Below are 57,671 nucleotides of genomic sequence, written 5' to 3'. Positions count from 1 at the left end.
ATTTTTTCCGAATACCAAAATCATATTAGTGAAAATATTATCAAATAATAAAATAAGGGCTTAATCGTATACTGATAAACCCTATATTCTTTGATTTTCCAAACAGAAATTCCTGGTTGACTTGATCAAACTTTAACTTCTACAGACTTGAGGTATTCAGTATTAACTCCTGATTCTCTTGTAAGAGCAATTTTGCCGGTACGAGCAATTTCCCTCAAACCAAACTTCTGTAATACCTGTACGATCGCAACACTTTTTCCAGGATCGCCAACAATCTCTAAAGTCAAGGAATCTTCTGCAACATCTACCACTCTGGCACGAAATATCTGGGTAATTTCTAGAATTTCCGAACGAGTGGTGCTATTGGCATTAACTTTAAGTAACATTAATTCCCGTTCTACACAAGGAGTTTCTGTAATATCTTGTACTTTTAAAACATTAATTAGCTTATACAATTGCTTGGTAAGCTGTTCGATGATACTGTCATCACCATGTACAACCATTGTAATTCGGGAAATTCCCATTTGTTCGGCAGGTCCAACAGCAAGACTTTCAATGTTAAAACCTCGGCGAGCAAATAAACCTGCAATGCGGGATAAAACGCCCGCTTCATCTTGTACTAGTACTGAAATTGTGTGTTTCATGATTTGTCAACTCATAAGGCAAAATCTTGCCAAGAACCCAGATATATTTACACTGTTGCAGTGCGAGCCCTAAAACAGTAAATCTATGTCGATGTAGCGCACCTACGCTGACCGCGAGCATTACAGTTAAGGCTTCTCGGTGAGTTACTTCTGTTACCCGTCGGATATATTCCAAGTTTTAGTTTTAAGTTCTATTAGAATCCAACGGGGACTAGCAAATTGCTCTACTTTTACCCGTAACTTTTATTGCCCAGGATGAATATGCAGGCTTATTTGCAATAGTCACAATGCTACTGAACAGAGGCTTATCAGTCACCATGTAGGTGAGGTAACTCAGTTATAAATATACATTTCGATTAACAATTTGTCACCGATCCAATTAGCTACTTGTTATTTTTTTACTGCCAGAAGAATATGTGCTTGACAGTAAAAACTTATGCCAGTAAACCTTAATCATTATCTTTTTGAACCTATCCCACTATTCTAAAAATGCTTATTTGTTTGAGTAAAATTTGCCTGAAAAGCTTGATTTTTCGTTTTTAGTTCTTAAAATACTTCAGTTTTTTAGCAAAAATCATATTAGTGGGATAGGTTCATTATCTTTTTATTTCTCTTAACTGACTTTGTTGCACTTGCTTTAATAGCTTTTCCCAACTATCAACAGCGGGAAGACACTTAAAGCCTTGACAAACTAAACCAATACTATTTTCTGGTAATTCGGGCTGATTAGCAAAAACAACAGTAGGAAAATAACTTACTAATAAGGAATTTATATGTCTTTCAGTGGTGCGAACTAAAGTTGAGTGGTGGTACCAATCCAAAGCATTTAATAAACTCGGACAGGCTTGGGGAGCACGACTCATAACGCTTCGAAATGCTTTTAATCCTTGTTCGGCAAAATTAAGGTATTGCAGATTATCAGTCAGTAAAGCAAGACGAACCAAGTTTGCGATCGCAATTCCATTTGCTGATGGTGTTGCATTATCTGCATAACTCCGCTCTCGAACTATTAATTCTCCCCCAGTATTGCTAGTACTGTTGTAGTACCCACCAAGTTCCATATTCCATAAAAACTCATCAAATTCTTCTTGAAGAGGAATCGCAGCTTCCAACCAATACTGGCGATCTGAACAACAACTTTGCAAATCTAAGAGAGCTTTAATTAAGAAAGCATAATCTTCTGACTGAGCAAAAATATCTGGTTTACCTGCATAATTTATCCTGTGTAAACGCCCATCCACAAATTGATTTTCTAAGATAAAATTTGCAGCCTTTGTTGCCAGTTGCAAATAAGATGGAACTTTAAAGACAGCATATGCCCGAGCTAAACCAGAAATCATTAAGCTATTCCAGGCAACAATCATTTTAGTATCGGTTACTGCTGGAATTCGTCCCTTCCAATTGGAAGATTTTGCTTCTTGATTATCCCTTGCAGGAGGAAAATTATTTAGTAGAGTGGGAGTTTCGCCGTACCTAGCAATAAATAATTTTGTCAATGCTGCTTCTGCTAAAGCAGAAATTTTTCCCGGATTTCGCCTTTGTAGAACATTTTGACTGATAGTTTCCGTAGAACCTGGCTCAGCAAAATTTCCCTCTTGGGTGACTGTGAACTCCTGTTGTAATTCTGTTAGTTCTTCTGGAGTCAAAATTTTTTGAAGTTCTTGATAGCTCCAAACATAAAAAGCTCCTTCTTCAGGTTCTAATGCTTTGGAGTTAGTAAAACTATCTGCATCTTGCGCCGCATAAAAATATCCTTCTGGTGCAGTCATTTCTCGCTGCAACCATTTTACAGTTAGATCGATTGCTCTTTTAAAAGCAGGTTCTTTGATACCAGCACTCCATAAATTTGCTAAATACTCGACAATTTGACCATTGTCATAAAGCATCTTCTCAAAATGGGGCACCGTCCAAGTTGGGTCAACTGTGTAACGATGAAATCCACCACCAACATGATCGAAAATTCCACCATTAGCTAAATCTAATCCTCGGCGGCGACAAACTTGCTTCCCATCATATTCAGATTCAAAGTTAAATCTGTTTGCTCCTAGTGCAAATTGGGTGTAGGGAATCATGGGAAAACTGTTACCGTGATCGTGGGGAGTGACAATGCCGATGCAGGTTCTCCAACCTCGCTCCAACAATTCTTTATCTTCAGATTCGGTTTGATTCTCAAATTGTAGAGCAGTAGATGTTCGCAGCGAATCCAAAATCGCAGAAGAGCGTTCTCTCAAATCTTCCTTTTCTGAATCATAATAACCGCGAAGCGCTTGTAAAACTTGCAAAAAACCCGGGCGACCATAACGAGGTTCTACAGGAAAATAGGTACCGGCATAAAAGGGCACTAAATTTTCTGGTGACAGAAAAACATTTAAAGGCCATCCCCCCTGACCGCTAATCATTTGCAAAACCTGCATATAAATGCTGTCAATATCGGGTCTTTCTTCTCGGTCTACTTTAATGGGAAGAAAATTAGCATTCATATATTTGGCTATTGCTAAGTCAGAAAATGCTTCACCTTCCATGACAGTACACCAGTGACAGCTAGAGTAACCAATGGAAAGAAAAACTGGTTTGTCCTCAGCTTTTGCTGTAGCGAGTGCTTCGTCACACCAGTACCACCAATCTATTGGATTTTCAGCGTGTTTACGAAGGTAAAGACTTTGAGAAAGAGCAAGGCGATTGGTCATGACTGCGACAAGAATAATTGCCTACTTTGCCCAGTCTAACCTGATATTTACACTTCACAATCAAACCACTTCAGATTTATCTCAGGCTTACTACTTTGCAGCAAAAACAGTTCGGTTATCACAACTTAGAAACCATAACTTAGTAAAAAAACTTATCAAAAATAACTTAGTAATTGAAAATTAGCGACGAGAACGTACAAATCTAGCGATCGATTCGGGAAATGGCTGCCAAGGTTGCCTTGTCCTGACGTTAGTTGAATTTCTACCACTTAATCCTAGGGTTAAATTAAGCAAGAAAGTAATGATAATGGCTTGTACAAATTTTTCTAACATATTTTTACCTTTATATATCTTGAGATAGATGACATATCCTCCTTTTATTTATTTCCTGGCTTGGAAAGATTATATCCGGATTCTCGTCAGTGAAAATGCTTAAAAGCTACATTCCATAGTTATTTCATTAATTGTTCGTTACTAATTACCATATGGCTAACGCCAAGCTAGACCGGCGTAAGCGCTGCAGATGCAACCAATTACCATTTGCTGTTAGGCGCGGGCGTATACCAATTACCATATGCCGCTAAGAACGCGCGCAAAGCGCGAAGCGGCGGCACGCAAGTGCTATTACCAATTACCAATTCCAAAATAAACGGCTTTCCCTACCTACGATCTGCCAGCGAATCGATAGAATGTTTTTAAAATAACTACAAGAAAGCTGCATGATTCCTATCGTTATTGAACAATCGGGTCGTGGCGAACGTGCCTTCGATATCTATTCCTGCTTATTACAGCAGCGCATTATCTTTTTGGGACAACCGATTGATAACAACGTGGCTAACTTGATTGTTGCTCAACTGCTGTTTTTAGACGCTGAAGAACCAGACAAAGACATTTATATGTATATAAATTCTCCAGGTGGTTCAGTGACAGCTGGTTTGGGTATCTTCGACACCATGAAGTACATTCGTTCTGACATTTGTACTGTTTGTACCGGACTCGCAGCAAGTATGGGAGCTTTTCTCCTCAGTGCTGGAACCAAAGGTAAGCGTATGAGTTTACCTCACTCTCGAATTATGATTCACCAACCCTTAGGTGGTGCTCAAGGACAAGCAACTGATATTGAAATTCAAGCTCGTGAAATTCTTTATCTCAAGCAACGGTTAAATGGATATTTAGCCGAGCATACAGGTAAATCTCTGGAGCAAATTACCGAAGATACTGAAAGGGACTTTTTTATGTCCCCAGAAGAATCTAAGGAGTATGGCATTATCGACCAAGTAATTGACAAAACTTCTGCTGGTAGCCGTCCCATCGCAGTCGTATAAAGCGTCTGGGGAAACGATTGCTAATAGCTAATAGTTAAAGTTACTGTCATTTTAACTTGTATATTGGGGGCGAACTGGTAGAGGTTCGCCCCAAATTTTTATTTAGAACATACTTAGAGCAACATTTTTGCATAAGATTTGCGATTGTGTGGACAAAGCGGGCGCTCATCGCAAAATCTCACAAGTAAAAGGGAAAGAATCATCTCATATAGAATCCGATTTTTAAAACCCCTTTATATTTTCTGGGATTTTCCCCCACACTTCCCACACCTCCCACTCTTCCCACACTTCCCACACTCCCCACACCTCTCCTCTCATTTCTAAAAGGAATTAAGCCAAATTTAGTATTAATTTTCATTCCCCATCCAGGTAACGCCAATACCCAATCAAAATCCCGGATCCAATGGGTCCGCAGGTGTGGGTTGAGATTTGAGATATTCGAGGAATTCTAATAACTGTTCGTCAGTGAGTAAACTACGAGCGCGTTTGTTATAAGTCTGAATTAAATGTTCTCTTCCTTGTTCCCTTGTCCAACCCAAACGGCGCATTTCCACATCAATTTCTGCAATTGGATCTAGTAAACTTTTAGGTTTTGTTGCATCCTTGGACTCAGTTTTTTTCTTTTTCCTAGTGGTTGCTGAAGATTTTTTTTCTACCGATGCTGTCACTTTTGGTTCTTCCTCTATGGAATGTTCGGGTGACATAAATGACTGCACATTAGTGGAAGACATTAATGGTAACTGATTTTGAATAGCCCCTTCCTCTGGGGTATTAACCAGATTTTCTGAAAGTGGAGAATCAAATTTAAACTGGGAATCGACGTTAATACCCCCAGAATCAAGATTGGGTTGATTTATTTCTTGGGGTGGAGCATCAATATTTGCCGTGAATCCCGAACCTTGATAACTATATGTTGACTTTGCAGCAGTAAATTTATCTTTATCTCTAGCTGGTAGTACTTCATCAGCTTGGGCTGTTTTAAATTTCGGTTCCCTTGAACTCGATTCAAATTGTTTTGCAGCGATCATCTCTTTGACAACTGGTTTTTCTGGAACTGAGGCTTGGTTATGCTTAATCGCGCTAGCTGCTGTTTGAATTTCTGTCGTTTGACTTATTTTCTGCCGATCCAAATCTAATTCTGCTTTGACAGCAACTTCCTGAGTATTAATTTCCTTGGTATTAAAATGAGGGGAATGTCCTTGAGCTTCTTGAGCCTGACTAGCAAGATTTGTTGAATGATTCTGCGGGTCTGTTTGTTGTAAAACCATCAAAGCCCTTTCTCGTGCGCGATCTTCCGCGACTTCAATACTTTCTGCAGCTGCCATACCTGTGACGCGAGTCACACCCCGAAGCTGCACATTCACCCGAACAATATACTTGTTATGGTGAATTTGGATTAATTCAGAAATGATACTACCTTCAGGATACAAGCTCTGAAACTGAGCCAAAATCATACCTTCACCGTTATAAAATTACATGAATCACAGATAAGATTTGGTTAAAAAATATAAACTAATTTCACTAAAATTTGCTTACTCCCTACATAATGATTTGCAATTGAGCCTGGGAGATTATTCCTTTATAGATTATTTTAAATTCATATTAATGTTGCTTACCAAGTTCGAGTCATCAGCAAGAGTATGAAATAATTTTGTAGAGAATAATGAGGCAACAATTTAACTCCTCAATCTCTTAAACACCACTTAACGAATCAGGTAAATTGCAGTTGTTTGAAAGGATAACTTTACCAATCGACAACCTGCAAGCTTTTTGGTTATATGAGTTGAGATAAGCATGCAAAATTGTTATGGCTAATAATTTTGTATTTGGTCTTAATCTGCTATTTTAGTGCCAGACTGTCGAATATCATGCCTTTTATTGCTTGGCTTTCAATGTTCCTATTGTAGCATTAGGTTTTTGAAGAGATGTTTGGCTGCCACCTACGATTGTTAAGTATTCCGGCAAGTAATGCTATACTAATCACCCAACTGGACATCCAGAACTATTTTCTGGAAGTACGCTCTAAATCTACAATAGTAAAGGTAAGGTTCGCCTTTTGAGTTATTTGACCTACTTGCCTGATTGTTATCGATTCTACATATGGAACAATTTGGTTTGTCGGCAATATCTCCTAGTTTAAAATCAGAGTTGGATGGTGTAAAAGCACCTTTGTAGCTAAGATAATCAATAGCTTACGGCTTCTCTTCCCGTTTTCAGAAGATACCGTATTTAATGATTTATCCCAGCTCGACCAGAGAAAATCCCTTGCATAACTACCACTAAGGCGCACCTTACAGGACTGCGTGCTTTACCGGATTGTCTGGATGAAGGAACTGGAACCAAAAAAAACTCTGATGAGACTAACAGTACCCTTCGATTGGGGCAATTTGCCAAAAGTTTCTGTCGGTTTTAGGGGTATCAAGCCTGCGAACCACAATTGCACAAAAAAATGATGTTTTGACCAAAGGTCGTTTCACTGCATGGAATTTTCAATCGCCACACTGCTTGCCAATTTCACCGATAATAAATTGGTAGCCCGCAAGTTATTAGAAAAGAAACTTGGTTGTGAAGATGAGGAAAGTTTACAAAAACTTCACATCACTTTGGATGTTCTGGAAAAAATTGGGCTTTTGCTCAAAGAACGCGGTAAGTATCGGCTTGTTGCGGAAGAAGAACTAATTGAAGCAAAACTTCGTTGTTCCAGTAAAGGTTTTTGCTTTGCGATTCAGGATATGGAAGGTGCTGAAGATATTTACATTCGTGAAAGTCACCTGTCTAATGCCTGGAATGGCGATCGCGTTTTAGTTAAAGTTCTTAAAGAAGGTAGTCGCCGTCGCTCTCCAGAAGGCGAAGTTAAATTGATTCTAGAACGTTCCAATCACACCTTGCTGGCGCGGATCAAACAAGTTGAAGGTGGCTATCGCGCCGTACCTTTAGATGATCGTTTGTTGTTCGAGCTCAAACTCGCGATGAACGGGATGACTTTGGAGGAATCAATCGATCACCTTGCCCATGTGGAGGTAGTACGCTATCCCTTAGCGCAGTATCCACCAATCGGTCGGGTGGTGCAAATCCTCGGTAGCGATGCTGAAGCAGCAGCTGATATTGATTTGGTCACCTGCAAGCACGACCTTTCCCGTAATTTTTCCGAGACAATAGAAGCACTAGCATCTAAGTTACCCAAAAAACTTCTTAAAGCAGATCTGAAAAATCGTCTGGATTTACGCAAGCAGTTGACCGTGAGTATCGCTAATGCTTGGGGTGATCCCAAAACAATTGAGAATGCTTTTAACTTAGAGAGAAATGACGATGAGAACTGGCGATTAAATTTTCATATTTCTGATGTTTCCCATTACATCCAACCAGATGAGCCCCTCGACCGGGAAGCGATGAAGCGGGGTAGAGCGGTATATTTGGGAGATTTATTTTTACCAATGTTCCCAGATGCTGCTATTCAACGGTGTTCTTTACTCTCAGACAAAGACCGTTTAACCCTATGTTTTTCAATTATGATCGATCCTGATACAGGAAAAGTTCTGGAGTGGGAGATTCAACCTAGCGTTGTCAAAGTAGATCTGAATTTAAGCCAAAAGGAAGCCAAAGCCATCATTGCTGGTGAAGCTACTAAGCGTTCGGATGAAATTGTGGAAATGTTGCAAGAGTTGAATGCTCTGCGATCTGTTTTAGAAAAAAATCGTTTGAGTCGGGGTAGCTTGCAATTAAACTTACCTGCCAATCAAAATCCTTATTATGATGAGGGGATTTTGGGGTGTGTAGTATCTACCGATTCTCCCCTACAGTCGCTATTGACTGAATTGGTAGTACTTGTCAATCAATTAATGGCATCTCATTTAAATGCTTTGAATATTCCTGCGATTTGGCGAGTTCAAGGTACTCCCGATCCTGAAGATGTTCAAGAAATGCTCAAATTAGCAATCAATTTGGGTGTTGAGTTAGCATTACCGGAAGATGTAGATATTCAACCTTTAGATTATCAACATTTGATTCGGGTGTTTGGAGAATCAGCTTCCGAGCAAGTTTTAACTTACTTATTGCAGGATACTTTAAAGCAGGCTTCCTATAGTACTACCCAAGGTGCACATTTTGGCTTAGCATTGCCAGAAGGTTACACCCATTGTACTGCTCCATTGCGTCGTTATCCAGATTTACTCATGCAAAGGGTATACTACACCTTGTATGAATACGGACGCGATCGCCGCAATACCCGCGTGAAAGAACGAGTTAATTTGCGTTCTTCTTCCTGTCATGGCGATATTAACTGGAATGTTTTACCACCAGAGTTACAGCAAGAACTACAAAGCGATTTAACCCGAGTTATTACCCAACTTAACGATCGGGAAAAACAAGTCCTAGAAGCAGAAGCAGACTTGGAAGGCTTACAACGTGCTTCTTTGATGAAACAACGCATTGGAGAGGTTTTTAGTGGTGTAATTACTGGGGTTCAATCCTACGGATTTTTTGTGGAAATTGAAGTTCCACCATCCAGTTCCAAGAAAGGTAATGATTTACCCCTCAGAGTTGAAGGGTTAGTACATGTCAGTTCTCTCAAAGATGACTGGTATGAGTATCGCGCTCGACAACAAGCATTATTTGGACGTAAGAATCGTGCTTCCTATCGCTTAGGAGATAGAGTATCCGTACAAGTTAAAAGCGTCGATTATTATCGTCAGCAAATTGATTTAGTCACCGTTGGTAGTGATGGTTTGCCCATTGGTCGCGATATCAATGTTAATGATGACGAGCGAGGTGACATGTATTACAGCGAGCGCTTAGATCCTGAAGATATGGATGAATATGATGATGAGTAACTTCTGAATAAAAGATTGAATTCACAAAATTGAATTCATCAAATTGAATTCACAAAATTGAATTCAAAAGTACGATCTTGTATTCATATAAGCGTCCAGAAAATCGGACACGACCCAGAAAAGTAATTGGAAGTGTTAAGAACATCATATGCTTTACAGAAGTAAAGCAAAAACAGACAATGAAGAAAGGTAAAGGAGTTTAAATATTCCTATCCCTTTCTTCTTTCACAAGAATGTGTTTATTAACCAATGGGTTTTGGTCTATCTGGGCGCAATAAATCCTATTACCTCAAGTTCAACACCCTTTCAGGACAATATTCAAGAAAACTACTACTTCAACGTATAGTTCCCATTTCTTCCTTGGGGAGATGCTTGTGCTAAAAATGGGGGCTTTTATTTTTTGTTTTAATTTCCTTCCCCGTTGCCATTAATTAACCCTCAAAAACTTTAGATAATTTTGAATCTGAATCAATAAAACGTGTCAAACAATAATAAACTCTCAAATAACAAACCCCTGATTGTTGGTGTATCCGGTGCATCTGGATTGATTTATGCAGTACGCGCCCTCAAATTTTTATTAGAAGCTGATTACGAGATTGAATTAGTTGCATCCAAATCTAGTTATATGGTTTGGCAATCGGAACAAAGTACCCGAATGCCGGTTGAACCTGTTGCACAAGAGCAATTTTGGCGAGAGCAAGCAGGAGTAGAAACCTCAGGTAAGTTACGCTGTCATCCTTGGGGTGATGTGGGAGCCAATATCGCCAGTGGTTCTTTCCGGACTTTAGGAATGGTTATTATGCCATGCAGTATGAGTACCGTAGCAAAACTTGCCAATGGTCTTAGTTCCGATCTGCTGGAGCGGTCTGCAGATGTACAAATTAAAGAAGGACGTAAACTAATTGTTGTTCCGCGAGAAACTCCGTTTAGCTTAATTCATTTGCGTAATTTGACCATGTTGGCAGAAGCTGGAGTAAGAATCGTTCCTGCAATTCCTGCTTGGTATCATAAACCGCAGACCATTGAAGACTTAGTTGATTTTGTTGTAGCTCGAAGCTTAGATCAACTTGATATTGATTGTATTCCAATTCAAAGATGGCAAGGTCGTAATATTTAAAGTGAGCGAATAGGGAACAGGGAACGGGGAACAGCGCGACCAACCCGCAAAACGCAAGTTTGCTATCCAATTACCAATTACCATATGACGCTTACGCGTCACGCCTTGCTAACACTGCGTTAGCAGTGCGGGCGTATACCAATTACCGATTCCCTGTCCCTAACTCATATCGAAATCAAAGATCTAAGATAAAAATATAGGAATAATTAGTTTAATATTCCGGATCTCCTGCAGACGCGTTAGCATCAAAGTCAAATAAAGTACTTATAGCTTTAAATTATGTAATTTTTGAGCGCGTACGATGTGTCGAACGGGACATATAATCGCGTGTATGCTGACTTCTGTTATAAATCCCTCTTTAAATTGCTATGTCTGTAAATCGCTGGATTTTTTTGGTAGTGGTACTGGGAGGACTAACGTTATTTATAGCGCAAAACTTGTCAGTCGTCCCACCACTCCCACTAGTGTTTTTGGGTGTACAAACTCAAGCACTTCCCTTATCGATATGGATATTAATCAGCATTATTGCTGGTGCTATCGCCTATGAGCTTATTGCTAGTTTGCTAAAATTACCAAATATTCGCCAACCCCAAGACACCTTTAAATCTTTTAGTAATCGCCGCGATCGCCAAACAAAAACTTCAACTCGCGGTTATTCCCAACGTTACTCTACGGCAGCAGAATCAAGGTCTGAGGATAATAGTACTTCACCACCTAGAGATACAAATAGAAATCAAACTCGACAATATGACAGTTATGACAGTTGGGAAAATGCAGGGGAAGTAGATGATTGGGATTTTGAAGATGAAAGGGAAGAAACGTCAGCTTACTACCAAGACACAAAAGTAAGGGATACGAATACTTCGCGGAATAATCAAACAACAAGAAGTAGAAGTAATGATGATGATTTTGATTCTGATTCTGATTTTGATTCTGGCTATTCGTATAACTCACGCGAAGAAAAAAACTCGGGTGTAGGGAGAGCAGAGTCAATTTATGATGCTGATTATCGTGTGATTACTTCTCCTTACAAATCATCCAGCGCAGAGCAATTTGATGAAGCAAAAAACCAAGAAGAAGATTACGACGATGAGTGGGATTTTTTAGAAGATGATGATTTTGAGGTTAAGGATAAACGACCTCAGAAATAGAAAAATATTAGCTGATAGGAAAACTTTAGCTGTGCTACCTACGAACGCGTGATTCTTGCTTGACTCTGCCTGCCATTGCCGCTTCTTGGAGAGACATAAAGGCATTCAGGTCTTCTAGATCGTACTTTTGAGTTAGTAACTCGCGCAATTTATTTTCTGCTTCGAGCGTTAAACAACCTTTTGCTATGGCTTGTTGTACAACGTCACGAATTCGTGTCATGGTAAAAACCTCTCAACACCACATTTTTTTATTCGGACTGTCTTAAATACGATATGCATACTCGGTTATGTAATAACCGTGAAATTCGCAACGCTTTTGATTGAATATTTCATAATTAGTCATTTTTACAGTTGTTTATTAAACAAATTATTGTTTTTTTTATATTAGATCGAGTAACTTGGTAACTAGTAATACTGTAGCGATCAAAAACTATATTATTTATAGTTAAAATTACGCTACTAGAGTTTAGTGTTAGTTTATTTATATTGACTTGTCGGAACTTGATAAAGTTTCAAATAATTTATTTTAATTACAGTCAAGTATTAACATCTGGAATAAACGACTTACATATTACATAACAGACGTTATTAAATACGTTATCCATCATTTATTGTTCCATTTATTGACTTGTAGCTACTTAATGAAAACATCGTTAAGATAGTACTCTTTAGTTAATTTAAAAAAGAATCCGCATGAAAGCACCAGACAAAAATAACTTTGAAGAAGAATTTATAGAAGCTAAAAATAATTGGGAGTTAGAAAAGTTATATGTGGATTTAGCATCGGCAAAAGGAAAAGCTCTAACTCCTGTAGAAAAAAAGTTTTTGAGAGGTTTACTTTGCGCTTTTAGTCCCGCAGAGATAGCCAAAACTGTTTACAACAGTAATAGTAGCAGCACTGTAAGAGTATATCTATCTAATGGTTTATATAAATATATAGAAGAGATGCTGTGTAAGCAAATGGGATACTCAGTAAAAGTAAAAAATTGGAGTCGTGTAACTCCTTTATTAGAAAAAGCTGGTTATAAAAAAAATCGCATATCTATCAATGGAGTGAATAGAATTAATGGAGTTACAGCCTATCAAGGTAAAGAAAAAGCTGATTTTGTTAGTATAGAATCTGCTGCAAAACTAGATTGGGGAGAGGCGATTGATGTTAGTAGTTTTTGCGGTAGAGATGAAGATTTAGCCCAAGTTAAAGAATGGATTATCCAAGATAATTGTCGTTTAGTTTTACTCTTGGGAATTGGAGGAATTGGCAAAACAGCCCTTTCTGTCAAGCTTGCAGAGCAAATATCACAAGAAAATTTTGATTATGTAATTTGGCGATCGCTCCATTTATCACCATCGGTAGATGTACTTTTAAAGCAGATATTAAAAATAATATCTCCAGATTATGAAGGGATGATTTCTGATAACATCGATAATAATATTTCGTTATTAATTGACTGTCTGCGTTCGTCTCGCTGTTTAATTGTTTTAGATGCTTTAGACTCAATTTTATGTAATGGTTGTTTGGGAGAAGTAGATTATTCTAATTTAACAACCGATATTTTGGATGAGATAAATAGCATTGGTTATAATACTGCTCAAATTTGTTATCGTCCTGGTTATGAAGGTTATGGAGAATTGATCAGACGTTTGGGAGATTCTCAACATCAAAGTAGCTTGTTATTAACAAGTCGTGAAAAACCACAAGAAATTGTGGTTTTAGCCGGACAAACATTACCAGTCCGTTGCTTAAAATTAGATGGGTTAAATTATAAAGAAAGTGGTGAGATACTCAAATCTAAGGGATTCAAAAAAATAAAAAATGATGAAATTAAGCTGTTAATTGATTGTTATGCAGGCAATCCTTTATTTTTAAAACTGGTGTCAACAGCTATTCAAGAATTATTTAACGGGAACATATATGAATTTCTCGAACAAGGAACCGTAGTTTTTGGTGATATTCGGGCAGTATTAGATCAACAATTTAATCGTTTATCAACCTTAGAAAAGCAAATTATGTATTGGTTAGCACTGAATCAAGATTTTGTTTCCGTGCGTAAATTACAAAAAGAAATTTTACTTAGGGTTTCCCAAAGAGTAATTTTAGAAGCAATTGATTCCCTGCAAAGACGTTCTTTAATTATCAGAAAAGAGTCTAATTTTTATATAGCACCGGTGATCATAGAGTATATCGGTGAAAGATTAATTGAGGAAAACTTCAGATTAATGCGTCATAATAGCGGTCTATCTTTAATTAACCAAACAATTTTTGAAACTCAATTAAAAAACTATATTCGTGAGGAAGCCCTTAAAAGCAGATATCTGAAATGAAATAAGCGCAAAATAAATCTTATACTGAATTCTAGTTATCTTCCCGCTTTCTGGTACATTTAGAGATTAAGGTGGTAAAGCTTTTAACATGCAATCTTAATTCTGAAGCGGAGCGCAGTTACTTGTGAATAATTTATTACAAGGAATTAACTTGTACCTGATTGGCATGATGGGTGCTGGTAAGACTACTATAGGTCGCTTGTTGGCTCTTGAACTGGGATATAGCTTTGTAGATACTGACGAAGTGATAGTTCAAGCTGCGGGATGTACGATTAATGAAATATTTGCGGAATCAGGAGAAGCAACTTTTCGACAATTAGAAACTGAAGTACTGTCTCACATTTGTGCTCACACCAGATTAAGTATTGCAACAGGTGGAGGTATTGTACTGAATCAAAAAAACTGGAGTTATCTACACCACGGTTTGATTGTATGGTTAGATGCACCAGTAGAATTACTTTACAACCGTCTTGCGGAAGATAAGACTCGACCTTTGTTACAAGATCCAGATCCCAAAGGTAAACTGCAGAGTATTCTCGAACAACGACAAAAATTGTATGCTGAAGCAGATTTACGAATTAAGTTGACTGAAGGGGAAACACCAGAACAAATTACGACTAGGATATTAGAGCAAATTCCCAGCGTTCTCAAAAATCCTGTTTCTGCGGATGGGTAGTAGGGATTGGCGACTGGGGATTGGCGACTAGGGATTGGCGACTAGGGAGGGATTGGTGACTGGGGTGAGCCCGCGCCTAACGGCGTTAGCATAGCGTGGCGTTAGCCATATGGTGACTAGGGATTGCTGATAGCACGCCGCAAGCGGCATATGGGGATTGGTGATTGGAGACAGAACTGCTACTGTGAATTTGACTTTTGACTCATATTACTGGCCCCAAGGTGTGAGACATTATTGAGAGAATCATCAATTACAAAAACTTACACTCAAAATTTCTACCTTCTCCTCATGATTGTTAACGATTCCGAATTTATTCAAGAAGACGCTGCAACTCGCGTAAGGGTTCTGAGCGAAGCATTACCTTATATTCAACAATTCGCCGGTCGTACCGTTGTAGTCAAATACGGTGGTGCAGCGATGAAAGATAGCAATCTCAAAGATAAAGTTATCCGTGATATTGTTTTTCTTTCCTGTGTTGGCTTACGACCAATTGTAGTCCACGGGGGCGGTCCTGAAATTAACAATTGGCTGGGTAAAATTGGCATTGAGCCTTTGTTTAAAGATGGTTTGCGCGTAACCGATGCTCCCACAATGGATGTGGTGGAAATGGTCTTAGTTGGTCGCGTTAATAAAGAAATAGTCTCACTAATTAATCAAGCTGGTGGGTCTGCGGTCGGACTCTGTGGTAAAGACGGTAATTTAATTACTGCTCGTCCCCAAGGTCAAGAAGGTATTGGTTTTGTGGGAGAAGTCAGCAGCGTAAATATCAAAGTTCTTGACACATTAGTTGGAAATGGTTATATCCCGGTTGTTTCTAGCGTCGCAGCAGATGCAAATGGTCAGGCTTATAATATTAACGCTGATACTGTTGCAGGAGAAATCGCTGCAGCCCTCAATGCAGAAAAATTAATTTTGTTAACTGATACAGCAGGAATTTTAAAAGATTATAAAGACCCTTCAACTCTTATTCCTAAAATAGATATTCAAGAAGCTCGTAATTTAATTAAAACGGGTGTAGTCGCCGGTGGAATGATTCCTAAGGTGAATTGTTGCGTGCGATCGCTCGCTCAAGGTGTCCGTGCATCCCATATTATTGATGGTCGAATACCCCATGCTTTGTTATTGGAAATCTTTACCGATGGTGGTATTGGGACAATGATTCTTAGTTCTCAACTTGATTTTTAGAGGTTGGGGATTAGGGATTGGGGATTGGGGTGAGCCCGCGCCTAACGGCGTTAGCATAGCGTGGCGTTAGGCATATGGGGATTGGGATTAGGACTTGAATGGGAGTGATAATTAAAACTTAATAAGTTATTTCCTGTTCCCTGTTCCCTGTTCCCCATTCAATAAGAAATGAGAAAATAAAAACAGCAGTGTGCGGTTTGCGTAATAAAAGTGACTTCAGAAAGTTTAGAACTTGCCAAAGCTAGGTATAAAACTGGCAAAGCAGCCTTCGAAAATGGTAAATATCGAGAAGCCGTGGAAAATCTGGAAAAATCTTCCGCGTTATTAGCTCGCAATAGCCGGTTTGCAGGTGAAGTAGAAATTTGGTTGGCGACCGCCTACGAAGCTGCAGGACTTACTGAAGATGCGATCACGTTGTGCGAACGACTAAAACGTCATCCTTATCCAGAAACTAGTAAGGAAGCCAAGCGTTTACAATATATTCTTCAAGCACCCAAACTCAAACGCCCCGAAGAATGGATGACGAAAATTCCAGATTTTACAGATATACCTGATAATGAATCAAAAATTCGTCTTTCAGTTGCTCCCAAAAAATCTTCTGGACAACGTAAAAAACCTGAGCCAGAATTAGTTGACTTAACTCAAGTAAATACTAAGGATAATCGTTTTATTACGATTGCATTACTTGCTATTGCTTTAACTGTGGTTAGCCTAGTATGGTTTAGTATTTGAAGCTGCAAAAGTTAAGTAAAAATATTTTCTGTTTTTCACAATTAAGCTTATGTCAAGACTAAGCAAAAAAAATTCATTCACCACATTGTCATTTATAGGAAAGCTTTTGTGGCGAATGCGTCGTGTAATTTGCATTGTAGCAATAGCCCTACTACTATCGGGTTGTGTAGAATATGATGTTGGCACAACCTTTCATAACGCTAATAGTGGTGAGTTAGTGCAAAAAATCCAATTAGGGGACAGATTAACCAGCTTTAGCGGCGAGTCAGTTTATGATTGGTTAGATGATATTCAAAGTAGTGCTCGTCAGGTAGGTGGAAAAACCAAACGAGTTTCACAAAAAGAACTAATTGTCACCATACCTTTTAGTAGCGGACACGAGTTGCAGGAGAAATTCAATAAATTTTTCCACCCAACTCCTAAGAAGAATTCTAAATCTAAGGTCAAGTCAAAAGAGAATCAAGCTAATTCAGAATTCAATCAAATCGAATCAAACTTAGTAGTATCAGATAATAACTTTATTTTCTTTAATCGCGAACGCTTAATTTATAATTTGGATTTGCGTTCTTTGGGCTTAATTTCAACCAAGGGTAATTCCTTAGTTAATACTGATTCAATTCTCGATTTGGAATTTGCTCTCAATACACCCTGGGGTGCTAAGAACATAGAGAAATCTGAAAATGCACTTCCAGCAGAAAAACAAGGAGATAAACTTGTTTGGCAACTAAAATCTGGCAAACTTAACCATGTCGAGGTTGTATTCTGGCTTCCTAATCCTTTTGCTATTGGTACATTGTTGATAGTTTTATTTATCTGGGGTGGAATTTTCCTGAGATATACTGTTATTCCACTTCCTGCAATGGATCTATCTCAGACAACAGCGACTGAATGAAAATTAATAAAGTTACATTTTGGGAAGATAAAATTAAATATTTTCGATTGTCTTTTACTGTTAATGAGCGTACAACGCTCTATTTTTTTTTGATTTTTTCAAGGTTCGTATAACTCATTCAGCGAGTTTATAAAACTATTTTTGATCAGAACGAAAAATTGATGAATAAAAAATTGATGAATCATGAGTGCGTATACATTTCAGACTTAGATACAGCCTTCTTAATATCTGCTTGATGAATTAGCTCTTACAATTTGAGATAACAAATTGATTTGTAAATTCTGACAAGTACCAAAATAACAAAGAGCAAACCAATGAATAAGCGGATTTTACTACTTGTTATCTTATTTGTATTCATATTTGGGCTATTTTCTTCCCAAGAAACTAGTTATAGAGCGTTCAAAACAGATATCAATACTCCATTTACAGATTTAGTAAGAAATCTAGAAAGTTTAGAAAAAAGTATTACTACTATTCTTTTCTTTTTGGGTAAAGTTGCCCTAATTCTACTAATTTCTATTATTATTCAACGAATTTTATTTTTAATTTGGAATCGTTATTCACAATTAATAGTTGATAACTTTAAAAATGCTTCTGGAAATGAAGAACTTAATAGTGTACTACCTGGATTGAGTCAATTAGCTCGAGAAAGATTGCTGCGGGAAATGAGAGGCGTTCACAATAAACTCAGAGAACATGTTGATAAAGTTGCTCCGAAAAACTACCGCCCCAATGATAGGTTAGTATTGCCAAGAGCTACCCCAGACAAAAGATTAGCAAATTTAGTTGACTCCCTCAATGAATTCACACCGGATCAAATCGATCCAGTAGTACAACTATTAAATGTAATTTTCCCAACCTATGGGACAAAAGTTACTAGTATCCTCCAGAATCGAGGAAATAATAATGAAAAAATTGGTATTACTTTTGAAATTACAGATATTGAAGGTCACCTAGCCTCTAAACTTTATACTGTCTGGGAATCACCCCTAAACCTAGAAAACAACCAGGAGCAAAAATTAGAAGCAGAAGAAGGCGAAGAAGAAGAAGGAGAAGAGGAAAGCAGTGATGCATTACCATCCCTGAAAGAACGTTACCGATTACTTTTAAAACCTGCTACTCGGTGGTTAGCAATAGAACTATCGCGACGAGAAATGGTTGCAGCAGTACCCCACCAATTTTACTTTGGTAAAAAACGCACGCGCTACCAAGCTCAAATTCATCATTTTTTTGGCGTTCTTTATTATGCTAGTGCTCCGACTCACGGTTTCTTTTTTTATAAGCTAGCAACCGAAGATTTCCAAGCAGCAATTAAATTATGCCCTAACTGGTATCAACCTCATGAAAATCTTGCCGATATTTATAGTACTAAAGGACGCCAAATTAGCAACATTAAAGATGGGAAGATTAAAGGGTATGTTAGTGATGGGAGAAATTTACAAAGAAAAGCTATTTTGGAATATGAAAGTGCATTAAAAAAATGTACAGATAAAGAGTCAATTCGCAGAATCAGAATTCGTAAAGCAATATCTCAATTACTTGTAGGGGATCTAGTTCAAATTCAAGAGGCTAAAGATGAAATTGAGTATCTTGAGAAAAATTGGGATGCGACTCTAGAAATGAATGGGCCATTTATTTACAGTATGGCAACTTGGTATGCAATTACTTTTACTCAAGGTTATGGAGGCGATTCCATCAAGAAAATAGCTCAAACTTATCTTGTTTATGCTTTGGTAAGAAATACTGAAAATAATTTTTGGAAGTGGGCTGGGAAAGACCCAGACTTTCAAAAAATTCGAGGCAATTTTGCGGAGTTGCAGTTTGTACTCTTGAAGGAACTTAATAGATTTTCGCAATTATCTAATCTGAAAGGTGAGGAGTTTGCTAAAGCTATAGAAAAAATACTTAATGAAAGTAAATGGTTAGAGTGAGGTGATTATTTCTCATGAATAAAAACAAAAATTCCACGTTAAATACAAAAAAACTTACCACCAGAAAATTTAAGGGAAAAAGCTTAAATTTGAATAAATGGCGCTGGCTATTCTTGACTTTAATGAAATATCCTTGTGCTCAGCGCCGAATTCAAAAGATGAAAAAAAATAATGCTATTCATTCATCAATTGCTCAAGATATTATGCCTTGGGATGATGATGAGAGTAAACTTTTTCCCAACTAAAAAAATATCTAAAACTTTGATATTCAAGGTGATAAACGTTCTATTTCCCAAGTACCACCATCACACTTACTGTATAGTAAGCGGTCGTGTAAACGACTGGAGCGTCCCTGCCAAAATTCAATTTCCGCAGGGATGACTCGAAAACCTCCCCAATGGTTAGGACGCGGGACTTCTAAATCTTGATATTTTGCTTGAAGTTCTCGCAAGCGCTGCTCTAAAATTTCGCGACTGGAAACAATTTCGCTTTGATTAGACGTCCACGCTCCTATACGACTGTTAAAAGGACGACTGTGAAAATATTTATCTGATTCTTGAGACGAAATTTTCTCTACACTACCAGTAATGCGAACTTGACGTTCGAGTTGTGCCCACCAAAAAACTAGCGCTGCATGGGGATTAGCTATTAGTTCTTGACCTTTTCGACTATTGTAATTCGTATAGAAAACAAAACCCCTACCATCATAGTCTTTAAGCAACACCATCCTTGCTGAGGGCTTACCTTCAGAACTAACTGTCGCAACAGTCATGGCATTGGGTTCTGGTATGTCAACGGAACACGCTTGGTCAAACCATTTCTGAAATTGTATAACAGGGTTAGGGTCTACCTCAGTTTCATTTAACTCTTGCAGGGTGTAATCTTTGCGAAGATCGGCTACTGTTCTATCCATCGGTGTTTTTATTCTTGGCGACTAGCTAAAGTTAATCAACCTACTTGTAAAGAGTTTAGTTTGTAAAGAGTCTAATCTGTAGAAATTTAATCTATAAAAGTTCAATCTACAAAAATTTAATCTGTAAAAGTTTAATTTGTAAAAGATTACATCCTGCCTAACCCATATCACACAGATTGCTCCTATGCGCCTTTCTGCCTCTGTGCAAAATTTATTATTCTATGGTCTAAGTGGTCCAATTATTGCTCTTAACATTTGGCTGCTATCTTTACTATTTAGGTACTTTCAACACCCAATTACTCTTGTCGGTACAGCGGCTATTTTTGCTTTTTTACTTAATTATTTAGTCAAATTTTTAGAGCGCGCTCGCTTTAGTCGAACTCAAGCTGTAATTACTGTTTTGGGAATCTCCTTAGCATTATTAGTTATTTCAGTTATTACCCTTGTACCAATAGTTATAGATCAAACAATTCAACTACTACACCAAATTCCTGATTGGTTAACTGCTTCCCAAACTAACATAGAACATTTGGCAGATTTAGCTAGAAGGCGACGATTACCTTTAGATTTTAAACAAATTAGCGTACAAGTTAATACTTACATTCAAAATTTAGTTCAGCAAATTCCTGAAGGTGCTGTGGGATTTGCGGGAAGTTTGTTTTCATCACTAATTAATTTCATATTAATTGTCGTCTTAAGTTTTTATATGCTGCTTTCTGGTAAAGGAGTGTGGCACGGTTTAATAAACATACTACCAAAAAAAATTCGCGTCCCTTTTGCCAAGTCATTACAACTTAATTTTCACTATTACTTCTTGAGTCAAATTTTGCTTGCACTATTCATGGTGGTAAGCCTTACACCTATTTTCTTTTTGCTAGGAGTACCATTTGCCCTATTATTTGCCATAATTATTGGCATTTCCCAACTCATCCCTTTTGTGGGAGCAACCTTAGGTATTGGCTTAGTGACTGTATTAATTTTGATGCAAAATTTCTGGCTTGCAATTGAAGTTGCAGCAGTCGCAATCTTGATTCAACAACTTAAAGATAATTTGCTCACTCCAAAATTACTTGGTGATTTTATTGGCTTAAATCCTGTTTGGATTTTGGTGTCTATACTGATTGGATTTGAAATTGCCGGATTGTTTGGGACACTAATTGCAATTCCTATTGCTGGAACAATTAAAGATACATTTGATACTTTAAAGCACAATAATTCCTAGGGGTAAATGGGAAGAAATAGAGGTTAAATCCTATTACTTGTTTAGCTAAATATATTATCTACAGTTTTTTAACCACAAATTCCACAAAACCAAGCATAAAAAATAAATAAATCTGAAATTTTCTTATATTCAGCTTAATATCAAAAAACTAACAAACTATCTTTATTTAAATTTATCTGGGTAGAACTCAGATCCCCAAAAAATCTCTATACTTTTAAAATTTCTATTAATTTTTATATTAAATTTAGATAAAAATATCATGCTATACTTGATTCGTTGATTTTATGCTCATATTATTTTGCCGTGAACTACAGCTAAGAGGTTTATCTAAACAAGAAAAATCAAAAGTTGTATGACCATAAAGTTCTATTGGCTAAAAAACTGATTATCAGTTTCAAATAAAAACTTAAACCTAACTAATTACTTCCTAAATTTAGTGCAATGTTTCCAGTCAGACAATTAAACTTTGTTATTATTTTTATTCTTGGTTTGGGTTTGGTCTTATTTGCCATCCAGAACAGCGAGCCAGCAACGATTCAAATTCTCCCCAACCTTGAGGTAAAAGCACCAGTTGTTGTGGAGTTCCTGCTAGCAGTTGGCTTGGGAGCAATTTTGGCATGGTTATTTAGTGTCTGGACCCAATTACAACAAAATTTAATCTCCAGCCAAAAAGTTCGGCAAAAAAATATGGAGATTCGAGAATTAAAGAGCAAGATAGAAAATTATCAAGAGGAAGTTCAATCCTTAAAACTTGCACTTCCTCCAGCAGCTGAAATGCAAACCAAAGATTTGCAAGAAGCAAATGCTGATTAGGAAATATGAAAAATAAGGTTATCACCTTTTATATTGTGAATTTTTGACTCTGGGTGTGTAAATGGATGCTTCGGAGCTTTTAGAGACAATTCAGCAATTAATTTACCAAGCAGAACAAGGAAAAATCGATCCTTGGGATGTACAGGTAATAGAGGTGATAGATCGATACTTGGAATTAATGGCACCCCAAAAAAGATCGCGAAATTACGAAACCGATCTATCTCAGTCAGGGCAAGCTTTTTTGTCAGCTTCAATGCTGGTTTTATTCAAGGCAAACACCTTGATGCAAATGCAACTTACTCCAGAAGTTGATGAAGAAGTTTTGCCAGAAGACGAATTAGGAGGGGATGAAGATAATTTATTACTTTATAAAACTGGCAGACTCCCATTAGAGCGACAACTACGCCGTCGTCCTGCAGCAATGCCGCCCGCCAAACGCCCTGTAACTTTGCCAGAACTGATCGAGCAGTTACAGATTATGGCAAGCCAACTCAAATTAGTGCAAAAGGGGAATAAGCCTCCCCGTCGCAATCGAGTTCCGACTGTCAGAACTATGCGGGCGGCACTCGATCTAGCTCACCAAGAAAATCTTACGGAAGTTGCAGGGGAGTTAGAGCAAGTTTTATACCATTCTGCTTCAGAGTTACAATTAGAACATAACTGGGTCAACTTAGAGGAATTAGTAACATTATGGACTCAGAAAACACAGTTACAGTTGAAAAATCCCAGTCATGAGTCCCCTAACTCCCATACTGTGAGCGTATTTTGGGCTTTGTTGTTACTATCAGCACAATCAAAAGTTGAATTATTTCAAGAGGGCTTTTACCAAGAAGTGAAAGTTCGTTTGCTTGCTCGAGCTAGTAATCCCGAGCAACCTTTAGATATATCAACAAACTAATGCGGGCTAACTTGCGACCCAAGTTTTTATTTCATGGAGTTTTTTTTAGTAAAACCCAAAATCTGAGTAAATAGGTTAAAGATAGATAATGGATTTTCCTACAACTCCTTATGAATTGAATAAGTAAGGAGTTGAATATTAATCCATCCGGCACAGTGATGACTAAGAACACAAATAAACTGATGACTAAGTATCACTTGACGATCGTAAACTGGCTTTTGGTTGAGGAATAAATATCTATGAAGGCGATGATTCTAGCAGCGGGTAAAGGAACTCGCGTTCGTCCTATTACCTACGTTACACCCAAACCAATGATCCCCATCCTACAAAAGCCAGTGATGGAATTTTTGTTGGAGTTGCTGCGTCAACATGGATTCGATCAAATTATGGTCAACGTTAGCCATTTGGCTGAGGAAATAGAAAGTTATTTCCGCGATGGTCAACGTTTTGGCGTGCAGATCGCCTATTCTTTTGAGGGAAGGATTGATGATAACGGCAAATTAGTAGGTGAAGCGATTGGTTCTGCAGGAGGGATGAAACGAATTCAGGATTTTTCTCCCTTCTTTGATGATACCTTTGTGGTTTTGTGTGGTGATGCTTTAATTGATTTAGACTTGACAGAAGCGGTAAAGTGGCATAAATCTAAAGGTTCAATTGCAACTATTGTGATGAAATCTGTTCCTAAGGATCAGGTTTCGAGTTATGGGATTGTCGTTACTGATGAAGAGGGTCGTGTCAAAGAATTTCAAGAGAAACCCAAGGTAGAAGAAGCCAAAAGTACTAACATTAGTACTGGTATTTATATATTTGAACCAGAAATATTCAACTACATCCCCTCAGGGGTAGAGTACGATATTGGTGGGGAGTTATTTCCTAAACTGGTAGATATCGGTGCTCCTTTTTATGCGATACCAATGGATTTTCAGTGGGTAGATATTGGTAAAGTACCGGATTACTGGCAGGCAATTCAAGGAGTATTAACAGGCAAAATTAAGAACGTTGGCATACCCGGTCATGAAGTTGCACCGGGAGTTTATACTGGTCTGAACGTAAATGTAAATTGGGATAAAGTTGATATTCAAGGTCCTGTTTATATTGGTGCAATGACCAAAATTGAAGATGGGGCAAAAATTATTGGTCCAACGATGATTGGTCCCAATTGCTGGGTGTGCAGTGATGCAACGGTAGAAAATAGCGTAATCTTCGAATATTCTCGTTTAGGAGCAGGAGTTAGATTAGTTGACAAATTAGTCTTTGGACGCTATTGCGTGGATAAAACTGGTGCATCAATTGACGTTCAAGCAGCATCTTTAGATTGGTTGATTACAGATACTCGTCAAAAGCCACCATCTACAACCCCTATGGAAAGACAAGCGATCGCTGAATTGTTACAAACTAATGGCAGCTAACACAAGTAGTTGTTCGCAAATTAACATCCCCATATTAATAAATACTGTTTAATTGGGGTTTTTTATGCTCCTAACATCAGCAATCTGTTATATCCGATATTTCTTTAATGCTGGTGAATTATTTCTCCCTCCCCACAAAGTTTGGGGGGAGGAGTCGCTCAGAATGAATTTAAAAGTCAAAATTTAAGGTTCATAACCAATTGCAGCAGTAGGATGTTATGACAGTATTATGAGATTTTCACATCACAAACAGTCAAAATTTTAAACTTTTGATTGATTTTTCACTTGTGACTAAATTTTAACTTTTGAGCAAATAATTTAACTTTTGAGCAAATAAGTATACCGACTCAAACTTTGCTCGTAGGTTTGTAATAATTTTTGGGATTCTGATAAAGTAATTTGCTTCTCTTCCAAAGCAAGTTCGCAGCGTTGGCGAATTTTTTCAACCAAATCTTCCGAGTCATACTGCACGTAACTTACCACTTCACTCATTGTATCACCCTTAACAACATGTTCGATTTGATATCCTTTGGGTGTTAGGTGAATATGAACTGCATTTGTATCCCCAAATAAATTATGTAGGTTCCCCATTATTTCTTGGTAAGCTCCATTTAGAAACATACCTAAGTAGTACGGTTCTCCAGTTTTAAAAGCATGCAATTCTAATACCGACTTCACATCTCGAAGGTCGATAAAGCGGTCAATCTTTCCATCACTATCGCAGGTCAAATCTGCTAAAATCCCTCTATGGGTTGGTTCTTCATCCAAACGGTGAATGGGCATTATTGGAAATAACTGATCAATAGCCCAACAATCTGGAGCTGATTGAAATACTGAAAGATTGACATAATAAATGGAAGCCATTATTTCTTCTAAGTCTTCCAAATCATCAGGGACATATTCCTGTTGTCTGGTAATACCAAGAATTTTATGACAACAAGCCCAGTAAAGTCGCTCTGCTTTGGCGCGTTCTCTGAGTGGTAAAATTCCTAAATTAAATCGACTGATTGCTTCCTCTTTAAATTGGGCTGCATCGTGATATGCTTCCTGATAATTTTCTTCACTGATTAATTGATAAGTTTCCCACAGATAACTAATAACTTGGGACTCACATTCCTGTGGTGGTTCTGGCGCTTCAAAGGGTACTTCAGATGTACTGAGTACATCAAAAATTAACACTGATTGATGGGATGCAACTGCTCGTCCACTTTCACTAATAAGTGTTGGTACAGGTATATTTCTTTCTGCACATGTATCTTTTAACTCTGCCACAATATCATTGGCATAGTTTTGCATATTGTAATTTTTGGAAGCATAAAAATTAGTTTGGGAACCGTCATAATCTACACCCAAACCACCACCAACATCAAGATACTTCATGTTTGCGCCCAGCAATGCCAGTTCCACATAAATTTGGCTGGCTTCCTGAATGGCGTCCTTAATTACGTTAATTGCGCTAATTTGTGAGCCGACATGAAAATGTAACAGTTGGAAAGAATCTAACAGATCGGCATCCCTGAGCTTATCTGCTGCATTAATAATTTCGGGAATTGTCAAACCAAATTTAGCACGATCTCCAGAAGATGTTCCCCAGCGTCCCATTCCTCTAGTGCTAAGTTTAGCTCTAACACCAAGGACGGGTTTAATTCCCAATTGTTCGCTGACCTCAATGACCAGATCGACTTCTTCAATTTGTTCTAAAACTATAATTGGCATTTGCCCAATTTTTTGGGCTAACATAGCCGTTTCTATATATTCGCGGTCTTTGTAACCGTTACAAATTAATGGTGCACCCGGGGTGTCAAGTAATGCTAGGGCAATCATTAATTCCGGCTTAGAACCAGCTTCTAAACCAAATTGATGGGGTTTACCAAAGCGAACTAAATCTTCAATTAAATGACGTTGTTGGTTACACTTTACGGGGAAAACTCCACAATAATCGCCAGGATAATTGTAACGGGCGATCGCTTTAGCAAAGCAAGCATTTAAAATTTCAATTCGATTTTCCAAGATATCAGAAAAGCGAATTAACAGGGGTAAACCCAAATTTCGTAGCTTGAGAGCATTTACTAACTCATATAAATCCAGAGAACCACCACGATCTCCTTTCGGAGAAACAGTCACATGACCAGCAGCATTAATTGAAAAGTAAGGTTGTCCCCAACCTTCTATTCGGTAAAGTGCTTCACTCTTTTCTATTGTCCATTGGTCACGTGGTACTTCCTGAACTGTAGATGGCGGTAACATCTGTATATCTTGTTTCTTCCTACCGCCATTGAGTGAGACTGGCGTCTTATCTGAATGTGAATTTACCACCTCAGAGGAAGCAGCAGTTGACTTAACACCCATTTCTTCCTGACCTTTATGTAACACCGGCGAGCTTGCAATTTAACCTATTTATTTTTGAGGAGAATATCAAAATTGGCTATCTTTCTTATACGTTCTAACATAGACCATTAGCATCAGTAGACACTTGACAAAATATACTCAATAAATAGGTAATAAAATTCATTTATAAAAACTCATCTATAAAAAATTAATTTACAAAAAGTCAGAAGAAAGAACGAAAAAATTTAGATTCCAAAGATTTAGATTCCAAAGATTTAGATTCCAAAGATTTAGACTCCAAAGATTTAGGTTTCGGTAATTTAGGCTTCTCAGTTTCAGATTTTTCAATTTTAGATTTTTCAATTTCAGATTTTTCAATTTTAGATTTTTCAATTTCAGATTTTTCAATTTTAGAACCCTAAACTTCAAAACCCTAGACTTTAGATTGCAAAATCTTGAAACTCTCAAATTGAAGCACTCAAATTGAAACTCTCAAATATTTTATACAGGCAGTTGATACTAAATCAATAAATTCATGCCCTCTTGGATAACAAACAAGCTGGAAAAATAAAAACTTCAGTTACAACCTTGACTTTAGTGTTCGTATTGCAATTTCTGAGATAAACTACACTCTGATCGGTCATCTGTCATCTGTAGTGAGCAATTAGTCGAGACTCATAGTAATTTCGTCAATGACTCATGAGTAAGGACAAGGGGCTAATGGCACATGATAAATGACAACCACATACATCAAAATATTAGGAGATAGCTTTGGAACGCACTTTTTTAGCAATTAAGCCTGATGGAGTTCAGCGTGGATTGGTAGGTGAAATTGTCCGACGCTTTGAAACCAAGGGTTTTACACTTGTCGGAATGAAATTCATGAAGGTGAGCAAAGAATTAGCCGAATCTCACTATGATGTTCACAAAGAAAGACCATTTTTCTCTAGCTTAGTCAATTTTATTACTTCTGGACCGATCGTCGCCATGGTTTGGGAAGGAGAAGGTGTTGTTGCTGCTGCAAGAAAGATGATTGGAGCAACCAATCCATTAACAGCAGAACCAGGAACTATCCGAGGTGATTTTGGTGTGAATATTGGTCGCAATTTAATCCATGGTTCGGATGCGATTGAAACAGCCCAAAGAGAGATTTCTCTGTGGTTTAGTGATGAAGAATTAGTTTCTTGGGAATCACAAATGAAACCTTGGTTACAAGAATAATTCACAATTACATTCACACTTAGAAAATGGGAAATGGGGAATAAAGACAAGAGTTAGATTATCCTTTTGTAAGAGTAAATCATAGCTTGTGGTCGCAAGCATGTATGTCCTCCAGACTTATTGCACTCAAAATTTCCTCATCTCCCATTTCTAGATCAAGGGTTAGGCTAACACCCACCTGTTTTGAGGAATAAGCTATTGTCCTTTGATTTCTTTGTATGCTTCATTGTGCTCGCTTGTTTTTGCCAGTTCGGCGACATTTCGTTTAGAAAATCCCCAAGCAAGAATCACAGCAATGATACTAACCATTAACCATTGTGGGGGTACAAAAGCTTCATTAAATACCTTGGCTAATAAGCGCAAGCCTACCAAAGCAACTGTCATGTAACCTGCGTCTTCTAAATTGACAAATTCATCCAACCAACGGATAAACAAACCAGCCATAAACCGCAAAGTAACTACTCCAATTGTGGTACCCGCTATTACCAACCAGGTCTCATCAGAAACAGCAATTGCGGTGGTAACACTATCCAAAGAAAATGCTAAATCTGTTAAAGCAATTATTGGTATAACCTGCGACAAAGAACTGAACCGAGGACCATGATGGTGATGTTCTTCATCTTCCTCAGATGAAAAATGTTGAAATACTAGCCATAGTAAGTATGCTGCACCCAAAAGCTCGAATTGCCAAAAATTTTCTACCCAGGTAGCTGTCAAAAGTAAACCAATTCGCAATATGTAGGCGAATATCAAACCAATATTAAGTGCTTTTTCTTCTAGCTTTTTGTCGTCTAAGCCTTGAGCGATCGCAGCTAATGCAATTGCGTTATCAGCAGATAGAACTGCTTCTAAAAAGATCAGTAACAGCAGAACTATAGGAGCTTCTACACTGAAATTAAAGTGGAGGTATTCAAAAATTTGGTCTAGCATCCGAATTTTTTAGCAGCGCGAATGAAAAACGATCGGGTATAAAGCTTTTAATGTAAATAGCGCAACACATCGGGAAATGACGTCATTTCTCGTAATATAAAGAAGTTTTGGGAGAAGTAAAAATCTCAAAACCTTTATTCTTCGGTTAGAGAAAGCGTAAATCCCGCAAGTCGCTACTTTAATCCAGCTTAACTTGCAGCAGTAAGTTTATGTATTAATAGTTTTTTCTTTTAACCTATATAGGTTTTGAGAAATACAAATCTAAAATTCAACTTGATAAGCTTAGTCAAGGTGTTTGCTGAGGTTGGTGAATTTTTGAGAATAAATTTATTTTTGAAGTTCAAGTAGTATTTTTAACTACTTTTTCTAAGTAGCATGCATGTTTTAGGTGACAAAATTCATTTGTTCTTTTATTTGCTAAGTATATAAATAATTATGACAAAATATATTAACTATCTCGTCAACGATAAAGTATTTGGCATTGAAATTGTTTGGCATTGATTTATCACTTGTTAGCAAAGCGTGCGCTTTGTAGTACAAAGGTACTGCAAGTATTGCGCGTTAAATGTAGCCCGTAAGGGCGTGGCGTTAGCCATAAATTGGTAACTGACAACTGGTAACTGATAAGGTATAAGTTCAAATCAGAATGATACTGCTAAACTTAGAGAGACCTGAAACAATAGCGTCATTATGCTCAAGCGTTCCAAATTCGAGACAACTCAGTCTCAGATTATGCACCGTGCTGAGGACTTGATTAGTGCTGCCTCAAATCGTTACCGAATTACAGTTCAGGTAGCAAATCGTGCCAAACGTAGGCGCTACGAAGATTTTGAAAGTGCTGAAGATGCAATGATGAAGCCTGTATTGCGGGCAATTATCGAAATGTCAGATGAACTGACACAACCAGAAATCATTGGTGATATGTAGATTAGATCGGAAATAATAAACTTTTTAATCTCAAAGGATGAGCAAAAAATTGCAACCGCTCGCAAAATTGCTCAAACCAGAAAACGGTCAAACCTACCCCCCTTTTAAGCGGGGGTTAATTCTGGTTTTAACAGCAGCAATTTTTAATTTTGGTGTAGTTAGTTTTGAACTAGTAAATCATCAAGCAGCATTAGCTCAATTCACTAGTTCTGGAAATATTTGGCGACAAGTTTATCAAAAATTGCCTGACTTTCCCAAAGAAAATAAATATGTCGCAAAAGGAAAGCGTAAAGTAGCAGAAAACAATACTTTAGCTCGACGGATGATTCAATATCATCTCAGGCAAAAAGGACGCGCTCCAAATTATCGTCTGGATTGGAAGTTAACATTAGCTGATTACTTGGGTGCAAACGAAATTATGTATGATAATCAATACCCAGGTCACGATACTTTGAGGAAAAATCCCTTAGAGGGCGATCGCGCTGCTATTGCTAGTTTAAGTCGTTCTGAGCGCAACGCCTTGGTACAAGTGCTTGTAGATATTTTTACTTCTAGATCTCAATAGTCAGAAATCAGAAGTCAGGAGTCAGAAGTCAGAAGTCAGGAGTAAGACTGTTACTAGATACCAATTACCAATTACCAATTACCAATTACCAATTACCAATTACCAATCTCCCCATGGAACGTGTAGTAAAAAGTGGATCTGGTTGGCGCATAGGTTGGAACCCGAATGCTCCCATATATCAAGGTTTAGTTGGTACGGATTATTGGGCGATCGAACTCACAACTCAAGAACTAGAAGACTTTTGTCGGCTACTACAACAATTAGCCCAAAGTGTAGAAACAATTGCTTATGAGTTAATGGATGAGGAAAAAATTGCTTGTGAAGCTGAAAGTGATTTGTTGTGGATGGAAGTAGAAGGCTATCCCCACGCTTATGGTTTACGTTTTATTCTTAATACTGGACGTTGTGTAGAAGGTCAATGGGAAGCTTCTGCTGTTCCTGGCTTATTGCAAGCTGCTGGGATGTTGAAAGTTTTTTAGTTCATCAACTCTGTTCTTGATTCCCAATTGTCAATGCCCAGTCCCCAGTCCCCAGTCCCCAGTCTCTAATACCCTGTCGCTTTTTCAAAAAATCTATTGTTTTCTTTGAAGTTTGTGTTAATATATTTTAGTTGGCTTGATAAGCTTGGATGTTCGCTAATATTTTTTCAAAGTTTAGGCGAATTTTCCGGGGCGTAGCGCAGCTTGGTAGCGCGCCACTTTGGGGTAGTGGAGGTCGTGGGTTCAAATCCCGCCGCTCCGATTTATATATTAATACAGATAAATAATACAGATATATATTTAGCATTATTTGTAATAAGATATATCCTCTACAAATATAAAATTAGAGGATTGCTTTTGATAGATATTTAGCTCTGGTAGTGATTGCGATCGCTATCAAATAATTAGTGTTTGCAAAATAATTTTAAGATATCTATTTTTGCACAGCCATTTTTACACAACGATTCATATATGTAGATATGTTATGTAGATATGTGATATTCCAGTTATTGCAAATAATATCTGACCTCTAAAAGATTTCTATTTGAAAAAGAAATAAAGTAAAGTGGTTATTAGTGTTTAGTTTCTTCTGGTTCTTACCTTACTTTCTATAAATTTAATAAATGATACCTTAACCTGGTAAGCGTGCGTTTACCTAGGTGATTATGTATATGCTATCAGCCCCCAAACTGCTTACAGATCCATTTTTACAATTACCGACTGAAACTTCCGTAAGAGTTGTTTGGTTCTCTGAGTTTGATGGTGATGGACACCTAGTTGCATACGGTGAAAATCTTGCTCAAACGGTATTTGCCAAAACAACTCAACTTAGTCGGGTACGAGAAGACCAAAAATCAAGAGTTGGAGAGCAAATAGAAGATGGACAAATTTACAAACATCCTGTAAAGCGAAATATTTGGCGACATGAAGCCGAACTAACTAATTTAACTCCTGGGAAACGGGTTAGTTATCGCGTTACCAGCGTAATGGGAGATGGAAAAACAGTAAGTAGTAGTATATTTACACTTACTCCCTCACCACCACCCAATGTCCCCTTGAAAATACTTTTGACTTCCGACCATCAAATCAAACCGATGGTAGCAGCAAATCTTCAAAAAGTAGTAGAAACTGTTGGAAGAGTTGATGTGGTTTGGTTCGCTGGAGATCTAGTAAATATTCCCGATCGCGCTAGTGAATGGTTTGATGATAATCGGGGTAATGGTTTTTTCCCTTGTTTGCAAGGTCGTGCTAAATATGCGATCACACATGAAGGTAGGGAAAATATTTATACTGGCGGACAAATTATTCAATACGCACCCATGTTTACCTGTATTGGGAATCATGAAATTATGGGACGTTTTGAACGGGAGAAAAGTCTAGTGGATGAATTTAAGGATACTATCCCCCGGAAATTTGCCCGAAAGTTTTATGGTGAGGAATCTTTAGATGATAAATCTTTGAATAACAAATCTCTAAAAAATAATTCTTTTAATAGCGATACTTACGAGGAAATTTTTACTCTTCCCCAAAGTCAGGAAGGGGGGAAAACTTATTATGCTGTTACTTTTGGTGATGTACGTTTAGTTGTTTTGTATGCAACTAGAATGTGGCGTTTTCATACCACTGAAAATGGACGCAAAGGAAAATACGCAGAACCAGAAGCAAATTTAGATAATCCGGAAAACTGGGGTTACGGACAACATATATACGAACCAATTAGTAAAGGTAGCGCTCAATATAATTGGTTAAAATCAGAGCTTGATAGTTTGGAATTTAAACAAGCAAAATATAAAGTTGTGATGCTACACCATCCTCCCCATACTTTAGGAGGTAATATTGTCCCAGCATATACCAATCCCGTACAAGTAGTTACATCGGATGAAGATGGTCGAACAAAAGAAGTGCATTATGAATATCCCAAAGAACAAGATTATATTACCCAAGACTTAATTCCTTTACTTGAAGAAGCAGGGGTACAACTAATTTTTTACGGACATTCTCACCTATGGAATCGGTTTGTTAGTCCCAAAGGAATGCACTTTTTAGAAACCTCGAATGTTGGTAATTCCTATGGTGCGAGTTATGGGGAAAAAAAGCGAAAACATATACCAAAAAATAGCGATGGAAGTGCTGATGTAAATTATGTTGAAACTGGCGATCCCTATGGTTTAGAACCTGTAGTTCCCACAATTGCACCAATGGTCAGCGAGGATGGCGAACCTTTACCTTATATTTCTAGTAATGAAATTACAGTTTTTAGTATTTTTGATACCGGTAGTGGTAAGGTAAGTAGTTATTTATTTGATACTCGTAAACCTGAATCTGAAGCAATTAAGTTTGACGAATTTGAATTAAAGTAAAGCTGCTTCTCCTCACATCTGTTTAAATTACTACAATAAAAGTTGAATGGGCTGAGATTTTTGCATCACTTTCACCATCATGGTTAATATTAATTAAATTGCATCAGTTGGTTTTGTCCTATAAATTAGCGATCGCTACCAATTACCCTTCTATACCCGACATTTTCTTGTGATGCAACAAGAACGTTAACTAAACTAATGCGATATTGAATTAAAGCTCTACTGATTATATTTTTATACATAGCTATTTTTGCGGATTTGCAGCTATAAGTAAACAGATACTATATATGTTTTAACTAGTTTTTAAGTTTATGTAGCCAATGTTATTTCTCCTTTAGGAAAAGAACATACAAAACAACGATAAACCTCTAAGAGGCGTTCCGCGTGTTCGCTGTAAGTGCGTGCAAAGCAATATACCTGAAAGATATCTCTCTCTGCCTAGCAATCGCATTTTAATAAAGTGTAACGACGAACAATTAACTCCCTACATAGTTGATAAATTGAACAGAAATCAAAAAACAGAAATAGTAAAAAATGGAATGGAATTAAATCGCAGAAAACAAAAATAGGGTATGTATTCAAGCTAAGTTCTACCTTTTAAATCCAAATTACTAAAGGTGTAAATCTTTTCATATTCTCCTTTTCCAGTGGATTTATAGAGATTCAAAAGTCAGCAAGTACTAAGAATAATAGTTTGAAAATACATGTCGTCATTAAAAGTATAAAACATTACAAATCATTAATTTATTTATCAGCTTCTACTATCCTTTAAGGTCAATCCTTGGTACTTTGCCAAAACATTGATTGACCGGTAGGAAGTGTTGCTATGCAGTAATTTCACAAAAGTGTTATTTACGAGAAGTCAAGGTAACCAGTTTATGACAAGAAAAATCTCCGATTTTAGACAAACAGACGATAGTAAAAACTATGAATATTTTTTAGAGTATGGAAAAGTTAAGATTTCTGCTCAAAAACCTGCCATTCTTTTAATTGGTGGTGCAGAAGGAGGAACTGTAGGAGAAGATGCTGCGACTCAATGGTTTCTGAAACAATCCGATCTAGGGGATTATTTAGTTTTACGTTGCAGGGGAATTGGTAGACAAGCCCAGTGGGTAGCGGATAATTATAGTCAGTTAATCAATTCTGCAGCAGAACTTTCTATTGATAGTCGAGAAGCAGCAAATAATCCTGATGTAGTGGAATATATTAAAAATGCTGATGCTTTATTCTTTGCTGGTGGAGATCAGAATGAATATGAAGATTACTGGGAAGGAACAGCAACAGAAGATGCTATTAACTATTTAATTAATCATAAAAAAATTCCTGTTGCTGGAACCAGTGCCGGGATGGCGATTTTAGGAGATTATTATTATGCACCTTCTCGACAAGGGTTGATAAGTTCAGAAATTTTGAACGATCCTTTCCATACCAATACTAAAGACATTTATCACAGTGATTTTCTTCAAGTTCCTTATCTCAAACATGTTATTACTGATACTCATTTAGATAGACGTAACGATCGCCATCCTGAAACAAGGTATGGAAGAATCTTTGGGTTAATGGCTCGAATTATGGTGGCTGAGAATCATAAAGTTTATGGTATTGGTTTAGAAGAAGGTGCATTTGTAGGTATTGATGAAAAGGGAATTGCTCGGGTTTTTGGGAATGGTTCTGACCGGGGACAAGATGCTTACTTTTTACAAACTAATGGTGCTTTCCCCGAACAAATACAACCCGGTTCGCCTTTAATTTGGGATAATTATGGACGAGCAATTAAAGTTTATAGAATTTCTGGAACCCCTGAAGGAAGTGGTTTATTCGATTTGAATAACTGGTTAACAGCTTCTGGAGGAAGTTGGGAATATTGGTTTACGACAGGTGGTTACTCTGGTTTTCGAAGAGAAGAAATAAGATATTAAAATTCATGATTTTCAACTCAATTGCTCACGCTACGCAACCCTAACACTCATTACTCATTACTGTGCGCAATACCTAGAGGCTTCGCCGACGCCGCAGGCTCTAGCTATAGCTGCGCTACCTACGGAACTGCTACCTACGGATCCGTCCGGTACGCTTACGCTAGCTACGCGCCCCCCGCAATACCTAGAGGCTTCGCCGACGTCGCAGGCTGCCTCTAGCTGCGCTACCTACGGATCCGGTACGCTAACGCTGGGCGCTAACATTACTCATTACTTCTTACTCCTGACTCCTTACTTAAAATCCTAATGAAATGGACATTTTCCTCGCGCTCCTAAATTTTTCCAAGGTTCGGGTTGGGGAAATAAATTAGGTTTTAAAAGTATATTTTCAAATTCTTGATGAAATACTTTGGTTGCTGAAGCTGAAATTGGTGGAATAATCCAGCCCCAATCAGCAGGAACAGTTCTACCTTCACTAGCTTCGCGCTTACAATGCATCATGAATTGCTCTGAAGCTGTATGATGATCGACCATTAAAATGCCACTATTACTAAATGAATGTAACACAGCGGTATTCAATTCAATTAATGCTCTGTCTTTCCATAAGGATAATTTAGAACGAGTATCCAATCCTAACTTTTCAGCAATTATGGGAAGTAAATTGTAGCGATGAGCATCACCAAAGTTGCGGGAAGCGATTTCCGTACTCATATACCAACCATTAAATGGTGCTGCAGAATATGACACTCCACCAATTTCTAAACAATGACTAGAAACACAAGGTAAAGCATGCCATTTTAAACCTAAATCTGCAAACCAAGGTAATTCGGGATGGGTAATTGGAACTTCTAAAACTATGTCTTGAGGAATTTCAAATAATTGTGGATTTTCTCCTGGTATTTGAATAATTAATGGCAAAATATCGAATGGAGTACCTTTACTTTCCCATCCCAATCTCTGACAGATTTTTGTAAGTTCGAGTTGTGCTGGATCGCCGATAATTGTACCATCAGGCTGTTCGTAACCTGCATAGCGGATTAGTAAAGGATTCCAAATCCGAATACCTGATCTTCCTGGTTGATTAGCTGGAAAAATTGAAATTACCGGTCTAATTTTGCCACCATTTGTTGCTAACTGAATATGTTCTAATATTGCCTGAAAGATTTCTTCTGCAGTTGACAAATGTCTCAAGTCACGAACGGTTAATGTCTGCCAAAATATTCTTCCTATGCAGCGCGAACTATTTCGCCAAGCGACTTTGGAACCATAGGTAATTTCTTCTTTAGTTTGTTGATATGTTCCTGTTTTTTCGACTTCAATACATATTTCAATCAGTCGTTTCTCAAGATTTGCAATTGATAGATTGTTTTCCTTATAGAAAAGTTTGATGAATTCTGCAGCTTCAGAGATGATAGAGTTTTGAACTGATTTTATCTTGCTTGAGTTTATTTGAGCTAAATTTATCTTATCTGGATTTATTTTACTTGATGTTTTTAATTGTTTACTTAATTGATTGTTTTTTAAACTTGCAGGAAATAAATAACGGTATTGTTCAATAATTGATTTAACTCTTATTTTCTGATTCATCTTTTCTGCAAAATATATTTGTTTATTTATCAATACATGTGGAGTAAATTTACAAAGAATCCTGAGTAATGATGCAGGGGATATGGCTACTATCAACTAACTATTTCCGGTGTTGCTCGAATAGCAGCTAAATAGCAAATACTTAAATATTCAAATTGATTAATAGATTAGATTTAGAGTTAATAAATTTGTAGGAAATAAATTGATAATGAATAAATTTATCGCAAACTAATTATTAGGTTCCTTGAGGAAAAAGACACATAAACTTGTACAAATCAACGCTATAGCCATAGTGTTAAACAAGGTTTGAGTATCGCTAAAGTTATAAAGAGTTAGAAAAAGTACACCACCCACATTCCCATAAGCACCAACATTACCTGCAATTTGTCCAGTAATTTCCCGCTTGATTAAAGGAACTATGCTAAATGTTGCACCAGCACCAAAATTACCCCAACCACCGTATATTCCTTGAGCAATACCAATCTCTTGGGGTGGAAAACATTCTGCAACCATGCGTACTCCCACCACAAAACCTGCACCCACTACACCCATAGTCAAACTGCTATAGACAAGTTGGTGAAAACTAGTTGCAAATCCAGTCATAAAGCAAGGAATTACAGCAAACACTAGGACTCCAGCAAAGGTGATTCGCGCTCCCCAACGGTCTAACAACATCCCAATCAAGATTCTTGCTGGTATCGTTAGGGCTAGATTGCAAATAGCTAAGGTTTTAAGTTGTTTCGAAGTCAGACTTAAATCGTTGTGAACTTCGAGCACAAAAGGTGCAAAACTAAACCATACTAAAAACGATAGGAAAAAAGCGAACCAAGTTAAATGTAGAATTATATATTTTCTGGATAATAGCGAAATAGAAAACATCAGATTTATAAAGTTGTTTTACAACGAAATCTGACACAAAAGACAAAGGACAGACGTAATTTTGAAGCTGTTTTAAAGACAGCTAATATTGCAGAAGATAATTTTTACGAATATGAATAAAACTTTGAAGTCCCTAATTACATAGCTTTAAGAGATGCTAAATAAATATGCAGTCAAAATTTAATAGTAGAAAAACAGTATGATTAAGCTGTTACGCATCTAATTTGTACATTATTCTATTCGATAGCAAGGTCTCAAACCTTCTTCAATTATGTCCTACGGACACGCTATAGCTAGAGGCTTCGCCGACGCCGCAGGCTCTAGCTGCGCTACCTACGGATCCGGAGCTGCTACCTTACGGATCCGCTAATGACTTTTGACTTTTGACTTGCTGTTGTGCATTTAAAATGCACAACAGCTTAACTTATTTATAAAGTCAAATTTAGATATAAGTACTGTTGTAAATATTAGTTATTTTGTCTTTTACAAAATTGGATAAATTTTTGATGTTTGAATTGTTCTTTTTTGTCGAGCATTTTTTCTTCAGTTATCGATATGCTAATTATGCTCGAAGCTTATGAGATGTTACTACTATCCACTGACTATTCTTGCTGACAAGTGAATACTACTCCGGGTACTATCCGGATGGATATCCACTCGGACATCCAAATGGGTATCAACCTGGTTTTATTGTAAACATATGTTAACTAATTGCAAGGTATTTGTTGATCGTAATTGGTAGGAATTATTGAGAACAGAAGCAATACAAGAATTAGAGATTGGTAATTACGTCTTGGTAAATATCAAGAGATTTAGTAAGATTTTTATTAAGAATAAACTCAATTACCGTGGATGAAGCTCAATGCATTTACTGGTGGTTATTTGAAAGAGCTTTACCTAAATAAATTTGCTTGGAACCTTTAGGTATATAAATCCAGCCAAGACTTTTTAGGCGATGCGTAAGATTAGAAATCGTTACCCCAAGTTCATCTGCAATTGGATACAAATGACGCCATTTAGTTAAGTCACGCCCTCTTCGTGCTTCTTCTAATTTAAATAAAGGCATAAGTAAACAACTAGCAAAATATTGAGCCTGCCATTCAATTTCTTTTTGAGTGTTAATACTACGACATAAAAACGGTTCTATAGTCATTCCTATTTCAGAACTCATTCTTTCTTTGAATGTACCGACAGCATTTTGGTCAATATGAAGCAACCAATGTCCGATTTCGTGAGCTATGGTTGATTGCCCAAAACCACCTTCGAGTTCTGGGATTTGATCGTTAATAATGATTTCTTTTTGAAGTGGAAAAATCATTGCCGCTACATACCCTTCATCATCAGGAGGTATACTTTGCCAAATAACACCTATATCTAAATAATCAGCAACTGTTTCAGCAACACATCTTCCTTTCAAGGGGCGCTTTCGTGTTGCTTGCACCTGATTCAAAATGTCTAGCGCCAGACGTTCTATTTGTTCTTTAGGTAAGAACTTATATGACTTAATGACATTCAACTCTGTTTCTCCTCAGTATCCTGAGTAGTCTTTTGTAATACTTCCTGTGCAAATTTTGGCTCATCGCGCATCCTACGGAGCAAGGCAGGCATTTGTTTATATTGTTTTACCAGGTCTTCAAAGACTTTGGCATCATCTGGGGTAATTCTTCCTGCAAGTCTTCTTAATTCATCTTTTTGTTCCCTTAAATCGAGATTAATTGCGAGCAAGTCAATAACGTCTTCACTAGGAGGATATCCTGCGTGGTCATTCTCTAATTTAGATAAGTATGTGTAATTTACTCCCACTAACTTAGCTAATTCGCGTTGACTATATTCTTTTTGCTTACGAGCTTGACGAATGAGTTTACCGAAGGTCTGACTCATGGTTTTTTCCTTTTAATCCAAGAATCATACTTTACCTTGACTTTAGTGTTGACATCGAGTTTAATCTTTGTGTTGATTAAGTTGGTCAACATGGGCAATATAAACAATATACTGGATGTGAGAAAAAACTTCTACCCCATGAATCATCAGGTATCTAATCCAAGAAAAGTTTGCTCCAAAAAAATTTGGAACTTCGCTAGCTACAATCTATTATCTTTGCACTCTCCCCCAGTAGGACTTGAACATTTACATTGCGATATGAAAAGAGGTTTTGCTAAGGCGCGAAAACGAGAACCTCTAGTTGCAGCACTTTTAAAGCAAGACAACATACCTCAAAGGATAGGGCTCTTAGCACAAAAAGGAGTTTACGAATTCCATCAAGACTCTTCAATGTTTTCTGATAAAGATGCTATCGATCAGTTAGCAATCATTTTGCGATTAGATCGAGAATTAGATTTAGTCCGCGAAAGGGTAACTCAAATTCTGAAGAATTATCTGAAAAATCCGATTCTTTCAGGTAAGAAGGTAATCAAATTAAGTCGAGGTGATGAGGGTTTCCCAAAACCGATTTTAATTCAACAGGGTGATTATCTATTTAATTTATATGCAGCAATTGACTGTATTTTAATAGAAGAAGATAATACACTGCATATTTTAGATTTCAAAACTGGTAAAACTGACTTTGATCGCAGACAAGCTTATATTTATCTGTTAGCTGCAAAATATCTTTACCCACGATACAAGACGGTAGCTTCTTTTTATAACCTAGAAACTTGCAAGCACTCAAAACCAATTACAGCAACACCTGAAACTGTAGAATCTTTCCAAATAATAATGTCTAGGTTGGCAAAACAACATCAACTGGATTTGCAACGTTATCGAAAAAACTCTGCTGATTTCAGATATATATTTCCGCCAAACCCTGGTGTTAGCTGTCGATTTTGTCCCTTTAGTTCTATCTGTGAATTTGCTATTGCTGAGGTTGCTGCATGACTGTTGCTATTACTCAACCATCTCCAAAATCTGCCGTAAATAAAATATTTTTAAGTGAGATTCTCCCACTAGTTTTCTTAAAAGATAATTCAAAATCTGACTCAAAATCTAATTCAAACCTCAACTTAGTATGTTTTCGACTTTCTCCTGAAGTAGGTAAAGAAATTGGTAATCGTTTAAGTTGGCGTTTTTGTCAAAAGTTTCCCGAACTAATTGTTATCTGGCACAATAGATTTTTCTGGGCTTTAGCTAAACCTAATGAAGTAATACCTAGCCCGGAAGAATGGCGCGAAGCACTTACGGAAATTTGTGAGGAACTAAGAAAAGATATTGGTGACTGCGATTATTCAATTCAATGGGTACGTCAACCACAGTTAACAGCTTTTGTTTTTGCTGAGTTAGCTGTTAGAATCTTAAAAATTACTCGCCCTTTTTCGTCGATCGTTGCTTTATCTGAAAAGTTGGTAGAAGTAAAGCGCGAAGCAGATTTTTGGGCTGAAAATATAGAAATAGAAAGCCGCTTGCAACCCGCTTTAACAATCACAATTAAGAGTAGTTTTAGCTATAAAAGTAATTTAGCTGAGTTTTATCAAAATCATCCCTACAGACAAAATCCTGAACAGTTGTTAATTGGTTTAAAAGTTCGAGATATCGAACGCAACAGTTTTGCTACAATAACTGGAATTGTCGGTAGCATTGGCGAACATAGAGAAAAATTAAAAGAAGATGCAACTGGTGCAATTAGCAAACAAGCATTGGAAGAAGCACCAGACGAACAACCAGTAGTTGCTGTAAAATTTGGTAAAAACAAGCAACAATTTCACTACGCGATGGCTGCTTTACGTCCTTGTGTAACAGCTGAAATGGCTTCTAGATTTGAGGTAGACTACGGTAAATTACTTAAAGCAACCAAAGTTATTTATAAAGAAAGAAAAGAACTTTTAGCTCTACACAAGAAAGAAGCAAATACTGTTCTAACTCATTATGGATTTCAAATAGGACAAAGTATAAATAGTCGCAAGTATCCACAATTATTTTGGCAACCACCAATTAAACTTTCAGAAACCAAGCTGCTATTTGGGAAAAATGTCGCTGAGGTTCAAAGTAGAATACTCACGGGTCTTTCCAAAGGTGGTGTTTACCGACGTCATAAAGATTATATTCACCCATCAGATAAAATTAGGATAGCTGCTTTGAAGGTTGGTGATTTTCAGGTTGCTTTTTCTTTTTTAAAGGAAGTTGAACAACGTTTAAAACGATATGGTTTTACAAGTCTTATTCCAAAAGAAAACATTAAGTCAGTATCTTTAGAAAACTTAACTAGTATTGAAGCTAGAGCAAAAGTCGAGGAAAATATCGATGATTTGATGGAAAAAGATCCTGATATGGTTCTGGTCTTTTTGCCAAAAGAGGATCGCAGTATCGATGATACTCAAGGTGGTAGTCTATATTCTTTAATTTATTCGCGTTTACTGCGAAGAGGAATTGCTAGCCAAATTATTTATGAAAACACCCTGAAAACTGTTCAACCGACCTATCTTCTCAATCAAGTCATTCCCGGAATATTAGCGAAATTAGGTAACTTACCTTTTGTATTAGCTGAACCACTAAAAATTGCTGATTATTTCATTGGTTTAGATATCTCTAGAGGTTCTAAAAAGAAACTTGCTGGAACTTTGAATGCTTGTGCTAGTTTACGACTTTACGGCAAACAAGGTGAGTTTAACGGCTATAAATTAGAAGACGCTTTGATTGAAGGCGAAGAAATTCCGCCAAGAGTCTTAGAGAATTTTCTTCCTAGAGCCAAACTTAAAGGGAAAAAGGTGTTAATTTACCGAGATGGACGCTTTTGTGGTAATGAAGCTTTACACTTACAAGAGTGGGGTAAAGCAATTGGTTCTGAGTTTATCTTAGTCGAATGTTATAAGTCTGGAATACCTCGACTTTATAACTGGCAGCAACAAGTTATTAAAGCACCTACAAAAGGTTTAGCACTGCGCTTATCTGCTCGTGAAGTGATTTTAGTAACGACACAATTAAAATCTGAGAATATGGGTTTACCACTCCCCTTACGTTTGAAAATTCACGAAGCAGGGCATCAAGTATCAATTGAAGATTTAGTTAAAACGACACTCAAACTCACCTTACTTCATCATGGCTCTCTTAGGGAACCGCGTTTACCCATTCCACTTTTCGGTTCTGACCGTATGGCTTATAGAAGGTTACAAGGTATTTATCCTGGTGCATTAGATGGCGATCGCCAGTTTTGGTTGTAATTGTAATTGAGTACCCATCTAAGCGCTAAATTAAAATTAATACTTGACTGGTGAAGATAAATTACCTGTTCTAGAGATTTTGAGCTTAAATTTAACTGTGACGCAAGTATTTGCTTGGTTGAAACTTAGTAAATAACAGGACATTATATATTTTACACATTATAAAGATATTTATTCTGGCGTACTAGATTGACTGTAAATTCTATTTTTGCCCAATCAACTCTTTATAAATCTGTTCCTGTGCAATCATATGTTGATAGAGTTTGACTAAAAAATCTTGAGCTTGTTCGAGGTTCATCTGTTGTACTTTAGTCGCAAATGCACGTATATTGAATTCTTGCTCCAAAGATAGTTTTTTAGGTTTCAACATAATTCTCTCCTCATATATTTTCAACAAATAAACATTATGAAAAAATTAACCTTAATTTATCTTTATAACCCGGGTTTTTCGTTTGAAACAATCTACTGTCATTCATCTGCTGCGTTTCAGGGTTCCATCTGCATAAAGTTCTAAAGGAATTAGTTCTAATTTACCGTTAATAAGTTGCTTGGAATAAACAATTTTGACAAAATCTAAATGTTTATGATGGTTACGATTTAACATCTTACTTTCTCCTGCCTTACAAACTCATTTGCATCTCCAGAAAATACACCATAAATGATTTTCTCTAACTCTCGTAAATTGGGTATTTTCTGAGATTTTTAATCAAATTAAAAGTCTTAAGACTTCTACTAATTTAATAGGGTGATTTTTTCATTTTATGCAGTTTTTCGATGGGTTTTTACCGCTAAATTAGATTCACTGCAAACAACGTATAGCTTCTAACAAACCCCGCGCCTTATTCAAAGTCTCTTCGTACTCCTTCTCCGGATCCGAGTCTGCAACCAAACCCGCACCAGCTTGAACACTAACAGTATTATTTTGTACCACCATTGTTCTGATCGCGATCGCGCTATTTAATTGTCCTTCAAAATCGTAATGTCCGTAAACGCCAGAATAAACCCCGCGTCTACAAGGTTCTAATTCATGAATAATTTCCATCGCCCGAATTTTCGGTGCACCACTCACAGTACCAGCAGGAAAACAGGCTTTTAATAAATCCCACGCAGTTTTACTCGGCGATAACTTACCAATAACATTACTGACAATATGCATGACGTGAGAGTAACGCTCAATTGTCATTAACTCATCAACCTTGACAGTACCACTTTCACAAACACGCCCCAAGTCATTACGTCCTAAATCCACCAACATCACATGCTCGGCTATTTCCTTGGGGTCTTGTAGCAAATCTTTCGCAAAAGCAGCATCTTCCTTTGCTGTTGTACCACGGGGACGAGTCCCAGCAATAGGACGCACTGTCGTTACGATACCTTCTTCTGGATCGCGATCTGCTTTTACCATCACTTCCGGGCTAGAACCAATGATTTGCCAACCATTGAAGTTAAAGTAAGCCATATAAGGAGAAGGATTTACTTGGCGCAGAGAACGGTAAAGTGCAAAAGGGTGTCCGGTATATTCTGTAGAGAGACGCTGGGAAATTACTACCTGAAAGATATCCCCAGCCTTGATATACTCCTTAGCCTTATTGACACTGGCACAGAATTGTGGTTTAGTAAAGTTACTTTTATAATCCTGCACATTTAGTCTACTTCGTTCCCCCGTAGTACTACTTCCCGGAGGTACCCACTCTACGATAGTTTTTTCCGGTTTCAAAGGTAAAGATAATTTGCTCACCATTTGATTTACCCGAATACAAGCAGATTCGTATGCTTGCTTTAGATCCGTGTGTGGGTGACGTAAATCGGCATAAGCAATAGCCCAAATTTTGCGTTTGACCTGGTCAAATATCAATAAATGGTCTACTTGCATCCATAAACCATCGGGAAGATTTCTTTCATTTTGTAAATGAACTGGTACGCGCGGTTCTATCCAACGAATTAATTCATAACCCCAAAAACCAAATAGACCGCCGATTCCTGGAGGTAGCTGAGGTATTTTTACTGGTCTGTATACTTCGAGACATTCAGCCAAAGCTGTAAATGGATCGCCCTTGAAAACGACTTGCGAACCATCACGGTGGGTTTGGGTGGTATGGTAATTCTCCAGACTATCCTGTGAAGATGCATCGTTTCTGGCTTCTAAAACCCACAAGGGATCGCAACCAACAAAACTATAACGTCCTAATTGCTCTCCACCCTCCACTGACTCAAGTAAAAAACTATATGGTTGGTCTGCACACACTTTGTACCATGCTGATACAGGAGTATCTAAATCGGCGACCCATTCCTGATAAACAGGTACAAAATTACCTTGCTCAGCGAGTTCGGAAAACAGGGAAAAGTTTGGAGCAATCATTTACTAAGCCATAAGCATTAAATATTCATATCTAGCAATTATTGCAAACTACCAAGGAGAAAAGTAATAAACAGGTGAATTTATTACTTCATCCTTGGTAATTCTTAGCTAGTCAGGTTTGAAGATAGTTTAGATCGGGAGTTTACTTTAAAATCTCCCCAATCTTAACTAAACATCGTGGGTTGCTTTGCCACTAAATTTAATTGTTGCGGGGCTGGGATTAGCACCGATGTTACGAGGAACATGACGTACCTTTTGGCGACCTTCATTCACTTTTTCAGGGAAGACACCATCAGCAGGGTGCAGGTACTGAGTTTCTCCGTTGGGATAAATTCGGTAAATTTTGTAGTCAGTAATTTTTAAGGGTCTGAGTTTTCTTACACCCAAGGCGATGCAATGTTCTTTGCGAGGTAAATAAAGAAGGTTTTCGCCTTCATTCATAACAGCCGCGCCACCTGTGGGCAATTCAAAAACTTGCTCTTTAGGGCTAGTCCAAGTAATGGCGTACTTCTCTTCTTCTTGTGCTTTTTGCAACAAGCCACCCGTGTTACCACCAAATATTGGGGTTTTTCCAGTAAGTGTGTCTGCCATAAAGTTTCTCTCAAGGTTTTTACGGCATCCTAGCACTCCCGTTGGGCAAATATTGCGATTATGTAAGGAACTTTAACAGTTTTTAGTCATTTATTTTTTTTTTCCAATGTTTATAATTCAATTTCCCGATTGCAAAGCAGATGCCTACGGCATATAGCTAATTACTATTAACCTTGGAGCGTTTTTGTCCCTGACTCCCCTCAAATACAGGTATGGTGAAGTGAAACTCACTTCCTTGGTCTTTACCTGATGACTTTGCCCAAATTTCTCCACCCCAGCCAATAACAATTTGGCGACAAATGGCTAAACCAAGTCCAGTTCCGCCTGCAGTTCGCCTCAAAGCTCCTTCTTCCTGGTAGAAGCGGTCAAAAACCACCTCTAGGCGATTTGGTTCAATACCCCTACCAGTATCGGCAACGGTAACCTCTACCATGTGTTGCTTGTTCAAGTGGGCAGAAATCTTAATTTGCCCCCCTGATGGCGTAAATTTGCAGGCATTATCTATTAATTTTGCTAGTACCTCAACTAACCAATCACCATCTGCTTTGACTAAAGGTAACTTTTTGGCAACATCAGTTGTGATTTCTGGTAATTGTTCTTGAACAACACGGGTATTAACCCTACTCAGGGACAGGTCAATACATTCCTTTAATGTTAAAGATTCGGGATGCCATTCTACCCGTCCACTTTCCAAATTCGAAAGGGTGAGGAAATCTTGCACTAGCTTGCGCATTCTTTCAGAGTCAGAAAGTGCTGTGTTTAACATCACCTGCCTGAGTTCTGGGGGCATATCAGGTTCGGTGGAAAGACTTTCCAAACATACTTGAATTGTGGAAAGGGGCGTACGCAATTCATGACCAGTAATCGCAATTAAGTTGCTACGGGTGCGATCGAGCGCTTCTAATTGCTGGTTAAGATCTTCTAAATTGGCATAGGCTTCAGCTTGAATTAAAGCCGAACCGAGATGAGTAGCGATCGCTTTGACCATATCTACTTCTCCTGTCTGCCATTCGTGGGGAACTTCAGTACAGTAGTGCAGTTCTACAATCCCCAACAATCTTCCTTGAAATAATACAGGTTCTATCAACCAAGAACGAATTGCAAATTTTTCCACCAAGCGCCAAAGTTCTCTAGAACCGGTAACCCGTGGTTCGTGAATTACATCTGTGACGCAAATCCCTTCTCCATCTTGGACAACAGACTGAAACAAAGGATTATTGGCTAGGGGCCATTTTTTCCCCAAAACAGATACTAAACCATTATTTAAGAATTCATGTTCGATTGTCGCCTTACTGTCAGTCGCTTGGGCACGATAAATTAAACAACGAGAAGCTGCCATATTTTGCCCTAATTCTTGTGCTGCGACTTTTAAAACTTCCTGCGGATCCAAAGAGCGACGAATTGCAGTACTAATGGAATTTACCAATCGTTCTTTGCGAGCTTGGGCAGAAATAGAACGATAAGCTTTGTGTAATTTATATTGGCTAGCTTGTAGATAGGTTACTAAGCGTTGAACAAAAGGATTAGTATCAATGTCACAAGCGTATTCATTATTTTGCTCTGGTGTTGATAACTCTTGACCTTCTGTTGTCCCAATCCCCAACCTTTGCTTTGCTTGCTCGACTTTATCTGTTAATTCAGGTCGGTAAGTCAAAATTCTTTGGAGCAGGAATTCTGCTGCTTTGAGACTTACTCCCCTTTCCGCAGTCCAAATTCCTTCAAACCTTCGGGCTGCGTCCATATCAAGACTACTGGCGACTTCCCGTATTTGCTTATGCTTTGCTAATGAACCAACACTTTCACGACAAACTAGACAAGTAGCATAGTTCTGAGCAATTACAACTAAATGCCATTCCTGACTTAAAGGATCATCTGGCTCGAAAGCAATTTTTTCATAATACTCCGAACTATTGGCAAAATCTGTCTCTGGTGCAGATAACACATAGATTTGATTGCTGATTTGTGCTAGACGCTGGTATCGATGTGCTTCTTGGCGGTAAAATCTTTCTCTTTGAAAATTCGCAATCACCAATGGCTGCTCCAAAGTAGCAGCCAAAACTTGATCTTCCATTGCGTGGGAAAGTGCTGTCAGTGAAGCCTTAAAGTAAAGCTGCGGTCGGAGGTGGGGTAGCGCCTGTAGCAAATCACTTAGCACTGAAGTCGAAATGCTCATGAATGTTGTTTAGAGCCACAATCTGGACAACATCAACTCAGATGCATTGTACAAATTACAACGGTTTCCCAAGTTAACTACCATAGCTATTACATGTAAAGAACAGCAAAGTAAAGCTAATTTGAGAGATTGGCTCGATTCATTAATCAAAAAGTAAGCCAAAAGGACTTTAATTTGCATACCTCGATCAAATAAAATTCAATCGAATAACAATATATAGGGGATGCTGAGCTTTCCTTCTGAATACGCAAATCAAATGTATATCGCTCCAAAAACCGCCCGTAACAACAACACTTACTCTCGCAAGCATTTATTGTCTGTACAATACCTGTTAGGATAATTCATCATTTTTATTGCCATCCTCTTTAAGGAAAAGAGCGTTCAGGCAATACAGTATTGCAAAGCTTGTCGCTATTTGCTGAAAATTATCAGATATCAATACTGCAGGTGTTTTCTCCTTTATTTATCTCACGGAAATAAACATGTACGAGTCTCAACTTGTTACTCGCACCATGCTCATCCATACTCAAATTACATTTTCTCATTGTGCTGACACCGTAATGTCTTAAATCATAAACTACTAGCTCAATATACATCTTGAGCAACACTAAAATCTGCTAGCACTTACTCATAAGATTTGTAATTTACGCTATTTCCTACATAAATTATGTGGTTTTGATAAAGCTCACAACTATTTAACCTTAAGTACAATATTATTGCTTTGTTATATAAATTACACTTTATCACTGGAAGTTTTGATTTCGCGTTTTATCTTACTTAATGATTTAACAATCTCTAAGATAGAAACAATAATTTATCTCTCCATAAAATTTAATTACAGGTTTTAAATAGAGATAGATATCGCTTATTTATTATAAATTTTAAGTCATAAGAAACATCTCAAAATGCGATTTTTTCAAGGCTTACCAGCAAAATATAAAAAATATAGAGAAATTCTAATAATATTTACGATTTTTATGACGCAAAAAATAGATTTTTATTAAATTATTTATATAGTTTTCCAAAAAAAATACTTTGATGGTTGATATCTAAATTTTAAGTTACTAAGATAAATTAAAAAATCAACATTTTTATTTATAAACAGCGATACTAATTATTCATTGCCTAGAGTATTAATACTCATGTTGAAAATTGTTATTTAACTTGATTTTGATGGAAATAATTGACTTTTTATTTTAAAAATAGTATAAATTCGCCGAAATAAATTAACTATTTTAGAAAGCTTAAATATATTTCAAACTTCGTATAACTTATTGCAGCGTAATTAAAATTAATTAATACAGGTAAAATAAAAAACATATTTATTCTGTGGAGGTAATTTTTGTTGGTATGCTTAATAAGCTGTTAAATAACTTTAAAACGAATTGGATGGGGTAAATCCTGGTAGGGCGAGGAAGCATTCCAAATACCCTATTCTACAAATCTTTTCCCTACCCTTGCCAAGATTACTTATGCCGCCCATAAAGTTGTTTGACACAAAAAATCTTATAATTAATCAGTAATACAATAAATTTAACTAATGATTTGAAGAGCGCCTGTTAGCAAATCTAACTCAAAATATGCCCAAAACTTTTTCTGTGTTTACGATCAGCTGGTAACCTCGTAAACTAATTGTTTAGTTTTACTTTCCGACTCTACAACTTCTGACTATTGGCTAAAGTTATAAGTATTTTTATTTTTTATTTTTATTTTTGGTGTTCTCAAAATATGGCTTGATATGAATTCAAGCATTTTTCCATGTTATTTTTCCACGTAAATAGTTTGAGTATTTTATTCTGTGCCAATGAAAAAACAATTTACACTTACATATAGAATGTTTTTATTGATACTTTTAGACAGCGGTTAGACAGATAAAGATTTGATTATTTAAATTGAGAACCGTTGTTTTATTGCTTGTTTTTGTTCAAATAGTTCAAGCAGCTGTAAACAGCACATTTTTCCTGTTGGGCTGAAAGAGTCTAAGAAATCCTAGAACATACACGTAAATAAGCGAATGAGTTTAGATACATTTATGACATCAGAAAACATCATTTTAGACGGAAAAGCTTTCATTTATGCAGAGCAAATGCCCATCCCAGAATGGCCTTGTGTTGTAAGTGAAAGACCTCAGCCAACACTGACAGTTAAAGATGATGATTTATTTTTAGTAACAGATACTTTAGGTAATATTACTGGATGTTCTTTAGGTGATAATAATCCTAGTATGGGATTATTTTGTTCCGATACCCGTTTTATTAATCGTTTAGAACTACAGATTGAAGGGCGATCGCCAGTACTGTTAAGTTCTACTGCAGATAAAGGGTTTTCCCTATCTGTCTTATGTACCAATCCAAAAATAAATGAAGGATTAAAGCCTGATACAGTAGGAATTCGACGTGAAATAGTACTGAATGGGGCACTATTTGAAGAATTAGAAATATCCAACTACAGTACCTCCAGCGCGAGTTTTGAATTAAGTATAAGTTTTGAGTCAGATTTTGCCGATTTATTTGAAGTGCGCGGTTATGGTCGAAACCAAAGGGGTAGACTGTTACGTTTGGTAGAAAATCCGCCAGAAGAAAATACTACTAACGGGGATGGTAGCAGCGCTTCCCAAAATCAGAAATCATCTGAAGCTGAAGAAGATAAAACTTTAACTATGGCCTATCAAGGTCTTGATGGGTTGATAATGGAATCGCGCATTCATTTTCAACATCGACAGCCCGATTATTTTAAAGGTTATACTGCTGTATGGCAGTTCGAGTTGGCTTCCCACGAGACCCAAAAGTTAGGTTATCGAATAAATTTATTAACTAATAATAAATCTAGTTCCATTGTTAGCTCTCCTGTAACTTTAGTTCAAGCAAGATCTGCTGAATTAATGGAGGAGCAACATTGGGGACAACATATTACTAAAATTCGCTCGGATAAAGGAACCTTTGATCGCGTAATTGAAAGAGCCGAGCAGGATATGTATTTATTGCGCCAATCTTTTGGCAAGTATAAAACTGTTTCGGCAGGGGTACCTTGGTTCTCAGCTTTGTTTGGTCGAGATTCTTTAATTACAGCTTCCCAAACCTTGATGCTCAATCCCCAAATTGCTAAAGAAACTCTAAAACTATTAGCCCAGTATCAAGGTAAAGTTGATGATGAATGGCGCGAAGAAGAACCGGGTAAAATTTTACATGAATTGCGTTGGGGCGAACTAGCTCGGACTCAAGAAATTCCCCACACTCCTTATTATGGAACTGTTGATGCTACACCATTGTGGATCATGCTCTATTGTGAGTATTATGCTTGGACCCATGATGGGGAAACCTTAGAGCAGTTATGGCCAAATGCTTTGGCTGCAATGGATTGGATCGACCGTAATATGAAAATTACTGGTTATCTCAGCTATTTCCGCAAATCAAAAGGCGGCTTGGTTAATCAGGGTTGGAAGGATTCCGGGGATTGTGTTGTTGACCGCAAAGGAGAATTAGCCAACGGATCGATTACTCTTTGTGAAGTTCAAGCTTACGTTTACGCTGCAAAACTTCGATTGGCTGAAATAGCCAAAATGAAAAAGCGCTTAGATCTAGCAGATTGCTGGCAAGAAGAAGCCAGAAAACTCAAGCAGAATTTTAATAAAGACTTTTGGATTGAAGACCAAGATTTTTGTGCTTTAGCTTTGGACGGTGAAGGTAAACAGGTTGATAGTATTACTTCTAATCCCGGTCATTGTTTGCATTTGGGTTTATTTTCCCCCGAAAAAGCTTACAGTGTTGCGGAAAGATTGCGCGCACCAGATATGTTTAACGGTTGGGGAATTCGAACTTTAAGTAGTTTGTCCCCCGCATATAATCCTATGGGTTATCATGTTGGTTCTGTTTGGCCCCATGATAATGCTTTAATTGCTATGGGACTGCGATCACTAGGTCTTGTCGATCAAGCTTTAGAAATTTTTGAAGGTTTGTTTGATATGACTTCTCAACAAGCTTATCAACGTCCTCCAGAATTATTCTGTGGTTACGAACGCAATGGCGAAAATGCTCCCGTACAATATCCTGTTGCTTGTACCCCTCAAGCTTGGGCGACTGGAAGTATTTTCCAACTATTACACATGATTGTTAATTTGGTTCCCGATGCACCTAACAATTGCTTGCGGATTATTGACCCCACTTTACCAGAATCAATTAATAGGTTGTCCTTGCAAAACTTAAAAGTTGGTGGGACAATCCTCGATTTGGAATTCGAGCGTTCTGGAAATACTACAGCTTGTCGCGTAGCCAAAAAGCGGGGTAACTTGCGCGTTGTTATTGAAGCATGATCCAACAATTTCAAAATAAAAACACACCTTTCTTAAAGATTGGTGTGTAAATGTTTATCAAATCTGAAAATCTGAAAATTTAGCAATCATAGCGCTACCTTATTGGACTAGAACATTTTTTGTTCCCTGTTCCCTACTCTTTGCTACCTGCATAAATCAAAAACTAAAAGTTAGGAGTCACAGATGGGAAAACCTTGCTCCTAACTTAAATTAAATGAATATTATTTAGTCCTTAGTACCTAGCATTTAACAAAGATAATCTTGAATGCGATTAGTTTTAGGTATAATTACTAAGCCAAATATTTAACTTTAAATTTCTTCTCTATTATCTCTTTTCTTTCCAGGAGAAGCTTCATAAAGTGCATCAAGTTTTTGGCGTGCATCTTCAACATTAATCGAACGCATTACTAATAGTGGCTCTTTAATCAAATTACCCGCTTCGTCCAGTAATTCTGGATGCTGTTTATTTGTTGCCATGTAGGGTAAATTACCATTCTTTGCTACAGAAGAAGTTTTCCCAGGGTAATTTTGCTCAGAATCGAAACTGAACATTACTAGATTGCGGATTAAATTAGCAACTGCTATTAAAGCAAGGATTGTAAAAACAAGAATGTAAAGCAGGTGTAGCATAGGGTGTTCCTCCAAGAGAAGCAAGTTTCAAAATTGAATATTTTATGATTTCGCTTATCCACACAATTAGGGATAAGTAGTATACGATACGTAAGTTTTTAAGTATTAAAAAACTCTACAGTCGGGTCACCTCAAAATATCTCCAGACATTTGCTAAAGCTACTTTGAAGTTCAACGTTTAAAGTGTTTTATCATTTGACAAACTGTCGTGTCGTCATTAATGCCCCTTAGCTTGTTGAGAACGAAACCGCATAGCGACTTTCCAACATTCTGTTACCACATGGTGCCAAGGTATCAAAGTATCCATATCTATTCCGACTTGTCCTTCAGTTGCACTAAACAGCATTTTTGCTGTGTTTACTTCTTCTTGAGCCTGCTTAACTCGGGCGAGTAAGGCAGATTGTTCCTCACCACTCATGAACTCAAGTTTTTCCTTTTCAAGAAATTCACGCGAGCGTGCAAACCAATATTGAAAATCTTCTAACAACGGCTGCAATACCGTTTTAAGTAACTCTGAGTCCGGTAATTTCGAGTCTCGCATAAATGAGAAGGATTATTCCAAGTTTCTTACTAATATTAACGTTCTTTACTATTCTTAATGTTTAGTAAATGTTTTCTCTAAACTATGTAGCTTAAAAAAATGTTAATAATACTACACAATTATTATATTAAATTATGATTTTTTTATGTATATACCTAAAGGAAGGAGTGTGAAGAAGTAAGAGAAATCTTGAGTTTTGAGACCCAACCCGTACCTATAAATATGTTACGAGCTTGACATAGAATCAAAAATCTCTTCACTGTTGGAATTACTTACTGCTCTCATTTTCGTTACAAACTGAGTTTTAAACTCTAATATCCTTAGAGTTTTGGATCGCTTAAGCAGATCCGCAATGACTAGCATTGAGATTTTCTATTCATAATGTTTTATTTTCTTAACATTTTTTAACAATTGTTCTGGGTGTGAAAAGAGTCTATTCAGAATAAATCTGAAAAAATGGTAAAGGGCAATGGACTATCTGACACTTTTGCTAGCTACAATATGATTTATTAGTCTTAAGGTGAGACTTTAAAAGGTGAGCTTTGAGAAAAAGTTAATGATTACCGCCAACTGATAAACTCTAGTAAAGAGATTTTTGCTGAAAAAATTGTAGTAGAATTTATACCCATTAATTTATATCCATTAATTAAGCAATCAATGTAATTTCCGAAAGCTCTAGACTAACCTTAGAACAAGTTGTGCAGAAATTAATGAGAATTTTTGATATGGCGGAATATTTGGACTAAATCTCAATTTATCGTCTGAATCAAGCGAAGAACTAAAACTGAAATAAAATTTCAAAAAAAGTCTGAGTAATTTATAGTCTTCTATAAAGTTAACAGTAGAACTATTTTTTAGCTTTCTATTTTGGTTTCTAATTTCAATCTAAATTTTGGAACTGTAGTACAGATAGATCTAGTATTGTTAGATGTCTGAGACTCTTTCAACAGTCAGAAATTTCTCATAATTTACTTTGAAAATAACTTATTACTTGTCAGACTTAACTTTGCTTTGTATTTATATGGTGTGAGTTAATGTAAGTCTAGTTAATATATATGCAGTTGAAATCACTTAATAATAGGTAGTTACTTCGCCAATGCTTAAACAGCCGATATCGCCGAAATCTGAAGAAAATCAGTCCGAAGAACCAAAAAAAATCTATTTACCCCGTACTAGCGAATCGGAAAATCTGAAAAAGATTCGTCACACTACATCTCACGTGATGGCGATGGCTGTACAAAAGCTGTTTCCTAAGGCGCAAGTTACAATTGGTCCCTGGATTGAAAATGGTTTTTACTATGATTTTGAAAATCCAGAGCCATTTACCGATAAGGATTTAAAAGCCATCTATAAAGAGATGGTGAAAATTATTAAACGTAAATTACCCGTCGTTCGAGAAGAGGTTACCCGGGAAGAAGCAAAACGCCGGATTCAAGAAATTAAAGAGCCTTATAAATTAGAAATTCTCGATGATATTAAAGAGGAACCAATCACCATTTACCACCTAGGAGAAGAATGGTGGGATTTATGTGCTGGACCTCACTTGGAAAATACTAGCGATTTAACCCCCAAAGCGATCGCTTTAGAAAGTGTAGCAGGTGCTTACTGGCGCGGTGATGAAAATAAAGCTCAGTTGCAACGTATTTATGGTACTGCTTGGGAAACTCCCGAGCAATTAACCGAGTACAAACGTCGTAAAGAAGAAGCCTTACGTCGCGACCATCGTAAACTCGGTAAGGAACTAGGATTATTTGTATTTACTGATATTGTTGGACCAGGTTTACCTTTATGGACTCCCAAAGGAACTTTATTGCGGACAATTCTGGAAGATTTTCTTAAAGGAGAGCAAATCAAACGTGGTTACCAACAGGTTGTAACGCCCCATGTTGGTCGAGTAGATTTATTTAAAAAATCTGGACATTGGCAGAAATATAAAGAAGACTTGTTCCCAATGATGGCAGAGGATGAAGAAGCAGCAAAACAAGAACAGGGTTTTGTTCTTAAAGCTATGAATTGTCCTTTCCACGTCCAAATTTATCAAAGCCAGCTGCGCTCCTATAAAGAATTACCAATGCGGATGGCGGAATTTGGTACTGTTTATCGTTACGAACAGTCAGGAGAATTAGGTGGTTTAACTCGGGTACGTGGATTTACCCAAGATGATGCACATATATTTGTCACTCCAGAACAGCTTGATAGCGAATTTCTCAACGTAGTAGATTTGATTTTATCCGTTATTAAGAAGTTGAAACTAGACAAAAATTTCAAAGCTAGGCTCAGTTTCCGCGACCCTGAGAACAAAAATAAGTATATTGGTTCTGATGAAGTCTGGGAAAAAGCAGAGAATGCGATCCGTCGTGCTGTAGAAACCTTGGGTATGGAGCACTTCGAAGGAATTGGAGAAGCAGCATTCTACGGACCCAAGTTAGATTTTATTGTTAAAGATGCTTTGGAAAGAGAATGGCAATTAGGAACCGTACAGGTAGATTATAATTTGCCATCAAAAGAAAGATTTAATTTGGAATATGTCGCCGAAGATGGTTCTCGTCAGCATCCCATCATGATTCACCGCGCACCTTTTGGTTCCTTGGAGCGTCTGATTGGGATTTTGATTGAGGAATATGCGGGAGATTTTCCTTTATGGTTAGCGCCAGTTCAAGCCAGATTGTTACCAGTTACGGAAACCCAGGTAGATTTTGCTAATGAAGTAGTAGCAAAAATGCAAGCTTTAGGAATTCGGGCTGAAGTCGATAAAAGTGGCGACAGACTCGGTAAGATTATTCGTAATGCCGAGAAAGAAAAAATTCCCGTCATGGCGGTAGTGGGAGCTAAAGAAGTAGAGTCAAATTCTTTGAGTATCCGTACCCGTGCTTCTGGTGAATTGGGAAGCATACCCGTTGCAGAAGTTTTGGATAAGATGAAAAATGCCATTAATAACTACACTGATTTTTAAGTCGCTTTTGGTGTTGCTTAAGTGACTTTTATAAATACAGTATTTGTGTAAGTAAATGGTTATTAGGGCGCACTTCAGTGCGCCCCTACTACTTGGAAATAATTGTATAAATTATTTTTGATTAATATTTGTTTTTTTACAGGTCGATCGTAAAAGAACATATATTTTTGCCATTATCGGCGATCGTATTTCCCCGCACGATTAAATTCTTTTTGGATGTTGGATCTTGCAAGTCTACTTCGCGATCTACACCCACTTTATGAACGGAAATTTTGCTTTCATCTCCAACAGCATTAATTTTTATATTTGGATATTGTTTGGCTAAACGTAAACCAGCCATAATTTCATAATGATTACTTTGATGTAGATTGGGACATCTAACAAGGGTGATATGCTCAACTTTACTAATATCGCTATTTGCAATTAAAGTATATTTCCCTGAGGGACGAGCTTGAATATCTAGAGTTTTATCTAGATGCAAAATTATATGTATTGAGACAAAGATATAAATTAACCAGGAAAAAATCTTCAGCAAACTTCGTCCCAAACAGCGCACTTTCAGGAATTGAAGGAACCCAATAACGCTCCATTCCTGGTTAGCGGTAAGTATTAATTACAACTATCTTAGTTCCAGCTTTCTTTGCCCAATGGAGATATTTAACTGTTACCGGTTGATTATTTGCAACATTGGAACCGATAAAAACCAGTAAATCTGTTCTAATCCAATCCTTATAAGATACAGAAAAAAGCCCATAATTTAGGCTTCAAGCTTGTTGAGAAGTCTTCTGGAAGTTCAGTTTCTTGAAAGAGGGATAATACCAATTTCATATGAAGATGCATAGAATCGCGACACCTAAAACTGTTGCAAAACAATAATTTTGGCTTTGAGCATTTTATGCAGGCTCACAAAGAATTGGTATAACTAAATATTAACTAAAAGGCTTTAAATATGTCTTTAAATAAAAAGATTCTTTTAATTGTTGGCGTCACATTTTTTGCTACGTGTATTGTCTTAATATTACAT

General features: G+C 37.3%; 46 protein-coding genes, 1 tRNA gene and 2 pseudogenes. 27 read left to right on the top strand and 22 right to left on the bottom strand.

Translation table 11 applies throughout. The annotated features are described in order from the left end of the window. Positions 1-125: 125 nt before the first annotated feature. Together ilvN and QNJ50_RS07435 are read right to left on the bottom strand one after the other, a co-directional pair. A complete protein-coding gene (ilvN, locus tag QNJ50_RS07440; protein ID WP_300633695.1) occupies positions 126-644 on the bottom strand; it encodes an acetolactate synthase small subunit in 519 nt (172 codons plus the stop codon). Positions 645-1,240: 596 nt separating this feature from the next. Continuing rightward, on the bottom strand, positions 1,241-3,331 hold the full coding sequence (locus QNJ50_RS07435; RefSeq protein ID WP_300633693.1) for a thioredoxin domain-containing protein: 2,091 nt from the start codon (positions 3,329-3,331) through the stop codon (positions 1,241-1,243). Between QNJ50_RS07435 and QNJ50_RS07430 the strand changes: the two genes are divergently transcribed. Further along, positions 3,330-3,515 (top strand): hypothetical protein, encoded by a 186-nt coding sequence (locus QNJ50_RS07430; RefSeq protein ID WP_300633691.1) that lies wholly within the window; start codon positions 3,330-3,332, stop codon positions 3,513-3,515. The two genes, QNJ50_RS07435 and QNJ50_RS07430, sit on opposite strands and share 2 nt — an antisense overlap. On the opposite strand, the gene QNJ50_RS07425 is transcribed toward QNJ50_RS07430, so the two are convergent. Further along, positions 3,512-3,664: a hypothetical protein gene (locus QNJ50_RS07425; protein ID WP_300633689.1), complete on the bottom strand. Its 153-nt coding sequence runs from the start codon at positions 3,662-3,664 to the stop codon at positions 3,512-3,514. The two genes, QNJ50_RS07430 and QNJ50_RS07425, sit on opposite strands and share 4 nt — an antisense overlap. Before the next feature lie 386 nt (positions 3,665-4,050). Between QNJ50_RS07425 and clpP the strand changes: the two genes are divergently transcribed. Further along, positions 4,051-4,656, top strand: coding sequence for an ATP-dependent Clp endopeptidase proteolytic subunit ClpP (clpP, locus tag QNJ50_RS07420; protein WP_300633687.1), 606 nt, complete (start codon positions 4,051-4,053; stop codon positions 4,654-4,656). 199 nt (positions 4,657-4,855) lie between these two features. On the opposite strand, the gene QNJ50_RS07415 is transcribed toward clpP, so the two are convergent. Beyond that, positions 4,856-5,014 carry a hypothetical protein gene (locus QNJ50_RS07415; protein WP_300633685.1) on the bottom strand — a complete coding sequence of 53 codons (159 nt, stop codon included), beginning with the start codon at positions 5,012-5,014 and terminating at the stop codon, positions 4,856-4,858. A 28-nt stretch (positions 5,015-5,042) separates the two neighbouring features. Beyond that, positions 5,043-6,107, bottom strand: coding sequence for a hypothetical protein (locus QNJ50_RS07410; protein WP_300633713.1), 1,065 nt, complete (start codon positions 6,105-6,107; stop codon positions 5,043-5,045). Between the two features lie 1,029 nt (positions 6,108-7,136). Here QNJ50_RS07410 and QNJ50_RS07405 point away from each other — a divergent pair. From QNJ50_RS07405 to QNJ50_RS07395, 3 genes are all read left to right on the top strand, one after another. Next, positions 7,137-9,485: a ribonuclease R family protein gene (locus QNJ50_RS07405; RefSeq protein WP_300633683.1), complete on the top strand. Its 2,349-nt coding sequence runs from the start codon at positions 7,137-7,139 to the stop codon at positions 9,483-9,485. Between the two features lie 478 nt (positions 9,486-9,963). Continuing rightward, positions 9,964-10,602 (top strand): flavin prenyltransferase UbiX, encoded by a 639-nt coding sequence (locus tag QNJ50_RS07400; RefSeq protein WP_300633681.1) that lies wholly within the window; start codon positions 9,964-9,966, stop codon positions 10,600-10,602. 368 nt (positions 10,603-10,970) lie between these two features. Next, a complete protein-coding gene (locus QNJ50_RS07395; RefSeq protein ID WP_300633679.1) occupies positions 10,971-11,753 on the top strand; it encodes a LapA family protein in 783 nt (260 codons plus the stop codon). Between the two features lie 34 nt (positions 11,754-11,787). Here QNJ50_RS07395 and QNJ50_RS07390 read toward each other — a convergent pair whose 3' ends face one another. After that, complete coding sequence (locus QNJ50_RS07390) at positions 11,788-11,973, bottom strand: hypothetical protein (RefSeq protein WP_300633677.1); 186 nt, start codon at positions 11,971-11,973, stop codon at positions 11,788-11,790. Positions 11,974-12,446: 473 nt separating this feature from the next. On the opposite strand from QNJ50_RS07390, the gene QNJ50_RS07385 reads away from it, so the two are divergent. The 7 genes from QNJ50_RS07385 (at position 12,447) to QNJ50_RS07355 (ending at position 19,736) form a co-directional block, all read left to right on the top strand. Then, a complete protein-coding gene (locus tag QNJ50_RS07385) occupies positions 12,447-14,075 on the top strand; it encodes an NB-ARC domain-containing protein (protein WP_300633675.1) in 1,629 nt (542 codons plus the stop codon). Between the two features lie 124 nt (positions 14,076-14,199). Next, positions 14,200-14,751, top strand: a complete 552-nt coding sequence (locus QNJ50_RS07380; RefSeq protein ID WP_300633673.1) for a shikimate kinase — start codon at positions 14,200-14,202, stop codon at positions 14,749-14,751. 291 nt (positions 14,752-15,042) lie between these two features. After that, positions 15,043-15,936: an acetylglutamate kinase gene (argB, locus tag QNJ50_RS07375; protein ID WP_300633711.1), complete on the top strand. Its 894-nt coding sequence runs from the start codon at positions 15,043-15,045 to the stop codon at positions 15,934-15,936. A gap of 210 nt (positions 15,937-16,146) precedes the next feature. After that, positions 16,147-16,668, top strand: coding sequence for a tetratricopeptide repeat protein (locus tag QNJ50_RS07370; RefSeq protein WP_300633671.1), 522 nt, complete (start codon positions 16,147-16,149; stop codon positions 16,666-16,668). 49 nt (positions 16,669-16,717) lie between these two features. Next, on the top strand, positions 16,718-17,560 hold the full coding sequence (locus tag QNJ50_RS07365) for a DUF3153 domain-containing protein (RefSeq protein WP_300633669.1): 843 nt from the start codon (positions 16,718-16,720) through the stop codon (positions 17,558-17,560). Positions 17,561-17,874: 314 nt separating this feature from the next. After that, entirely contained in the window at positions 17,875-19,491 is a 1,617-nt protein-coding gene (locus tag QNJ50_RS07360) for a hypothetical protein (RefSeq protein ID WP_300633667.1), read from the top strand. Between the two features lie 14 nt (positions 19,492-19,505). Continuing rightward, the gene (locus QNJ50_RS07355) at positions 19,506-19,736 is read left to right on the top strand and encodes a hypothetical protein (RefSeq protein ID WP_300633665.1); all 231 of its coding nucleotides are present in this window, start codon (positions 19,506-19,508) and stop codon (positions 19,734-19,736) included. Positions 19,737-19,759: 23 nt separating this feature from the next. On the opposite strand, the gene pdxH is transcribed toward QNJ50_RS07355, so the two are convergent. Then, the gene (pdxH, locus tag QNJ50_RS07350; RefSeq protein ID WP_300633664.1) at positions 19,760-20,404 is read right to left on the bottom strand and encodes a pyridoxamine 5'-phosphate oxidase; all 645 of its coding nucleotides are present in this window, start codon (positions 20,402-20,404) and stop codon (positions 19,760-19,762) included. A gap of 184 nt (positions 20,405-20,588) precedes the next feature. On the opposite strand from pdxH, the gene QNJ50_RS07345 reads away from it, so the two are divergent. From QNJ50_RS07345 to QNJ50_RS07330, 4 genes are all read left to right on the top strand, one after another. Beyond that, on the top strand, positions 20,589-21,626 hold the full coding sequence (locus QNJ50_RS07345; protein WP_300633662.1) for an AI-2E family transporter: 1,038 nt from the start codon (positions 20,589-20,591) through the stop codon (positions 21,624-21,626). 441 nt (positions 21,627-22,067) lie between these two features. Further along, the gene (locus QNJ50_RS07340; protein WP_300633661.1) at positions 22,068-22,439 is read left to right on the top strand and encodes a LapA family protein; all 372 of its coding nucleotides are present in this window, start codon (positions 22,068-22,070) and stop codon (positions 22,437-22,439) included. Between the two features lie 61 nt (positions 22,440-22,500). Then, positions 22,501-23,337 carry a ScpA family protein gene (locus QNJ50_RS07335; RefSeq protein ID WP_300633659.1) on the top strand — a complete coding sequence of 279 codons (837 nt, stop codon included), beginning with the start codon at positions 22,501-22,503 and terminating at the stop codon, positions 23,335-23,337. Between the two features lie 239 nt (positions 23,338-23,576). After that, the gene (locus QNJ50_RS07330; protein WP_300633657.1) at positions 23,577-24,746 is read left to right on the top strand and encodes an NDP-sugar synthase; all 1,170 of its coding nucleotides are present in this window, start codon (positions 23,577-23,579) and stop codon (positions 24,744-24,746) included. Between the two features lie 318 nt (positions 24,747-25,064). Here QNJ50_RS07330 and speA read toward each other — a convergent pair whose 3' ends face one another. After that, positions 25,065-27,095 carry a biosynthetic arginine decarboxylase gene (gene speA, locus QNJ50_RS07325; RefSeq protein ID WP_300633709.1) on the bottom strand — a complete coding sequence of 677 codons (2,031 nt, stop codon included), beginning with the start codon at positions 27,093-27,095 and terminating at the stop codon, positions 25,065-25,067. 750 nt (positions 27,096-27,845) lie between these two features. Here speA and ndk point away from each other — a divergent pair. Continuing rightward, on the top strand, positions 27,846-28,295 hold the full coding sequence (gene ndk, locus QNJ50_RS07320; protein WP_300633655.1) for a nucleoside-diphosphate kinase: 450 nt from the start codon (positions 27,846-27,848) through the stop codon (positions 28,293-28,295). A gap of 195 nt (positions 28,296-28,490) precedes the next feature. On the opposite strand, the gene QNJ50_RS07315 is transcribed toward ndk, so the two are convergent. Further along, the gene (locus QNJ50_RS07315) at positions 28,491-29,225 is read right to left on the bottom strand and encodes a TerC family protein (protein ID WP_300633653.1); all 735 of its coding nucleotides are present in this window, start codon (positions 29,223-29,225) and stop codon (positions 28,491-28,493) included. 690 nt (positions 29,226-29,915) lie between these two features. On the opposite strand from QNJ50_RS07315, the gene QNJ50_RS07310 reads away from it, so the two are divergent. The 6 genes from QNJ50_RS07310 to QNJ50_RS07285 all read left to right on the top strand — a co-directional run bounded on the left by QNJ50_RS07310 (position 29,916) and on the right by QNJ50_RS07285 (position 35,475). Further along, positions 29,916-30,152: a DNA-directed RNA polymerase subunit omega gene (locus QNJ50_RS07310; RefSeq protein WP_027843726.1), complete on the top strand. Its 237-nt coding sequence runs from the start codon at positions 29,916-29,918 to the stop codon at positions 30,150-30,152. Positions 30,153-30,189: 37 nt separating this feature from the next. Further along, entirely contained in the window at positions 30,190-30,717 is a 528-nt protein-coding gene (locus QNJ50_RS07305) for a hypothetical protein (protein ID WP_300633650.1), read from the top strand. A 113-nt stretch (positions 30,718-30,830) separates the two neighbouring features. Next, complete coding sequence (locus QNJ50_RS07300; protein WP_300633648.1) at positions 30,831-31,196, top strand: DUF1818 family protein; 366 nt, start codon at positions 30,831-30,833, stop codon at positions 31,194-31,196. 188 nt (positions 31,197-31,384) lie between these two features. Further along, positions 31,385-31,458 (top strand) — tRNA-Pro (locus QNJ50_RS07295). Between the two features lie 409 nt (positions 31,459-31,867). Beyond that, entirely contained in the window at positions 31,868-33,556 is a 1,689-nt protein-coding gene (locus tag QNJ50_RS07290; RefSeq protein WP_300633646.1) for a metallophosphoesterase family protein, read from the top strand. 878 nt (positions 33,557-34,434) lie between these two features. After that, positions 34,435-35,475, top strand: coding sequence for a cyanophycinase (locus tag QNJ50_RS07285; RefSeq protein WP_300633644.1), 1,041 nt, complete (start codon positions 34,435-34,437; stop codon positions 35,473-35,475). A gap of 303 nt (positions 35,476-35,778) precedes the next feature. Here the strand turns inward: QNJ50_RS07285 and QNJ50_RS07280 are convergent, their stop codons facing one another. From QNJ50_RS07280 to QNJ50_RS07265, 4 genes and pseudogenes are all read right to left on the bottom strand, one after another. After that, complete coding sequence (locus QNJ50_RS07280; RefSeq protein WP_300633642.1) at positions 35,779-37,062, bottom strand: nitric oxide synthase oxygenase; 1,284 nt, start codon at positions 37,060-37,062, stop codon at positions 35,779-35,781. 417 nt (positions 37,063-37,479) lie between these two features. Next, positions 37,480-37,941 (bottom strand): annotated as a pseudogene (locus QNJ50_RS07275) (MFS transporter); the annotation flags it as partial. Between the two features lie 868 nt (positions 37,942-38,809). After that, positions 38,810-39,457, bottom strand: coding sequence for an ImmA/IrrE family metallo-endopeptidase (locus QNJ50_RS07270; RefSeq protein WP_300633640.1), 648 nt, complete (start codon positions 39,455-39,457; stop codon positions 38,810-38,812). Next, positions 39,454-39,822 carry a helix-turn-helix transcriptional regulator gene (locus QNJ50_RS07265; protein WP_300633638.1) on the bottom strand — a complete coding sequence of 123 codons (369 nt, stop codon included), beginning with the start codon at positions 39,820-39,822 and terminating at the stop codon, positions 39,454-39,456. The genes QNJ50_RS07270 and QNJ50_RS07265 overlap by 4 nt, the downstream gene beginning before the upstream one ends. Positions 39,823-39,960: 138 nt before the next feature. On the opposite strand from QNJ50_RS07265, the gene QNJ50_RS07260 reads away from it, so the two are divergent. Both QNJ50_RS07260 and QNJ50_RS07255 read left to right on the top strand, forming a co-directional pair. Next, entirely contained in the window at positions 39,961-40,815 is an 855-nt protein-coding gene (locus QNJ50_RS07260; RefSeq protein WP_300633636.1) for a PD-(D/E)XK nuclease family protein, read from the top strand. Further along, entirely contained in the window at positions 40,812-43,091 is a 2,280-nt protein-coding gene (locus QNJ50_RS07255; RefSeq protein ID WP_300633634.1) for a Piwi domain-containing protein, read from the top strand. The genes QNJ50_RS07260 and QNJ50_RS07255 overlap by 4 nt, the downstream gene beginning before the upstream one ends. A 202-nt stretch (positions 43,092-43,293) precedes the next feature. On the opposite strand, the gene QNJ50_RS07250 is transcribed toward QNJ50_RS07255, so the two are convergent. From QNJ50_RS07250 to QNJ50_RS07230, 5 genes are all read right to left on the bottom strand, one after another. Continuing rightward, positions 43,294-43,461: an NblA/ycf18 family protein gene (locus tag QNJ50_RS07250; protein ID WP_300633632.1), complete on the bottom strand. Its 168-nt coding sequence runs from the start codon at positions 43,459-43,461 to the stop codon at positions 43,294-43,296. Positions 43,462-43,563: 102 nt separating this feature from the next. Beyond that, positions 43,564-43,695, bottom strand: coding sequence for a hypothetical protein (locus QNJ50_RS07245; RefSeq protein ID WP_300633631.1), 132 nt, complete (start codon positions 43,693-43,695; stop codon positions 43,564-43,566). Positions 43,696-43,890: 195 nt separating this feature from the next. Next, a complete protein-coding gene (gene trpE, locus QNJ50_RS07240; RefSeq protein ID WP_300633630.1) occupies positions 43,891-45,450 on the bottom strand; it encodes an anthranilate synthase component I in 1,560 nt (519 codons plus the stop codon). A gap of 168 nt (positions 45,451-45,618) precedes the next feature. Further along, positions 45,619-46,041, bottom strand: a complete 423-nt coding sequence (locus QNJ50_RS07235; protein ID WP_300633628.1) for a photosystem I reaction center subunit II PsaD — start codon at positions 46,039-46,041, stop codon at positions 45,619-45,621. Positions 46,042-46,198: 157 nt separating this feature from the next. After that, positions 46,199-48,214, bottom strand: a complete 2,016-nt coding sequence (locus tag QNJ50_RS07230; protein ID WP_300633626.1) for a DICT sensory domain-containing protein — start codon at positions 48,212-48,214, stop codon at positions 46,199-46,201. A gap of 2,014 nt (positions 48,215-50,228) precedes the next feature. Between QNJ50_RS07230 and QNJ50_RS07225 the strand changes: the two genes are divergently transcribed. Then, positions 50,229-52,523, top strand: a complete 2,295-nt coding sequence (locus QNJ50_RS07225; protein WP_300633624.1) for an amylo-alpha-1,6-glucosidase — start codon at positions 50,229-50,231, stop codon at positions 52,521-52,523. 309 nt (positions 52,524-52,832) lie between these two features. On the opposite strand, the gene QNJ50_RS07220 is transcribed toward QNJ50_RS07225, so the two are convergent. Together QNJ50_RS07220 and QNJ50_RS07215 are read right to left on the bottom strand one after the other, a co-directional pair. Next, positions 52,833-53,153, bottom strand: coding sequence for a DUF2973 domain-containing protein (locus QNJ50_RS07220; protein WP_300633622.1), 321 nt, complete (start codon positions 53,151-53,153; stop codon positions 52,833-52,835). A gap of 217 nt (positions 53,154-53,370) precedes the next feature. Next, a complete protein-coding gene (locus QNJ50_RS07215) occupies positions 53,371-53,694 on the bottom strand; it encodes a DUF2605 domain-containing protein (protein WP_027845347.1) in 324 nt (107 codons plus the stop codon). A gap of 1,096 nt (positions 53,695-54,790) precedes the next feature. Between QNJ50_RS07215 and thrS the strand changes: the two genes are divergently transcribed. Beyond that, positions 54,791-56,647 carry a threonine--tRNA ligase gene (thrS, locus tag QNJ50_RS07210; protein ID WP_300633619.1) on the top strand — a complete coding sequence of 619 codons (1,857 nt, stop codon included), beginning with the start codon at positions 54,791-54,793 and terminating at the stop codon, positions 56,645-56,647. A gap of 136 nt (positions 56,648-56,783) precedes the next feature. Here the strand turns inward: thrS and QNJ50_RS07205 are convergent, their stop codons facing one another. Both QNJ50_RS07205 and QNJ50_RS07200 read right to left on the bottom strand, forming a co-directional pair. Beyond that, positions 56,784-57,128 (bottom strand): hypothetical protein, encoded by a 345-nt coding sequence (locus tag QNJ50_RS07205; RefSeq protein ID WP_300633617.1) that lies wholly within the window; start codon positions 57,126-57,128, stop codon positions 56,784-56,786. A 25-nt stretch (positions 57,129-57,153) separates the two neighbouring features. After that, positions 57,154-57,384 (bottom strand): annotated as a pseudogene (locus QNJ50_RS07200) (formate dehydrogenase); the annotation flags it as partial. Positions 57,385-57,671: the final 287 nt, after the last annotated feature.

Origin of the sequence: Mastigocoleus sp. MO_188.B34, assembly GCF_030065675.1 — a bacterium.
Taxonomy (GTDB): domain Bacteria; phylum Cyanobacteriota; class Cyanobacteriia; order Cyanobacteriales; family Nostocaceae; genus Mastigocoleus.
This window is presented reverse-complemented; position numbering and strand designations above follow the sequence as displayed.

Bases quoted from the DNA above. Each gene is read 5' to 3' on its own strand.
- ilvN (WP_300633695.1), bottom strand. From the start codon at position 644: ATGAAACACACAATTTCAGTACTAGTACAAGATGAAGCGGGCGTTTTA.
- QNJ50_RS07430 (WP_300633691.1), top strand. From the start codon at position 3,330: ATGACTGCGACAAGAATAATTGCCTACTTTGCCCAGTCTAACCTGATA.
- QNJ50_RS07435 (WP_300633693.1), bottom strand. From the start codon at position 3,331: ATGACCAATCGCCTTGCTCTTTCTCAAAGTCTTTACCTTCGTAAACAC.
- QNJ50_RS07425 (WP_300633689.1), bottom strand. From the start codon at position 3,664: ATGTTAGAAAAATTTGTACAAGCCATTATCATTACTTTCTTGCTTAAT.
- clpP (WP_300633687.1), top strand. From the start codon at position 4,051: ATGATTCCTATCGTTATTGAACAATCGGGTCGTGGCGAACGTGCCTTC.
- QNJ50_RS07415 (WP_300633685.1), bottom strand. From the start codon at position 5,014: ATGAAAATTAATACTAAATTTGGCTTAATTCCTTTTAGAAATGAGAGG.
- QNJ50_RS07405 (WP_300633683.1), top strand. From the start codon at position 7,137: ATGGAATTTTCAATCGCCACACTGCTTGCCAATTTCACCGATAATAAA.
- QNJ50_RS07395 (WP_300633679.1), top strand. From the start codon at position 10,971: ATGTCTGTAAATCGCTGGATTTTTTTGGTAGTGGTACTGGGAGGACTA.
- QNJ50_RS07390 (WP_300633677.1), bottom strand. From the start codon at position 11,973: ATGACACGAATTCGTGACGTTGTACAACAAGCCATAGCAAAAGGTTGT.
- QNJ50_RS07385 (WP_300633675.1), top strand. From the start codon at position 12,447: ATGAAAGCACCAGACAAAAATAACTTTGAAGAAGAATTTATAGAAGCT.
- QNJ50_RS07365 (WP_300633669.1), top strand. From the start codon at position 16,718: ATGTCAAGACTAAGCAAAAAAAATTCATTCACCACATTGTCATTTATA.
- QNJ50_RS07360 (WP_300633667.1), top strand. From the start codon at position 17,875: ATGAATAAGCGGATTTTACTACTTGTTATCTTATTTGTATTCATATTT.
- QNJ50_RS07355 (WP_300633665.1), top strand. From the start codon at position 19,506: ATGAATAAAAACAAAAATTCCACGTTAAATACAAAAAAACTTACCACC.
- pdxH (WP_300633664.1), bottom strand. From the start codon at position 20,404: ATGGATAGAACAGTAGCCGATCTTCGCAAAGATTACACCCTGCAAGAG.
- QNJ50_RS07345 (WP_300633662.1), top strand. From the start codon at position 20,589: ATGCGCCTTTCTGCCTCTGTGCAAAATTTATTATTCTATGGTCTAAGT.
- QNJ50_RS07340 (WP_300633661.1), top strand. From the start codon at position 22,068: ATGTTTCCAGTCAGACAATTAAACTTTGTTATTATTTTTATTCTTGGT.
- QNJ50_RS07335 (WP_300633659.1), top strand. From the start codon at position 22,501: ATGGATGCTTCGGAGCTTTTAGAGACAATTCAGCAATTAATTTACCAA.
- QNJ50_RS07330 (WP_300633657.1), top strand. From the start codon at position 23,577: ATGAAGGCGATGATTCTAGCAGCGGGTAAAGGAACTCGCGTTCGTCCT.
- speA (WP_300633709.1), bottom strand. From the start codon at position 27,095: ATGGGTGTTAAGTCAACTGCTGCTTCCTCTGAGGTGGTAAATTCACAT.
- QNJ50_RS07315 (WP_300633653.1), bottom strand. From the start codon at position 29,225: ATGCTAGACCAAATTTTTGAATACCTCCACTTTAATTTCAGTGTAGAA.
- QNJ50_RS07310 (WP_027843726.1), top strand. From the start codon at position 29,916: ATGCTCAAGCGTTCCAAATTCGAGACAACTCAGTCTCAGATTATGCAC.
- QNJ50_RS07305 (WP_300633650.1), top strand. From the start codon at position 30,190: ATGAGCAAAAAATTGCAACCGCTCGCAAAATTGCTCAAACCAGAAAAC.
- QNJ50_RS07300 (WP_300633648.1), top strand. From the start codon at position 30,831: ATGGAACGTGTAGTAAAAAGTGGATCTGGTTGGCGCATAGGTTGGAAC.
- QNJ50_RS07290 (WP_300633646.1), top strand. From the start codon at position 31,868: ATGCTATCAGCCCCCAAACTGCTTACAGATCCATTTTTACAATTACCG.
- QNJ50_RS07285 (WP_300633644.1), top strand. From the start codon at position 34,435: ATGACAAGAAAAATCTCCGATTTTAGACAAACAGACGATAGTAAAAAC.
- QNJ50_RS07280 (WP_300633642.1), bottom strand. From the start codon at position 37,062: ATGAATCAGAAAATAAGAGTTAAATCAATTATTGAACAATACCGTTAT.
- QNJ50_RS07265 (WP_300633638.1), bottom strand. From the start codon at position 39,822: ATGAGTCAGACCTTCGGTAAACTCATTCGTCAAGCTCGTAAGCAAAAA.
- QNJ50_RS07260 (WP_300633636.1), top strand. From the start codon at position 39,961: ATGAATCATCAGGTATCTAATCCAAGAAAAGTTTGCTCCAAAAAAATT.
- QNJ50_RS07255 (WP_300633634.1), top strand. From the start codon at position 40,812: ATGACTGTTGCTATTACTCAACCATCTCCAAAATCTGCCGTAAATAAA.
- QNJ50_RS07250 (WP_300633632.1), bottom strand. From the start codon at position 43,461: ATGTTGAAACCTAAAAAACTATCTTTGGAGCAAGAATTCAATATACGT.
- QNJ50_RS07245 (WP_300633631.1), bottom strand. From the start codon at position 43,695: ATGTTAAATCGTAACCATCATAAACATTTAGATTTTGTCAAAATTGTT.
- trpE (WP_300633630.1), bottom strand. From the start codon at position 45,450: ATGATTGCTCCAAACTTTTCCCTGTTTTCCGAACTCGCTGAGCAAGGT.
- QNJ50_RS07235 (WP_300633628.1), bottom strand. From the start codon at position 46,041: ATGGCAGACACACTTACTGGAAAAACCCCAATATTTGGTGGTAACACG.
- QNJ50_RS07230 (WP_300633626.1), bottom strand. From the start codon at position 48,214: ATGAGCATTTCGACTTCAGTGCTAAGTGATTTGCTACAGGCGCTACCC.
- QNJ50_RS07225 (WP_300633624.1), top strand. From the start codon at position 50,229: ATGAGTTTAGATACATTTATGACATCAGAAAACATCATTTTAGACGGA.
- QNJ50_RS07220 (WP_300633622.1), bottom strand. From the start codon at position 53,153: ATGCTACACCTGCTTTACATTCTTGTTTTTACAATCCTTGCTTTAATA.
- QNJ50_RS07215 (WP_027845347.1), bottom strand. From the start codon at position 53,694: ATGCGAGACTCGAAATTACCGGACTCAGAGTTACTTAAAACGGTATTG.
- thrS (WP_300633619.1), top strand. From the start codon at position 54,791: ATGCTTAAACAGCCGATATCGCCGAAATCTGAAGAAAATCAGTCCGAA.